This window comes from Methylobacterium sp. JK268, assembly GCF_054052225.1.
In genome coordinates this window covers 110,746-166,189 of record NZ_JBSVZN010000003.1, presented here as the reverse complement: position 1 = coordinate 166,189, position 55,444 = coordinate 110,746, and the positions used below count along the sequence as shown (strand labels likewise).

Below are 55,444 nucleotides of genomic sequence, written 5' to 3'. Positions count from 1 at the left end.
GTCCCGCGGCAGCCCCGCCATCTTGTTGTAGGCCCCGCGCAGCTTGAAGGAGAAGACCGGCTGCAGGTCCTCGCGCTTGAGCAGCACCGCGGCGCCGAGCCGCGCGGAGAGCCGCGGCATCCGGTCGAGGGGGCTCTCGATGGCCACGTCGTAGACGCGGGCGGTGAGGATCTTCCTGATGTAATCGTGCACGGGACGGGTCCGGATGGCGGCGGGACGGGACCCTGCCGCAGAGGCGCCCCTTACCGGGTTTCGCGCCGGGAGGCGAGCGCGGCCGTTGTTTCAGGTCACGCCGCGCGAGATCCACTTGGCGACGAGCGGCCCGGTGATGATGACGACGAGGAGCCGCAGGGTCTGCACACCCAGGACGAAGGAAACGTCCGCCTTCGACCCGACGGCGATGATCGCGACCGAGTCGAGGCCGCCGGGGCTGGTGGCGAGGACCGCCGTGAGGAGGTCGATCGGCCGCAGGAAGGTCAGGCCCCAGGCCCACAACCCGCAGAGCGCGATCAGCGCCAGGGTCGCGGCGAGGACCCCGGGCAGGGCCGTGATGGTCGCCCGCACGGTGGCGCGCGTGAAGCGCAGGCCGACCGTCCACCCGACCGCCGCGTAGGCCAGGGCGAGGAGCCAGTTGGGAAGGCTCATGCTGGCGAGGCCGGTCGCGTGCAGCGTCGCCCCGACGGCGAGCGGCCCGATCATGGCGCCGGCGGGGATGTTGAGCCAGCGCCCGAGCGTCGCCCCGACCGCCGCGACGGCGAGGGTGAGCAGCACCGCCAGCGGCTCCGCCGCGCCCACCGGGGCCGGAAGGGCGCCGGTCTCCGGAACCGCGAAGACCCGGGCGATGACCGACATCGTCAGGACCACGCAGGCGACGCGGAGATACTGCATGTAGGCGACGAGGCGCGGATCGGCCCCGTACTCCTCGGCCATCGCCACCATCGCGGAGGCGGCGCCAGGCGAGGAGCCCCAGGCGGCCGTGGTGCCGGGCAGCAGCCGCAGCCGGGTGAGCAGCCAGCCGACCGCGGCGCTCGCCAGCACGGTCACGCCGACCACCGCGAGCATCAGCGGACCGTCCGCGACCAGGGTCTGCACGATCGAGGCATTGACGGCATGCGCCACGAGGCAGCCGATCAGCGCCTGCGCGGCCAGGAAGCCGAGGCGCGGGACGCGGATGCGCGCTCCGGTGACTCCGAACGCGATCGCGGCGAACATCGGTCCGAGAAGGAGCGCGGCCGGGAAGCCCGTGCCCGTGAAAAGCGCCGAGAGCGCCGCCGAGGCGGCGACGAGCCCGACCCATTGCGGGATCGGTCGTGCTGCGGAGCGGCGGAACTGGAGAGCGGCGGACTTCATCGATGATCCGGGCATGACCACGCTGCCGTTTAGAGCATGGGGCGTGCAAAACGATGTCCGCGCCGGCAGGCGCTGGGACATGGCAGCCCCGCGCTCAGAGCAGATCCCCGAGACGGCCTTTGCGCTGCCGACATGGGCGCTTCCGCGACCTCGCGAGACAGAGCCTCTACCGCAGCATGACGCAGCGGCATGAGGGAGGGCGCGACGATGCGGAGCAGGCCATTCGGGTGGCGGTGGATCGTTCGGGAGTTCCGCCTGCGCAAGGGCCACACGGCCCTCCTCGCCGCGCTCATCGGGCTCAGTTATTGGACAGGGCTGATCTTCCCGGTCGCGCTGCAGCAGATCATCGACGCGATCGTAGCGGGCCGGGTCGATGGATGGCTCGTCGGCCTCGCAGCTGCGGCGATCGCTGCCATCGCGACAGAGGTGGGAATGGAGTGGCTCCGCCGACGCGTCAATGCGGGCCTCACGCTCTTCATCGACAGGCGAATCTCGCGCCGGATCTTCTGTCACCTGATGCGCATCCGGTTCGACGGAGCCCAATCGCAGGCCGGCGACCTCCTCGCCCTGTTCGACGAGCGGGAGAGGATCTACGAGTTCGTCCTGTACACGGCGCCGATCCTGATGGTCGACATCGGCGGCGCCGCGGTCGGGCTGGGCCTCGCCTACGCCTATGACGTGGCGTTCGGAGCGACGCTCACCGCCGCGCTTCCCGTCGTCGCGATGATTGGCCGACGGCGAGGGGCCGGGATGGAGGACGCCTACGACGTGCAAGTCGGCGCGAAGGCGGCGTATCAGGGCGTTGTCACGGAGACGGTCCACGGGCTCCCGACGGTCAAGGCGCTGGCCATTGAGGGAGAGCGGGTCCGGCGGTTCGAAAGGGCGAGCGCCGCGCTCTCGCGCGCCAACCGGAACGTCTCCGTCGCGGGGATCCGCTACAATCTGCAGAGCCAAATCATCGCCCGGGGCGTCACGCTCGTCGTGACCGGCATCGGCTGCTGGCGGCTCTACCAGGGCGATCTCACGGTCGGCGGCCTGCTCGCGCTGCAGGTCATCACCGGCCGTATCACCAGCCCGATCTCCCATCTGGGACTGTTCCTGGAGCAAACGCGGAAGGCCAACGTCGCCGTGCGCCGCATCGCGGCCTTCTTGGCGCAACCCTCCGAGCGGGCGGAGAAGCAGCCGCCGCGACGCCAGTTCGACGAGCACGGCATCGCCATCACCGATCTCTCGCTCACCTATCCCGGCGCGGCGCGGCCAGCCCTCGACGGGATCAGCCTGACCTTGCCGCCGCGGGGCGTCGTCGCCATCGTCGGGCGCAACGGGTCCGGCAAGTCGACGCTCATGCGGATCCTGCTCGGCCTGCAGCGGGATTATGCCGGCCGCGTGGAGATCGCCGGTGGCGAGGTGCGCGACTACGATCCGCGCTGGCTGCGCTCCCGCATCGGGACGGTGGACCAAGAGACGATCCTGTTCTCCGGCACGGTGCGGGACGTGGTGTCGACGGGGCGGCACCACGAGGCGGCGATCCGGGAGGCGCTCCGCTTCGCCGGCGCCCTCGACTTCGTCGAGGCGCTGCCCGGCGGCCTCGACGCGCCGCTCGGTGAGAACGGCCGCACGCTGTCGGGCGGCCAGCGGCAGCGCCTTTCCATCGCCCGCGCCGTGCTGCGCGATCCGGCGATGGCGATCCTCGACGAGCCCACCGCGTTCCTCGACCCGGAGGCCGCGCTGGCCTTGGAGCAGCGTCTCGCCGCGTGGGGCCGCGACCGGCTGCTGCTGCTCGTGACGCATCACCTCGCGGCGGCCCGCCAGGCCGCGACCATCGTCGTTCTCGACGGAGGGCGCCTCGTTGGGACCGGCACGCACGAGGCTCTGCTGACCACCGTGCCGGTCTATGCCTCGCTGTGGGCCGACTACACCCGCTCCGTGAAGGCCGAGCCGGCCGCCCTCATCCCCGCTTGAGCCCGGGCTCCTTTGGCCCCGCCGCAGGGATACGTCGCGGCGGGAGCCTGGGCGCGGAAGAACGCGGCGAGCTGCTCCATACCGTCCCCCCGCGGGTCGCTCGCCCGCCAGGCCAGCGCGATCACCCGGTCCGGGCCGTCCTCGCCGAAGCGGCGGCAGACCGTCAGCCCGCTCGGATCCGGTCCGGCGGGCGCCGCGAGGGCCGGAAGGAGGGTGTAGCCCGCGCCCGCCGCCACCATCGAGCGCAGCGTCTCGAGGCTGGTCGCGTGCCGCCCCGCCGTCCCCCCCGCCCCGCAGGCCGCGAGCGCCTGGTCGCGCAGGCAGTTGCCCTCGTCGAGGAGCAGGAGGTCCGGCCCGGCGAGGTCGTTCGCGCGGGGCGGGTCGCCCGCCGCGAAGGCGTGGTCGGACGGGCAGGCGAGCAGGAAGGGCTCCCGGAACAGCGGCGCGACGGTCAGGCCCGCTTCCGGGATCGGCAGCGAGATCAGGGCCGCGTCGAGCCGGCCCTCGCGCAGGCCCTCGAGAATGCCGGCCGTGCGGCCCTCGCTGAGGGCGAGGGAGAGCTGCGGGAAATCCTGCCGGATCTGGCGCAGCACGTGCGGGAACAGGTAGGGGCCGAGCGTCTGGATCGCCGCGAGCACCAGCCGGCCCGACAGCGGCGCGCCGTGCCCCTCGTGAGCGAGGAGCACCAGCCGCTGCGCCTCCGCGAGGACGGCCCGCGCCTGCCGCACCACGGCCTGGCCGGCGGGCGTCAGCAGCACCCGGCGGTTCGTGCGCTCGAAGATCGTGATGCCGAGCGCCTCCTCCAGCTTGCGCACCTGCACGCTCAGCGTCGGCTGGCTGACGGCGCAGCGCTCCGCCGCGCGCCCGAAGTGATTTTCGTCCGCAACGGCAACGACGTATTCGAGATCCCGGAGGGACAGGGCGGCGGCATTCATAGGCCGCGTCTATCACAGCTTTCGCAACGATGCATTGGCCCCGGGGCGGGCCGCGGGTCCATAGGTCCGACCGAGAACGGTTCGAGGGTGGTTGGGCTTCAGGTCTTCCATCCCTATCTCGGTCGTGCTCGCGCGGCAGCGGCGTCCTCGAGGGCGCGGCGCCGCCCATTCGATGGCGAGAGGAGGCTTCATGAGCGATCAACGCCCGATCCTGACGACGCGTCAGGGCCACCCGGTCCGCGACAACCAGAGCCTGCGCACGGTCGGCGAGAGGGGCCCGGCGACGCTCGAGAACTACCAGTTCATCGAGAAGATCACGCATTTCGACCGCGAGCGGATCCCCGAGCGCGTCGTCCACGCCCGCGGCGCCGGCGCCCACGGCTACTTCGAAGCCTACGGGAAGATCGGCGACGAGCCGGCCTCCAAGTACACCCGCGCCCGCGTCCTCACCGAGACGGGCGTGAAGACACCGGTCTTCGTGCGCTTCTCGACCGTGGCCGGCGCCAAGGAGAGCCCGGAGACCGAGCGCGATCCGCGCGGCTTCGCGGTGAAATTCAAGACGGTCGAAGGCAATTGGGACCTCGTCGGCAACAACCTCAAGGTCTTCTTCATCCGGGACGCCATCAAGTTCCCGGACATGATCCACGCCTTCAAGCCCGACCCGGTGACCAACCGCCAGGAGGCGTGGCGCTTCTTCGACTTCGTGGCGCAGCACCCCGAGTCGATCCACATGGTCACCTGGCTGAAGTCGCCCTGGGGCATTCCGGCGAACTACCGGGAGATGGAGGGCTCGGGCGTCAACACCTACAAGCTGGTCAATGACCAGGGCGAGGCGGTGCTCTGCAAGTTCCACTGGATCCCCAAGCAGGGCGTCCGGAACCTGACCTCTCAGCAGGCCTCCGAGATCCAGGCCAAGGATGTCGGCCACGCGACGCGTGACCTCTACGACAACATCAGCAAGGGCAACTTCCCCGAGTGGGAGTTCGCCGTGCAGATCATGCCGGACGGCCCCAACGATCACCTGTCGTTCGACCCGCTCGACGACACGAAGCGCTGGCCCGAGGATCAGTTCCCGCTGCTGAAGTGCGGCCGGATGGTGCTCGACCGCGTGCCGGACAACTTCTTCGCCGAGGTCGAGCAGTCGGCCTTCGGAACCGGCGTGCTCGTCGACGGGATCGACTTCTCGGACGACAAGATGCTCCAGGGCCGGACCCTGTCCTACTCGGACACGCAGCGCTACCGCGTCGGTCCCAATTACCTGCAGCTGCCGATCAACGCGCCGCAGCCGGGCGTGAAGGTCTACTCGAACCAGCGCGACGGCCAGATGACCTACCAGGTCGACGGCACCGGCCCGAACAAGCACATCAACTACGAGCCGAGCACGCTGGCAGAGGGCCTGCGCGAGGCGCCCAAGCCGGCCAAGGACTACCACCAGCCGGTGAGCGGCAACCTCGGCCGCTACCAGACCAGCCGCGCCGAGGACGACTACGTCCAGGCCGGCGAACGCTACCGCTCGTTCCAGGATTGGGAGCGGGAGGACCTGATCGCCAACCTCGTGGGCGATCTCAAGCAGTGCCCCGAGCCGATCCAGCTGCGGATGGTCTGGCATTTCTGGCACGCCGACGAGGATTACGGCCGGCGCGTCGCCGAGGGCGCGGGCATCGATCTGGAGAAGGCGAAGGCGCTGCCGCCGCTTCCCGGCCGCGCCGCGCCGGGCAAGCGCCTGACCGCCGAGACCTACACGGACGGGTCGCAGGCCCACCGGGTCGCCGCCGAGTAAGGTCGTCGCCTCCTCTGACCCGAACCCAGCCCCGCCCGGACCGTCCGGGCGGGGTTTTTGCTGGGTCGCGCGGGCGAAGGCCCTGCGGATGCGAGGTGGCGCGGTGCCGGGCGGCGGCGATCGATCCTCGCGGCGGCAACAGCGTCACGCGTGGTCGGCGCAGGATGCGGGCGCCTACGCGCGCCGGAACCGCCACGCCACGCTCGTTCCGTCCGTGACGTCGAGGTGGAGTACGATCTGCTCCGTGCGCCGGGCGCCGTTCGACGCGGCGAAGAACACGCTCTCCTCGATCACCGGGTCGACGCTGTCGGCCTCGAACAGCCAGGTCTCGTCGCCCGCCCCCTGCAGGCGCACGGCGCGGCCCTCGCGGGAGACCCGCAGGGACGGGTGGAGGTGGAAGCGGATCGCCGCCTCGACCGGGCGGCTGGTCGGCCGGGCGCGGCCGCCCGGCGCCGGCCTGCGGAAGGCGTCCTCACCCTCGACGCCGCCCCCGCCCGGCGGCACGCGCCAGCGACGCTCGTGCACCAGCCCGAGGGTCGGGAGGTAGCCGTCGTGGCTCGCGGCAAGGACGAGCGTCCCGTCCGGAGCGGTGCCGCGCTCCACCGGCACCCGCGCGGGCCCGCGCAGGATCACCGGACCGAGCCGGTGCCGCAGCCACGCGGCGATCGGGTGCGCGAAGCCGCGCCCCGGCGGGTTGAGGAAGCGGCAGGACGAGGCATTGCCGAGGGTGACGGTGGAGTGCGCCGCCGTGGTGCGGGAGAGCTGGCGCATCTCCTCGCCGCTGGCCGGCATGCCGCAATTCACCACCAGCCGCTGCGCGCCGCTCGACAGTTCGAAGGACAGGCAGCCGGCCCCCGCCAGGGTCGCGTGGGCCAGGGGCGGCGCCGGGCCGATATCGGCCACCAGCAGCGTCGTCCCCGCTTCGAGCCGCGCGTAGCCCGTGTGGGGCGCGTGGGTGAGCGGGCGGGCGAGCGCCCCGTCGTAGATGAGCAGGGTGGCGAGCTGATCGGCCTCCGTCGCGCCCATCCCGTTATGGTGGCCGAGCGAGGCGTCCCCGTGCCGCAGCAGCCGCAGGAAGGGCAGCATCCGGTCGATGGCGACGAGAAGGGCCTCGGGCGGAGCGATGTCGCGGCTGAGGAAGCTCTGGCGGAGCGGCAGCAGGTCGAGCAGCACCTCCTGCACGATCGCCGGGTCGCGGCTGACGTGGCCGCCATCGGCCAGGATCTGCCGCCCGAGTTCCCGGACGAGCAGCCGGGTGCCGCGGCGCAGCACCGGCTCGAACCCGTCGCAGCACAGCCCAGCATAGGTCAGGGCCACCGCGGCGGCGAGGCGCTGGCGCGGCGGGACGCCGTGGCGCAGGGCGGCGTCGAGGCGGCGCACGCAGCGTCCGATCCCCCTCAGGAAGGCTTGGTAGAAGCCGTGATCGGCGCCCTCCAGCACCAGCGGCGACTGGCTGAGCAGCGAGATCAGGCGCCGGGCCGCCACGTGCGGGCGGTCCGCGATCTCGCGGTCACCCCGGCCCGCGAGGTAGTCCTGCACGAAGGCCCGGGCGTTGGATCGCGCGAGCGCGCTGTCGGCGGCGCTGAGATGGCGCAGCCAGCCGAAGCCGTAGAGCGCCTCGCCCCATTCGAGGGAGGGCGGCGTGAAGTCGAAGGGCGAGCGCCCGCCGGTGGCGAGCGCCCGGCCGGCGAAGACGAACAGCCCGGCATAGATGTCGCCCGCGAGCGTCGGGTCGCTGGTGCGCAGGTCCTGGGGCGCGATGACGAGGCCGCTGGGCCGCAGGCGGGCCACGGCCGAGGGGACCGACGCGACGTGCAGCAGGGCCGAGCGGGCGGACCGGCCGATCTCACGCCCGACGAGCCGGTAGAAGCGCCAGCGGTCAGGCCCCCAGTGCACGCCACCCCCCGAGGTCCCCGCGCGGCGGCGGGTCAGAACTCAACCATTGGTGAAGGAGACCGGCGCCGTCAAACGGCGCGGCCGCGCTTGTGAACAGGAACGACTCACGCCGGGCGACGCACGAACCGCGCGGCGAAGAACCCGTCGAGGCCGCCCCGGCCGCCCGCGGTGGCCGGCCATTGGCAGGGGAGGGTCCGCAGGTCCCCCGCCGGGCCGAGGAGATCGGTCTCGCCGGCGACCTCCGCGGGCGCGACCGGAAGGCGCGCCATCTCCGGGTGCCGCGCCAGGAAGGCCTCGGCCTGCGCCTCGCCCTCCTCGGGCTCCAGCGAGCAGGTGCAGTAGACGAGCCGCCCGCCGGGCGCGAGCAGGCGCGCCGCCTTGTCGAGGAGCTTCGCCTGGAGGGCGGCGAGGCGCGGCAGGTCGCCCTCGCGCTTCGTCCAGGCCACGTCGGGGTGGCGGCGGATCGTCCCCGTGGCGCTGCAGGGCGCGTCGATCAGCACCGCGTCGAACGGCTCATCCTCGGGCAGGCTCAGCGCGTCGGCGGCCCGCGTCTCGGCAGAGAGGCCGAGCCGCGCGAGGTTCTCGCGCAGCCGCCGCAGCCGCGCCTCGGAGCGGTCGACGGCGAGGACCGCGGCTCCGGCGGCCGCGAGCTGCGCGGTCTTGCCGCCCGGCGCCGCGCAGAGATCGGCGACGCGCTCGCCCGGCCGCGGCGCGAGCAGGCGGGCCGGCAGGGCGGCCGCCGCGTCCTGCACCCACCACGCGCCCTCCGCGAAGCCCGGCAGTTGCGGCACCGGCGTGCGGGCCTCGTCGAGGCGCAGGGACCCGGTCGGCAGCAGGACGGCGCCGAGCCGTTCCGCCCAGGCCTCCGGCTCCGCCCTCACGGAGAGGTCGAGGGGAGCCCCGCGCAGATGCGCGGCCGCGATGGATGCGGCGGCCTGCGCCCCGTAGGTCGCGGTCCAGCGCCGGGCGAGCCAGGCGGGCGTGCCGAGGCCGAGCGGGTCGGCGTCGCCCTCCCGTCGGATCGCCTCCTTCTCCCGGGCGACGCGCCGGAGCACCGCGTTCACGAGGCCCGAGAGGTGGCGGAGCTGCGGTTCGCCCTTCACGAGCCGCACCGCGAGGTCGACGGCGGCGTGGTCCTGGGTGTTCAGGTAGAGGATCTGCGCCGCGCCGGTCGCCAGGACGGCGAGGAGCTTCGGCTGGTCCGCGGGCAGGCCTTGGGCCAGGCGCGCCGCCAGCGCGTGACGGATCTCGCCCAGGTGGCGGAAGGTCGTGGTGGCGATGGCGCGGGCGAGCGCGAGGTCAGGCCCGGACAGGCTGGCGCGGGCCGCCGCCGGGTCGAGCACGTCGTCGAGGGCGGTGCCGGAGCGCGCGCCGAGCAGGTCCGCCACGGTGGCGACGGCGAGGCGCCGCGCCGGCAGCCCGGCGGTCCGGTCCTCTTGTCGATCCTCTCGCACCTCGTCCATGAAGCTGCCGCATCTCCCGCCTTGACGGCGCGTCGGACCCCCTCCACCTCCGGGCGAGGAGCATCGACGCGCGAGGGGCCGGACGTGACACCGTGCCGGCCCGGATGCAAGCGGGAGAAGGATCATGGACGAGAGCGGGACCCCCGAGAGCCCGGACAGGGCCCTGTCGCCGGCGGCGCGGCGCGCGCTGGCCGAGGCGGAGGCGCGCCGGGCGGAGATCGACGCGCGGGCGGCCGAGATCCGGCGTGCGCGGGAGATCGACGGCCGCGGTGGCCTCGAGCCGGTGCGCTACGACGACTGGGAGGTGAAGGGCCTGGCGACGGATTTCTGAGCGCCGCCCGACGGGGAACAGGCGGCCGCGGCCCTCCGTTGCCGACCGGCAGGTCCTGGAGGCAGCGATGGCTGAGACGACGATCAAGAAGGTCTCGGGCGAGACCTCGCCGCACGGTGCGCAGGGCGAGCGCTACCTCGCCTCGGGCAAGCGGGTGGCGATGCGGCTCTGGGAGGAGGAGCCGCCGACGGAGGGCAAGGCCGCCGTCGCCCGCGACTACGAGACGGTCGGCTACGTGATCGCCGGCCGGGCGGAGCTCGAGGTCGCCGGGCAGACGGTGCGGCTCGAACCCGGCGATTCCTGGCTCGTCCCGGCGGGGGCCGAGCACACCTACCGGATCCTGGAGACCTTCACGGCCGTCGAGGCCACGTCGCCGCCCGCGCAGGTGCACGGGCGGGACGGCTGAGGGCCCCCGCGTCGCCTCACCGGGTCACGATGACCGGCGTGCCCACCGCGACCCGGGCGAAGAGATCCACGACGTCCTGATTGTACATCCGGATGCAGCCGTAGGACGCGAAGGTCCCGATCGAGCCCGGGCGGTTGGTCCCGTGGATCGCGTACTCGCCCCGGTCGAGCGTCAGCGCCGCCGCGCCCATCGGATTGTGGGGCGAGCCGCCGGCGATCACGTCGGGCAGGCGGGGATTGTCGCGCTTGACCTCGCGGGGCGGCGCCCAGGCCGGCTGCACGTACTTGCCGTCGATGGTGGCCGTGCCGGTCCACTGCTTCCCTAGCTTGCCGACCGCGACGGGGTAGCGGATCGCCGTGCCGTCCCCATTCACGTAGTAGAGCCGCCGCTCACCCGTATGCACCACGATGCTGCCGGCCGACACGCCGGGGTCGAAGACGACGACCTCGCGCGCCGCGGCGTGGCCGCACGTCACCGCGGCCGCGGCGGCGATGGCCGCGGCCCATCCACTCTGCCTGATCATCCCTGTGGTCCTCGAACGTGACCATTGAAGCGGGACGATAATTCGCGGCCAATCCTGACGTTCCGGTTGGCGAAGATGCTTGCCCGGGGGTGAACGCGCCCCCTCTCCGACGCAGCCTTAACGCCGGGTGTCCGCGGCCCGCCAACAGGGTGACGCCGCGTTGACATGCGAACAGAAAGTGAACAAATTCGTATCCGTCCACAGGAGGCTCGGGATGCGGACCTATCGGTTCCACTGCACCAACGGACTGGAATGCGTGCTCGACGGGTCCGGGCAGCGCCTGCGGCCGGGCGAGTCCGTCGCGGCGCGGGCGCGCGCGGTGGCGGCGGACGTGGCGCGGCACGGCGGCGACTGGTCGGGCTGGAGCGTCACCGTCCACGACCTCGCGGGGCGGCAGGTGCTGGTCGTGCCCTTCGGCGCCGGTCCGGCGCTCGCGCTCGCGGCCTGACGGGGAACCTCCCCGAGACGAAGCGAGGCTCCGGGAGGCCGGGCGCCCGAGACGTCCCTGGCGGACGCGTCGTTCCGTCCAGCGAACGACGCCTCGGGCTTCGCGGGGCTCAGGCCGAGCGCAGCAGCGGGGGCGCCGGCACGGCGATCGGGGCCGGCGGCCGATCCTGCGCCACGATCACGTCCGGCACGCCGCAGGATTCCGCCAACTCGTAGAGGGCGATGAGACCGGCATCGTCGGGCGGCGCGTTCGACGCGATCACGACCGCATCCACCCAGGCGCAGGCGGCCTCGATCAGCGACAGCGCCGCGTCGTCGCCCGACCGCGCCTCCAGCGTGCAGAGAACCCAGTCGTAGGCCTGGCCGAGGGCGTCGAGGGCGATGCCGAGGGCCTTGCGCTCGGTGAGGAGAATGTCGGTGCCGAGCGTGCCGAGGCCCACCTGGTGGAGCCAGGAGCCCTCGTCGCCCCGGATCGCCGTGCCGAAGCTGGCCTCACCCGCGACGACGTCGCTCAGGCCGTCACCGTTCTCGGCGACGGGACCGTCCATCCGGACGAGGACGGCCCGGCCGGTCCGCGCCAGGGCCCGGCCGACGGCGAGGGCGATCGCGCCCGCCGCGGCGCCGCTCTCGATGACCAGGATGCGCCGTCCTCCGCCTGCGCTCTCCACGGTGCCGAGGCGCGCCACCAGGGCGTCGAAGTCGTAGCGGTTCCCGCCGGTGCCGGAGGCGACCGGCGCGCCCTGTTCCGGAAGCGGGGAATCCGGCGCCCGATCGGTCGCGGTCACGACTGGGGTACCGGGCTCGATCAGCACCTCCTCCGGGACCTCGTCCGGGTCGGCCGTGCCGCGCCGCAGGAGCGGGGCTTCGTCCGCCGGTGCGGCGGGCTCCTGCGGGAGGATGGTGCGCGGCGGATCCGTCGGGAGCACCGCCGTTGCGGCGCGGGGCGCCGCGGCATCGGCCGCGCGGGATCCCGCCTCCGCCGTCGGCGGCACGATGGTCGGGCGGCGGCGACCGGCGCCCTGGGCGCCGTCCGGGTCCGCGGCGATCAGGCTGCGGGTCATCACGGCGCCTGCGGCGAGGAGGAAGGCGATGGCGGTCGTGAAGCCGATGATCGGGAGCTTCTTGGGGAAGGACGGCGTGTCCGGGACGATCGCCCGCGACACCACCCGGGCATCGGGCGGCGCGGCGCTCTCGGCGTCCCGCGCAGCGGCCTCGCGGTAGCGGGCGAGGTAGGATTCGAGCTGCTCGCGCTGCACCTTCGCCTCGCGCTCCAGCGCCCGCAATTCGACCTCGCTGGCATTGCCCTTGGCGACGAGGTCGCGCTGCGCGTCGACGGCGGCCCGCAGGCTCTCGACGCGGCTCCCAGCGATGCGGGCGTCGTTCTCGAGGATGCGCACGGTGCGGTCCGCGGCCGACCGGATCTGGCCTTCGAGGTCGGCGAGCTGCGCCGTCAGCTCCTTCATGCGGGGATGCTGGGGCAGGAGGGTACGGCTCTCCAGGGCGAGCTGCGCGCGCAGCGTGATGCGCTGCTCCACCAGCCGGCGGATCAGCTCGTTGTTGGCGACGTCCGGGATCTCGAAGGCGCGCCCGTCGCGGATCATGTCCCGGATGAGCGTGGCCTTGGCGCCGGCATCGACCTGCGCGGCCCGGGCCTGGGTCAGCTGGGTGGAGAGTTCGGTCAGCTGCTGCGCGACGAGCGGCTGCGGCCCGCCCGCACCGCCCGCGCCCCCGACGAGGCCGTTGCGCGCCCGGAAGACCTCGACTTTCGCCTCGGCCTCCGCCACGCGGCCGCGCAGGGTCTCGACGTTGGTGCCGAGCCAGCTCGACGCGTAGCGCGCGGTGTCCACCTTCGCCGCCGCCAGCGAGGCGAGATAGAGGTCGGCGATCGTGTTGGCCCCGCGCGAGGCGAGGTCGGGATCGCGGGACCGGAACTCGATGGTGAGGATGCGCGACTTGCCGGCCGGATAGACCAGCAGGCGGTCGAAGTAGCGGTCGAGGATGCGGTCCTCGGACTCGCGCTCGAGGGGATTGGGCATGAGCCCGACCATCACCAGCACCTGCTGGAGCGGACCGATGCCCTCGACCATCGGATCGAACTCGCTGTTCCCCACGAGGCCGAGGCGCTTGATCGCCTCGCGGGCGAGATCGCGCGACATCACCACCTGGACCTGGCTGGCCACGGCCTGCTCGTCGATCGGCGGCGCCGCGTCGCCGCGCTCCTGCTGGGGGCGCGTGAAGGCACTGTCGCGGCTCTCCAGCAGCAGCTTCGCCTCGCCGGTGTAGCGCGGGTTCACGACCTGCACGAAGACCAGGGCGGCGGCCATCGCGGCGAGCGTCGGCAGCAGGATGGCGAGCCAGTGCCGCCGCAGGAGGCGGCCGAGATCCCCGACGGCCAGACCGTCCACGCTGGATGCGCGATCGGCGCCGGTCGGCCCGGCCGCCCGGCCGCCCACGGAAAAATGCGAAACAGCGGAGGTCGCGCGGAGCATGCGGGCCGTCTGCGATGCGAGGTATCGGGCGGATGGCGGAGCCGTCCGGAACACGATCAAAACTGATTAAGGTTGAAGCCCGGTAAATTTCCCGGCGGCTTGACTGGTCATGGAGTCCAGGCGTGGCGCTCGCATCGAGTGAGCATTCATTAACCATGATCGCTTAGATCTTGGCCGTCGGACGCACTTGGCGCAAAGCAATGAATCGACGCGTTTTCCTGACCGGTCTCGCGACCAGTGTGGCGCTCAGCGGCTGCATGCAGCCGGAGTTCCGCACGGATGCCCTCGACGCGGCCGCCACCGGCTCGATCGGGGCGCAATACGCCCTCGCGGCCGGGGACCGCCTGCGGGTGATCGTCTTCGGTCAGGACAACCTGTCGAACCTCTACGCCGTCGACGGGGGCGGGCGGATCATCATGCCGCTGATCGGCCCCGTGCATGTCGGCGGGGGCACCACCCTGCAGGCCGCCCGGAGCATCGAGGCGCGGCTGCGCGACGGCTTCGTGCGCGAGCCGCACGTGACGGTCGAGATCGACCTCTACCGGCCGTTCTTCATCCTCGGCGAGGTCACGACCTCGGGCCAATACGCCTACGTGAATGGGATGACCGTCGAGACCGCGGTCGCGATCGCGGCCGGGTTCGGGCCGCGTGCGGCGCGCAACTACGCGATCATCACCCGCCAGACCCGCAGCGGACCCGTCTCCGGGGCCGTCCCGATGAATTATCCGGTCCGTCCCGGTGACACGATCCTGATCAAGGAGCGGTGGTTCTAGCGCAGCGCCGGATGGCGCCTCAGGCGAACGCTGCTCTGGGGCAGGCTCCGGTGAGATCGAAACGCGGAGCCTGGATTCGCTCCCGGGTTCCGAGGCATTCGCCACGACGAACCAGCGGCCTCGTCCCCGGACGATGAGCGCGGGAGCCCTCCGCGCGGCGGCGATCGACACGCCCGCTTAACCACCGGCCGAAGCTTCCCCGCCCGGTGACCCGCGTTTAACGCCCCGGCGACCACCGCCGCCTCAGAACAGACCGGCGTGGAACCCGCACCCGACCGTCCCGGGCGGGCGGACGGCCACGCCTCGGGAGAGGTTCGTGGCGCTTCCCCAACTCCGCTTCGTCCCGCCGGCGCCGGTCGCCGACACCGCGACGCAGACCGCACCCGCGCAGGGGGAGCGGATCCTTCACGTCTTCCGGGCGCCCGTCGGCGGGTTGTTCCGGCACGTCATGGACGTCGCGCGCCTCCAGGTCGCCGCCGGCCACGCGGTGGGCCTGTTCTGCGATTCGAGCACGGGCGGGGAGCGGGCCGCGGCCGTGCTGGAGGGCCTCGCCCCGCAGCTCGCCCTCGGCCTCACCCGCGTGCCGATGCGGCGCAACCCGCATCCGCTCGACCTCTCGGCCCTCGCCCGCCTCCACGGCCTCGTCGGCCGAACGGCGCCCACCGTGCTCCACGGCCACGGGTCGAAGGGCGGCCTCTTCGCCCGCACGGTCGTCGCGCCGCGCCGCGTGGCCGATCCGGTTCGCGCCTACACGCCGCACGGCGGCAGCTTCAACTACCGGCCCGGCACCGTGCTGCACCGCCTCTACATGAGCGCCGAGGCGGTCCTCACCCGGCGCACGGATGTCTTCCTGTTCGAGAGCGCCTACATCGCCGGGCGCTACGGCGCCTATGTGGGCGAGACCGACCGGCTGATCCGCGTCGTCCAGAACGGCATCGACGGCGCCGAATTCGCGCCCATTCCCCTGGCCGAGGATCCCTGCGACTTCGTCTATATCGGCGAGTTGCGCCAGGCGAAGGGCATCCCGGTGCTGTTCGATGCGCTGGCGCGCATCCGGACCGCGCTCAACCGGCGCATGACGCTGCTCGTCGTCGGGTCCGGCCCCGACGAGGCGAAGCTGCGCCAGCGGGTGCAGGCGCTCGGCCTCGACGACGTCGTCCGCTTCGAGCCGCCCCAGCCGATCCGCGCGGCCCTCTCCCGCGGTCGGATCATGGTGGTGCCCTCGTTCGCGGAATCGCTCCCCTACGTCGTGCTGGAGGCCGCGGCGGCGGCCCAGCCCCTCGTGGCCACCAATGTCGGCGGCATCCCGGAGATCTTCGGCCCGGCCGCGGGCGTCCTGGTGCCCCCGCGCGACGTGGAGGCGCTCGCCGCGGCGCTCCTGCGCAAGATCGACCAGCCCGAGGAGGTGCGGCGCGACGAGGCGGCGGGCCTGAGCGCGTTCATCCGCAGCCGCTTCTCGATGCAGCGCATGGCCGACGGCATCCTGGACGGCTACGCTGCGGCGCGCGAGCGTCGGCCGGTTACTCAACCCGGCGTCATTCCGTTAAGCCTTCCGTGACCACTAGTTGCTAAAAGTCGGGGGGTCGGACCGACCCGGCGCGGAACCCCGCCGCGGGCGGTCCCTTGACGGCGAGGGCCGCTCCCGGCCCCGCCCGCGGCGCCGGGCTCGGTCCGGACGGGCCGGCCCAGCAGCCGCAGGATGCACCCGAGAGACGCCCGATGACCGCGTTCGACGTCCGCGACATCCTGAAGAGCGCAGCCTCCCAGACGGCGGATCCCTCCGCGCGCCGGCCGATGCCGCCCGCCGAGAACCTCCTCGCGCCGCGCCAGGGCGGGCCGCTCTCGCCCGTCGTGCTCACCGGCTGCGTCCGCGCGGCGGAGGTGGTCCTCATCGCTGTTACTGGCATCGTCGCGCAGGTGGCGATCCTGCACGACGTGGTCCCGCTGCAAATCGGCTATCTCACCACGATCTTCGGCATCGCGGCGCTCAACCTCGCGGTCCAGCAGGGTGCCGGAACCTACGGGATCCGGGCGTTCCGCAAGTTCTTCCATTCCGCCCTGCGTGTCGCGCTCGGCTGGTCGCTGGTCTTCCTGCTCGCCGCGGCGATCCTGTTCTTCGCCAAGCTCGGCGACCACTATTCGCGCCTGTGGCTCGGCAGCTTCTACCTGTCCGGGCTCGCGCTGCTGGTGTGCGGCCGGCTCGGCCTGTCCCTGGCGGTCAGCGAGCAGCTCCGCCGCGGGCGCTTCGACCGCCGCACCGCCGTGGTCGGGGGCGGGGAGGCCGCGGAGGCGCTGATCCGCGCGCTGGAGAGCCAGCCGGAATCCGGCATCCGCGTCGTCGGCGTGTTCGACGACCGCACGGACGGCCGCTCGGGCGACGTCGTGGCGGGCTACCCGAAGCTCGGCACCGTCGCCGATCTCGTCGCGTTCGCGCGCAACACCCGCCTCGACCTGATCGTCTTCACCCTGCCGATCTCCGCCGAGGCGCGCATCCTCCAGATGCTCGCCAAGCTCTGGGTGCTGCCGATCGACATCCGCCTCTCGGCCCATGCCAGCAAGCTGCGCCTGCGCCCGCGGAGCTACTCGTATCTCGGCTCGGTGCCGGTCCTCGACCTGTTCGACAAGCCGATCGCCGACTGGGACGTCGTGGTGAAGGCGGTGTTCGACCGGGTCGTCGGCACCGCGATGCTGGTCGCCTTCGCGCCCGTGATGCTGGCGGTGGCGGTGGCCGTGAAGACGACCTCGCGGGGGCCGATCCTGTTCCGCCAGAAGCGCTACGGATTCAACAACGAGCTGATCGAGGTCTACAAGTTCCGCTCGATGTACGTCGACCAGAGCGATGCGGGTGCGGCCAAACTCGTCACCAAGGGCGATCCGCGGGTGACGCCGGTCGGTCGCTTCATCCGCAAGACGTCGCTCGACGAACTGCCGCAGCTCTTCAACGTGCTGAAGGGCGACCTCTCGCTGGTCGGGCCGCGGCCGCACGCCCTCCAGGCCAAGGCGGCGAACACGCTGTACGATCAGGTCGTCGACGGCTACTTCGCGCGGCACAAGGTGAAGCCGGGCCTGACCGGCTGGGCGCAGATCAACGGCTGGCGCGGCGAGACCGACACCAGCGAGAAGATCCAGCGCCGCGTCGAGCACGACCTCTACTACATCGAGAACTGGTCGGTGTTCTTCGACCTTCAGATCCTGGCGATGACGCCGTTCGCGCTGCTCAAGACCGAGAACGCGTATTGAGGCGACGGCGGCGCCCGCCGGCTCGCGCCCGAACGGGGCGGTGAAGCGCGGCGGCTTCGACGTCTTGACGCCGTGACCGCGAGCGGACATGCTTATCAGATGACCTTCTGCAGTCACGCCACGGGCGGTGCGCTCCGCCTGCGAATTCGACGCCCGGCCTGATCGTTCAGGCCGGCTTCAATTCGACCTGTGCGTGAACGATCAGGCGCTCTCGGCGCCGTCGAAGGTCTCCCATCATGTCCGCGAACGACGCGATGCTCCATCTCCTCTGCGGCAAGATCGCTGCCGGCAAGTCGACGCTCGCCGCGCGGCTGGCGGATCGACCGCGCTCGATCCTCGTCAGGGAGGATCAGTGGCTGGCGAGCCTCTATCCGGGCGAGCAGACGTGCCTGGCCGATTACGTCCGGAACACGACCCGGCTGCGGTCCGTGATGGGGCCGCACCTGATCGCCATCCTGCAGGCGGGTCTCTCCGTCGTGCTCGACTTCCCGGCGAACACGCCGGAGAGCCGGGCGTGGATGCGGGGGATCATCCGGCAGGCGACGGTCTCGCACCAGCTCCACCACCTCGACGTGTCGGACGAAACCTGCCGGGCGCGGCTCCATCGCCGCAACGCGAGCGGGGCGCACGAATTCCACGTCAGCGACGAGGAGTTCGACCTGTTCACGCGCTACTTCGTGCCGCCCCATCCGGACGAGGGGTTCGACGTGGTGGTTCATCGCGCGTAGGCCGTGGTCGCCGGCCTGCCACGGGCGTCCTCGCCGGACGTCCCGCCGTTCGAGACGCCCGCCCCTCCCTGACGCGCGCGGCGGGGAGGGGCGGGCGGCTGCGGGTCAGTGCGCGTGCGCGGTGGCGGCGCCGATGCCGGTCTCCGAGCGGACGTACTGCGCCTCGAAGCTCTCGCGCTCGCGGCGGGCGCGGGCGCTCGCATCGACCTTCGAGATCGCCCAAATCGCCAGGAAGGCGATCGGCATCGAGAACAGGGCCGGGTTGTCGTAGGGGAACAGCGCCGCCGGATGGCCGAAGGTGGTGACCCAGACGGCCTTCGACAGCACCACCATCGCCACCGCGGCGACGAGGCCGATGAGGCCGCCGATCAGCGCGCCGGTGGTGGTGGTGCCCTTCCACAGGATCGACATCGCCAGGACCGGGAAGTTGCAGCTCGCCGCCACCGAGAAGGCGAGGCCGACCATGAAGGCGACGTTCTGATTCTCGAACACGTAGCCGAGATAGATCGCCACGAGGCCGATCACCACCGCCGCCGCTTTGGACAGGTTCACCTCCGTCCGCTCCGTGGTGCGGCCGCGGGCGAAGACCTGCGCGTAGAGGTCGTGGCTCACCGCCGAGGCGCCCGCCAGCGTCAGCCCCGCCACCACCGCCAGGATGGTCGCGAAGGCCACCGCCGAGATGAAGCCGAGGAAGTACGGCCCGGCCACAGCGTTGGCGAGGTTGACCGCCACCATGTTGGTGCTGCCGTTCATGCCGGTGAGCTTGTCGTAGGTCCCGTTGGCCGCGACCTTGAAGTAGCTCGGATCCGACATCAGCAGGGCGATGCCGCCGAAGCCGATGATGAAGGTCAGGATGTAGAAGTAACCGATCAGGCCGGTGGCGTAGAACACCGACTTGCGGGCCGCCTGGGCGTCCGACACCGTGAAGAAGCGCATCAGGATGTGGGGCAGGCCGGCGGTGCCGAACATCAGGCCGATGCCGAGGGAGATGGTGTCGATCGGGCTCGACACCGGGCTCCTGGGATTGTTGCTCGGCCCCATGATCGAGTCGCCGTTCGGGTGCACGCTGGCGGCCGCCGCGAACAGCTTCTCGGGGCTGAACCCGTACTTGTAGAGCACGGCCCCGGCCATGAAGGTCGCGCCCGCGAGCAGCAGGCAGGCCTTGATGACCTGCACCCAGGTGGTCGCCTTCATGCCGCCGAAGGCGACGTAGACGATCATCAGGACGCCGACGATCACCACCGCGTAGAGGTAGGGCAGGCCGAACAGGAGCTGGATCAGCTTGCCCGCGCCGACCATCTGGGCGATCAGGTAGAAGGCCACCACCACGAGGGTGCCGGTCGCCGACAGGATGCGGATGCGGGTCTGGTCGAGGCGGAAGCTCGCCACGTCCGCGAAGGTGAACTTGCCGAGATTGCGCAGGCGCTCGGCGATCAGGAACAGCACGATCGGCCAGCCGACCAGGAAGCCCGTCGAGTAGATCAGGCCGTCGAAGCCGAAGGTGTAGACCATGCCGGAGATGCCGAGGAACGACGCCGCCGACATGTAGTCGCCCGCGATCGCCAGCGCGTTGGTGCCGGCCGAGATGCCACCGCCGGCGGCGTAGAAGTCGGCGGCCGACTTCGAGCCCTTGGCCGCCTTGTAGGTGATGCCGAGCGTGAAGAGCACGAAGAACAGGAACATGCCGATCGCCGGCCAGTTCGTGGCCTGCTGCTGCACGGCGCCGAGGTCGGGGCCGGCCGCGAGGGCGGCGGCGGGGAGGAGCAGCGCGAGGGCCGCGAGAAGGAGGCGGTTCATCGGGCGAGGTCCCGGTTCAGGTCGCGGGTGAGGTCGTCGAAGCGGCCGTTGGCGCGCTGCACGTAGATGCCCGTGAGGGCGAAGGCCGAGAGGATCACCAGCACGCCGAGCACGAGCCCGAGCGAGATCGTGCCGCTGACCTTCGTCGCCATCAGGCCGTGCGCGAAGGCGACCAGCAGGATGAAGCTGAGATAGATCCCCAGCATGATGGCCGACAGCAGCCAGCTGAAGCGGCTGCGCTCGGCCACGAGTTCTCGGAACCGTGGATTGTCCAGGATGCGCGATGCGTCCGGTCCGGACATGGCGATGACCTCCCTCGCTATCGGTTGCACGCGGCCGCCGCTCCTGCCGGATTTCGCGCCGGAGAGCGCGCGCCGCGCGTGTCGTCTTTGGATCGACGTCCCGGTGCAGGCTTTGGCCGAAGATGGGCGGGTTGAACAGACGGGATAGTCTCGCAAACCCGCCGCATGCGACGAAGGTTGTAGCGGATGCGGCCGCCGCGCCGGGACGCCGGGGTCGGCCCGCGGGCGCGCCGCGGGCCGCCGGCCTCAGGCCCGGTTCTGGCGGTTCTCGATCAGGTCGTCGACCACGCCCGGATCCGCGAGCGTCGAGGTGTCGCCGAGGGTGGAGAAGTCGTCCTCCGCGATCTTGCGCAGGATGCGGCGCATGATCTTGCCCGAGCGGGTCTTGGGCAGGCCCGGGGCGAACTGGATCAGGTCCGGCGACGCGATCGGCCCGATGTCCCGGCGCACCCAGGCGACGAGTTCCTTGCGCAGCTCCTCGGTCGGCTCCTCGCCCTGCATCAGCGTGACGTAGGCGTAGATGCCCTGGCCCTTGAGGCTGTGGGGATAGCCCACCACCGCGGCCTCCGAGACCTTCGGATGCGCGACGAGCGAGGACTCCACCTCGGCCGTGCCCATCCGGTGACCCGAGACGTTGATGACGTCATCGACGCGGCCGGTGATCCAGTAGTAGCCGTCCTCGTCGCGGCGGCAGCCGTCGCCCGAGAAGTAGCGGCCCGGGAAGGTCGAGAAGTAGGTCTGGACGAAGCGCTCGTGGTCACCCCAGACCGTGCGCATCTGGCCGGGCCAGGAATCGTCGAGGCAGAGATTGCCCTCGCAGGCGCCCTCCAGGACCTTGTTCTCGCCGTCGACCACCACGGGCTTGACGCCGAAGAAGGGCAGTGTGGCCGAGCCCGGCTTGAGGGCGGTGGCGCCGGGCAGCGGCGTGATCAGGATGCCGCCGGTCTCGGTCTGCCACCACGTGTCGACGATCGGGCAGCGCTCCTCGCCGACCACCCGGTAGTACCACTCCCAGGCCTCCGGGTTGATCGGCTCGCCCACCGACCCGAGCACGCGCAGGGACTTGCGCGAGGTTCGGCGCACCGGCTCCTCGCCCGCGCCCATCAGCGAGCGGATCGCGGTCGGGGCGGTGTAGAAGATGCTGACCTGGTGCTTGTCGACCACGTCCCAGAACCGGGAGATCGACGGGTAGGTCGGGATGCCCTCGAACATCAGGGTCGTGGCGCCGTTCGCGAGCGGACCGTAGACGATGTAGGAATGGCCCGTGACCCAGCCGACATCGGCCGTGCACCAGTAGACGTCGCCGTCGTGGTAGTCGAACACGTATTGGTGGGTCATCGAGGCGTAGACGAGGTAGCCGCCCGTGGTGTGGACGACACCCTTCGGCTGGCCGGTCGAGCCCGACGTGTAGAGGAGGAAGAGCGGGTGCTCGGCCTCGACGTGCTCGACCGGGCACTCGTCGGTGACCTGGGCGGCGGCCGCGTCGTAGTAGACGTCGCGGACCGGATCCATCGCCACGCTGCCGCCCGTGCGGCGCACGACGACGACGTGGTCGACGCTGTCCTCGGGCAGGCGCGCGATGGCGGCGTCCACGTTGGCCTTCAGCGGCACCTTGCGGCCCCCGCGCAGGCCCTCGTCGGCCGTGATCACCAGCTTCGACCCGCAGCCCTCGATGCGCCCGGCGAGCGAATCCGGCGAGAAGCCGCCGAACACGATCGAGTGGATGGCGCCGAGGCGCGCGCAGGCCAGCATCGCGAAGGCAGCCTCGGGGATCATCGGCAGGTAGATCGTCACCCGGTCGCCCTTGCCGACCCCGCGGTTGCGCAGGACGTTCGCCATCCGGCAGACTTCGGCGTGCAACTCGCGGTAGGTGATCTTGCGGGATTCCGACGGGTCGTCGCCTTCCCAGATGATCGCGACCTGATCGCCACGCGTTTCCAGATGGCGGTCAATGCAATTGTGCGCGACGTTGGTCACACCATCGGCGAACCAGCGGATCGAAACATTTCCCGGGCCGAAGCTGGTATCCTTGACCTGCGTATAGGGCTTGAACCAGTCGATCCGCTTGCCGTGCTCGCCCCAGAAACTCACAGGATCGTTGATCGACGCGGTGTACCACTCGCGATACTTCGCCTCGTCCACGAAAGCTCGCTCACGCACGGCCGCCGGCACGGCAACGATCCGCTGCGACATGGCGCTCTCCCTCTCCTCACCTTGACCGGATCATCCCGCGGGGCGCCGGTGCTTGTGGAGAGGAGTTAATCCGGCGACCGGCCTGCCTGCAACGGATTCTTCCGTCTAACGCCTTTCGGAGCACAGCCGCGCGAGGCGGCCCCTCCCGGCACGCGCGGGGAGGGATCGCGGTCCGGGGTCAGTCGCAGCCGATGCAGATTCCGGTATCGACCTTGCGGTTGATCTCCTTCACCCGGTCGGGCTGCTGGGTCGGATCCTGCGGCGCGGCAGCGCGACCGGGGGGCTTGGTCTGTCCGCTCGCCGTGATGCTGCGGTTCACCGAGCCGGTGCTGCCGGCATCGGAGGCGCCGGTGTCCGGAGCGGTGGTGCCCGGATCCGCCGTCTGGGCGGCGAGCGGACCGGCACCGAGGCCGGTCGCGAGGAGAACGAGGGCGAGAACGGGAAGATTGCGCATCGCGAAGGGCCTCGACGACGGGACTGTCCCGGGTCAACGCCCTGCCGCGGCCGCGGTTCACCCCCTCCCGCGCCTCAGGCGGTGCCGTCGCCCTGCAGGTAGCCGGAGCGCCGGCTGTCGGGCATCTGCAGCGAGGTCAGGAAGGCGATCGCGCACATGATGGTGACGTACCAGAAGAACCAGGTCTCGACGCCCCAGTCCTTGAAGGACAGGGCCACGAACTCGGCCGAGCCGCCGAAGGCCGCGTTGGCGATGGCGTAGGACAGGCCGACGCCCAGCGCCCGCACCTCGGCCGGGAACATCTCGGCCTTCACCAGCCCGCTGATCGAGGTGTAGAAGGACACGCAGAGCAGGGCCGCGGTGATCAGCAGGTAGGCGGTGACCGGGTCCTTGGCGCCGCCGATCGCGTGCATCAGCGGCACGGTCAGCAGCGTGGTCGAGGCGCCGAAGATCAGCATCGCGGTCTTGCGGCCGAACCGGTCGGCGAAGATCCCGAACAGCGGCTGCACCACCATGTAGGTGAACAGAACCGCCGTCATCACGTAGTTGACGGTCTTCTTGTCCATATGTGCGGTGTTGACGAGGTACTTCTGCATGTAGGTGGTGAAGGTGTAGAAGATCAGCGAGCCGCCGGCGGTATAGCCCAGCACCGTCAGGAAGGCGCGGCGGTGGTGGCGCCAGAGCGCCGCGATGCTCCCGGCCTCGCGCGCGCCACGGGTCTCGGCCGTCGAAGTCTCGTGCAGCGAGCGCCGCAGGTAGAGGGCCACGATCGCCGCGAGCGCGCCGATCAGGAACGGGATGCGCCAGCCCCAGACGCTCATCTCCTTGTCGGAGAGGGCGAGCGTGATCAGCACGACGACGAGCGAGGCGAGGAGTTGGCCGCCGATCAGGGTCACGTACTGGAAGGAGCCGTAGAATCCGCGCTTTCCCTTGAGGGCGACCTCGCTCATGTAGGTGGCGCTGGTCCCGTACTCGCCGCCGACCGAGAGCCCCTGCGCCATGCGGGCGAGGAGGAGCAGCACCGGCGCCAGGATCCCGATCTGGCCGTAGGTCGGCAGCACCGCGATCACCAGCGAGCCGAGGCACATCATCAGGACGGAGATCAGCATCGCGTTCTTGCGGCCGAGCCGGTCGGCGATCCGACCGAACAGCCAGCCGCCGATCGGCCGCATCAGGAAGCCGATGGCGAAGACCGCCGCGGTGTTGATGAGTTGGACCGTTGGGTCGGCGCCGGGGAAGAACGCGTCCTTGAAGTAGATCGCCGTGAACGCATAGGCGTAGAAGTCGTACCACTCGACGAGGTTGCCCGACGACGAGCCCACGATGGCGCGGATGCGCGCCTTGGTGTCGTAGGCGGCGATGGTCGGGTTCGCCGAGGACAGGGTATCGGTCCCGGCGGGCCGGGCGGGGGCTGTGGTCGACATCGCGGGGGCGATTCCTCTCTGCGGCCGGTCCGCCCTGATCGGTGGTTCCCGGCGACGATACCCGTTGGATAGCGGGTTTCGCCCGCCGCGCCAGCCCTGCGCCGCGGCGTTTCCCCGTCAGGACCGCGCGCAGGGTTCCGGCCGCTCCGGCCAGGGCCGGCCGTCGAGGCCCTTGGCCACCACCTCGCTGGCGGCGGCGTCGAGCCGGGGCCGCAGGCGCTGGCGCAGGGGCGCGATCTTGTCGCTGACCTGCACCCACTTGGCGCCGCTCCACTGCAGCACGAGGCCGGCGAGGTGGCCGCTGTGATCGGCGCAGGAGAGCCGGAGCGCCGCCGCGAAGCCGGTCAGGCCGAGTTCCTTCCAGCGCGCCCCGTCGAGGTTCACGCGCTCGAGGCCGCGGCGCACCGCCTCCCCGTCGAGCCTTTCGCCCGCACCGGCGCGCAGGGCGTTGCGGACACCCTCCGCGAGCACCACGGCCGCGTAGACGCCACGGGCGTAGAGGATCCCGGTGGCCTCGTCCTTCTCGGTGCGCGACAGGCCCGCGTCGATGGCGAGGAGGTCGATCTGATCGAAGGCCGGGAAGCTATCGGTGACGCCGTGCCACGTGATCGCCCGCAGGCCGCGGGCCGCGGCGCCGGCCCGGCGCAGGGCCTCGTCGTCGATCCCGGCGAGGGCGAGGATGCTCCCGGGCGCGATTCCGGCCGCCACGGCCTCCGCCACCGGGTCGCCCGCCAGCCCGGCCGTCCCGTCGAGCATCACCACCTCCGGCGCGGCCGCCCTGACGGTGCGCCAGACGTCCTGAGCCTCGCCCGCGTCGGGCAGCGCGTAGCTGCGCAGGGTGAAATGCAACTCCTCCGCTAGCGCCTCCATGACGGGCAAGGGATCCCGGCCCGCCGGACTGTCCCGGTACAGGTAGGCGACGCGCCGCCCCTCGAGGCCCTCCGGCCCGGCGATCAGCGAGGCGAGGGCGACCGTGAGCCCGTCCCAGGCCGTGGCCGGGGGCGCGAAGGCGTACGGGAAGGAGAGACCGGCCGCGGCCAGGGCGGGTCCGGCCGCCGCCGAGACGAGAGGGAGGCGGTCGGTGGTGCTCGGGCCGAGCAGGGCCAGGGCAACGTCCGCCGCACCCGGGTTGACGGCGACGGCGCCGCGCTCGCGGGCCGCCCCGTAGCAGGCCAGGCCCGCCTCCGGGCTGCCGCCGGTCTCACACTCGGTGACGACGACCTTGTGCCCGCCGAGCCCGCCGTCGCGCTGGTTGAGCATGGCGAAGTAGTCCGAGAAGCCGTTGGCCAGCGGCGTGCCCGAGGCGGCGAGCGGGCCGGCGCGCTCGGTGAGGAGGGCGAGCGGGATCTCCTGCGCCGCGGCCGGGGCGGCGAGGAGGGTCGCGAGGGCGACGCAGAGCAGGCGGCGGATCGGCATCGGCTCTTGTTTCCGGCGGCCTCGGACGCGCCGCGCCGCAGCGCACCCATCTAGCGCCGATCCGGGGGAGGGAGCTAGGGTCAAAACCCGATCAGCTTGGCCGTTGGAGAGGCCGCTGCCGACCTGTTGCAGACCCTGGGAAGGTCTGCTTCCAGGCTGTTGGGACGGAGGCTGGCGGCCGGGTTGTGTGGTTTCCTCCCATTCCGCTTCGGCGCAAACCCAGCACCGAAGCGGACATCCCCGACGCACACCCCTTGGTAGACGCTCTCCGGTCCCAGGACGCACGGGCGGCCGGACCTTGGCCGCTCGATCGTGCGGCCCGCGTGGAACGGAGAACGCAGCATTCGATCACGTCGCGTACTGGGCCTCGCCGTTGCCGAAGGACCAGTTTTCCTTGGCGACCTCGACGAGGCTGATGAACACGTCCTCGCGGCGCAGGTTCAGCCGCTCGTGCAAGCCATCCGCAACAGCCCTGTAGAAGGCTCGCTTCTGCTCGATTCCGCGCCCCGCATTGAGGGTGAGCTGGATGACAACACAGTCTCGCGTCCGATGAATGCCGAGATAACTCGGGTCGATGACGAAATTTTCCGGCTCATGCTCGTTGATAATCTGGAAGCGGTCGTCCTTGGGTACATTCAGCGCGTCGAGCATGGCGGCGTAGACGACCTCACCAATTACGCGGCGGTACTCGGCAGGCTTGCCCTTGGCGAGATCAATGCGCGCTAATGGCATGGGACACTCCTCGTTCTTCGTCGCTTGAGGTTTCGATCATGGGCTCTCGGGCCGCAATCGCTCAATGGGGCGACTGCGCTCGACCCGCAATCAGCGGGGCCAAGGGGCGGTCGGTCCGGCTCGGGCGGCTGTACGGCAGTCCGAGATCGATGTGGAGTACGGGCATCCGCGTGCGCTCAGAACCGAGCGCACAATCGGTCATCGCTCATCCGGTGACCACTCGGGGCTGTAGCCCCCGAGAGCCGGGTGATACATCTCGTCGCCCGAATGCTGCGTGAACTCCACGTTGAGGCGATCCTCGCGCAGGCCAAGGATCTCGGTGCAGTGGGCGCACAGCGCCTTGGCAACCGCCATCCGCAACTCGGCCGGCCGCCCCTTGCGGATGTCCAGCATCATCACGGAGACCGGCACCGGCTCGCCGCCGGCGTCCGCTATCCGCCACACGCCGCCCTCGCCGAGTTCGCGGATGGCGACGCTGATCCGCCGGATGTCGACCGACATCATCTCCGCGTAGGTCCGGCTCATCAGCGCCGCGAGGCGCTTCTTGGATGCCACGGAATGCGGGCCGGTCACGTCAAGCTGAAGGTACGGCATGGGTTCCCCTCGGAGTTCAGGCCGCGTCCGCGGCCGCGAGACCGTAGCGCGCCGCAGGCTTGGCGTTGTTGAACTTGGCGGAGATCGCGCGGCGATCCGCCTCCCAGCGCGTCCAGTCGCCGACATCCTGCAGGCCCGGGATGGTGACGAGCTCGCCCTGATCGAGACCGGCCAACGCCGCGTCGACCAGATCGGCCGCCGACATGGTGATCGCGGACGTCTTCTGCGCCGCGTAACCGGCGACATCCCAGAATTCGGTCGCCGTCGCGCCGGGGAGCACGGTCTGGACGCGCACGCCCTTGTCCGCGAGGTCCTTCTGGAGCGAGTGGCCCAAGCTGAGGACGTAGGATTTCGAGGCGCTGTAGACGCCGTTGAGCACCTCGACGGCGATGCCGACGACGGACGAGATGTTGACGATGGTCCCCGATCCGCGCGCCACGAAAGCCGGAGCGACCGCGAAGGTCAGGCGGGTCAGCGCGGTGATGTTGAGCTGGATCATCGCGTCCATCGTCTCCACGTCGGCCTGGAGGATCGACGCGACGGAGCCGATGCCGGCGTTGTTGACCAGCATGGTGATGCTCGCGTCCTCGCGCAGCCGAGCCTCCAGGCGCGCGAGATCCTCCCTGCGGCCCAGGTCGGCCCTGAACGGCTCGACCTTGCGCCCGGTCTCCCGGGCCAAGCGGTCGGCCAGCGCCTGCAGCCGCTCCCCGTTGCGGGCAACCAGCAGCAGGTCATATCCCCGCTTGGCGAGACGGTCGGCGTAGATCGCGCCGATGCCGGCGGACGCGCCGGTCACGACGGCAAGGCCTTTACTGGATTCGATCGTCATCGTCGTTCTCCTCGTCCTGCGCGCCACCTGGCGGGCGGCGTTCGATGGGAGAAAGCTATCCTTGCCTGGACGCGGCACAAATGTCATACTTGCGTCGATTCAGGACATGGAAGACAGGCATGCAGCGCGTCGGCTTCGTCGTCTATCCGGACTACTCGATGATGGCGCTGGCGGCCGTGCCGGCCTTCGAGGTCGCGAACCTCGCGGCGGACGAAGCGACCTACGACATCCACTTCGTCTCCGAGCACGGAGGGCCGGTCCGCACATCGGCCGGCATGAACGTGGAGACCGAGGCGTTCGGCCAGACGCCCTTCGATACCCTCGTCGTCGGCGGCGGTACGTTCGTACGCCCGTCGACGCCGGGCCTCGTCGCCCTCGTTCAGCGCGCGGCTGCTCAGGCCCGGCGCATCGCTGCGATCTGCACCGGAGCCTTCGTTCTCGGCGAGGCCGGCCTGCTCGACGGCCGGCGTGTCACGACGCACTGGATGCACGCCCACGCGTTGCAGAACCAGTTCCCGAAGTGCTCGGCCGACGCGGACCGCATCTTCATCAACGACGGCCCGATCTGGACATCGGCGGGGATGAGTGCCGGTATCGACCTCGCTCTTGCCCTGATCGAGGCGGATCTCGGCCACGAGGTGACGAAGGAGATCGCCAAGAAGCTCGTGCTCTACCACCGCCGGGCAGGGGGCCAGTCGCAGTTTTCGACCCTGCTCGACCTCGACGCGAAGTCGGACCGGATCCAGGCGGCCCTGACCTATGCCAAGCGGAACCTGCACCGGCCGCTATCGGTCGAGGAACTGGCGGAAGCCGCGCATCTCAGCCCTCGCCAGTTCAGCCGCGTCTTCCGTGCCGAAACTGGCCAGTCGCCGGCCAAGGCGGTCGAGAACCTGCGCGTCGAGGCCGCGCGGGTTTTGATGGAGCGCAGCCGGCATCCCATCGACGCCGTCGCCGACCAGACCGGTTTCGCAGACCGCAATCGGATGCGCCGGGCCTTCCTTAGGGCGTTCGGGCAGCCGCCGCAGGTCATCCGGCGCAATGCACGCGGAGGACTGGATACGGCGAGTGCGTAGGTCCGGCCTAACCTTTGGGCAGCGCTCCCTGGCAATGATGCGGTCCCAAGGTCTGCTTCTGGGAGAAGAACGAAGACGGATGTTCGTCCAGCCTGGGTCGGTTGCGGGACGTCCGCTTCGGGCCGACAGGCGAAAGGCCGCTCACAACACCTGCGCGGCCCTCGGGATGGTCAGGAGGATCGGGATTTGACCCCAAGGTGAGCACGAGAGCCGGCGCGCCCGTCCGGGCGCGCCGGGTGCCGGGCTCAGGCCCGCGCCGCCTCCCGGCCGTTGACCGGGACGCGCTTGGCGCGATCCTCCGCCTTGGCGGATTTCGGCAGGGTCACCGTCAGAACCCCGTTGCGGAAGCTGGCCTGCGCCTTGTCCTCCTCGACCGGGAAGGGCAGGGCGATCACCCGCTCGAACCGGCCGTAGACGCGCTCGGTGAAGCCGCGCTCCTTCCGCTCGGTCTCGGCCTTCTTCTCGCCCCGCAGGGTCAGCACGTCGTCGTCCACCAGGACCTCGACGTCCTTGTCCTCCAGACCCGGCAGTTCCGCCGAGACGCGCACCTCCGCGTCGGTGGCGCTCACCTCGATGGTCGGCCAGGTCGAGAGGGGCCCGAGCAGCGAGGGCGCTCCCGCGTCGAACCGGTTGAACACGTCGTCGAACAGCCGGTTCACCTCCCGGTGCAGGGCGAGGAACGGGCTCACCTCGGAGCCCTGGAGCGGCGAGGCGGCCGCGTTGCGACCGCTGCGCCACGGGATCAGATCCTTCACAGCCATCGTCTCTCTCCGTGTTTCCGTGCCGTGATTTCGCCGAACGGGGCCGACCTCACGCGGCCTCGGCGACGAGCCGCGCGGGCTCCGCCCGACGCTCCGGAAGCGCCGGCGACCCGGTCCCGATCGCGATGCGCCGCGGCTTGAGGGCCTCCGGCACCTCGCGCACGAGGTCGATCACCAGCAGGCCGTTCTCCAGGGACGCGCCCGTGACCTTCACGTGATCGGCGAGGTTGAAGGTCTGGCGGAACGCGCGGCCCGGGATGCCGCGGTGCAGGTGACGGCTCTCGCCCTCGGGCTCCGGCTTGCGCCCCGCCACGATCAGGGTCGTGTCTGCCTGCGTCACCTCGAGTTCGTCCGGGGTGAAGCCCGCCACCGCCATGCTCACGCGGTAACGGTCCTCACCCGTCCTCTCGATGTCGTAGGGCGGCCAGCCGGCCAGGGACTCGACGCGCGCGGCCTGATCGATCAAGTCGAACAGGCGATCGAACCCGACGGTCGAACGATACAGGGGAGAAAGATCGTACCTCATAGCCACATCCTCCGTTGAGCAACATGGATATGAGAGCGCCGGCCAGGAACCGGCGCCCGCTATGCCAAGCTCTTCAGCCTTGGCGAGCGATGAGGTGGGGGCGCTGCTTGCCCGTTCAAGAGGTACTTTCGGAATTTTGTTTGCAGATCGTCGCGGATCACCGGCGACCCTTGCGGCAACCCATCCGCGGGCATCGACGGCAGCAGTGCTGCCCGCGCCTCACCCCGCCAGCACCCGCGCCGGAGGGAACAGCACCTCGACGAGGGTGCCCTCGTTCTTGCGGCTCGTCACCCGCAGGGCGCCGCGATTGGCCTCGACCAGGGCCTTGGTCAAGGGCAGCCCGAGCCCGGTGCCCCGGCCACGGCGGTTCTGGGCCGTCGCCACCTGCCGGAAGGGCTGGAGCGCGGTCTCGATCTCGTCCGGCGTCATGCCGATACCCGTGTCGCGCACCCGCAGGGCCACGCCGCCCCGGTCGGTCATCGCCGTCGACACGATCACCTGCCCGCCCGCATCCGTGAAGGTGATGGCGTTCGCGATGAGGTTGAGCGCCGCTTGGCGCAGGGAACGCTCGTCGGCGAGGACGGGCCGCAGGTCCGCGGCGAAGCTCGTGCGCACCACCACCCGCTGGCGGGCGGCCTGGGCCTGCATCAGGGAGACGCTCGCCCACACGAGGTCGTTCAGCACCACGCCGGTGAAGCTCAGGTCGAATCGCCCCGCCTCGATCTTGGCGAGGTCGAGGAGGTCGGTCACGAGGCTGACCACGTGCTCGCCGGAGCTGCGGATGTCGCGAAGGTAATCCCGGTAGCGCTCGTTGCCGATCGGCCCGAACTGCTCCTCCATCATGACTTCCGTGAAGCCCAGGATGGCATTGAGCGGCGTGCGGATCTCGTGGCTGATCGTGGCCAGGAAGTCCGACTTGTGGCTGCTCGCGGTCTCGGCGGCGCGCTTGGCGCGCAGGAGTTCAGCCTCCGTGCGCCGCGCCGCCGAGACGTCGCGGATCAGCGCGGAGATGCGGGCCTGCTCCCCTTGTCCCACGCGGGCGAGGGTCAGCGCCAGGATCCGCTCGCCGTTCTCCGCCGCCACCTCGGTGCCGGACGGCTCGCCCCCGCGGGCGCGCTCCAGCGCCGCGCGGATGGCGGGACGCCCCTCCGGCACGAACAGCGCCGTCAGCTCGTCGCCCGTCACCTCCCGCGGCTCCAGGCCGAACAGGGCGCGCGCGCGCTTGTTCAGCGACAGGATCCGGCCGCGCGCGTCGAGGGTCGCCACCCCATCCGTCACCGCGTCGAGGACGGCCTCCATCTCGCGCAGGGTCGCCTCCTGCCGCGCCCGCGCCATCTCGGTCGCCGCCAGATCCCGGGCCGGGTCCGCCTCCGGCAGGCGGCGCAGGAGCAGCAGGCTCGCCGGGGCGCCCGCCCAATCGAGGGTGGTGAGCGTGACGGCGACCGGCACCGCGCCGCCATCGCGACGCGCCAGCACCACCGGGTGGCCGCCCTCCACCGCCGGCAGGTCCGCCGGGGCGCGGCCCCGGAACAGCACGCCCGCACCGCCGGCCTCGGCCAGGGCTTCGGCGCTCTCGTAATCGGCGAGCGCCAGCAGCGCCCGGTTGGCGAGGAGCACCTCCTCGCCCCGATGGACCAGGATCCCGACCGGCAGCCGGTCGAGCAGGCGCGCCGTCTCGCCGAGCGCGGCCGGCCCCCGCTCCGCCTGCCGGGCGATCGCTAGGGAGCGGAACGGGGTCACGGCGCCGCCCCGCCGCGGCGCCTCGTTCTCGTCGTCCGGAAGATCGGGCGGGTCGCCGGCGAAGCGCGCGCCCAGCGCCCGGGCGATCTCGCGGAAGGCGGCGTGCTCGTTCAGCGACAGCTGGTTTCCGGTGAGAGGCGCGCGCGCGGCCGGATCCGGGGCGGGCGCCTCGGGCGCTGCCGCCTCCCCGTCTCCCGCGCCCGGCGGCCGTGCGAGCGCCTCGCCGGGCGCGGCGGCCGTGGCCGTGCCGGCCGGCTCCGCGGCAACCTCCGGCGCGGCGCGGGGAGATTCCCGGGTCCCGCCGGTCGTGGCCGCGTCGGGATGTGTCTCGCCCGGGAAGGGCCAGCCGAGCCCGAACGGGTTGAGGGGCGCCGAGGCCATCATGCCGGCAAAGCCCGCGATCGTGGCCCCGGCCAGCGACGCGAAGGCGGGGAGGTCGGGGACCGGGGCATCCCCGGGCCCGGCGTCGCGCGGCGGAGCGTTGCGCCCGATCGCCATCACCGCGGCGGCCCGCTCCCGCAGGCTCGGACGGGGTGGCGCTTCCGCCCCCTGAGGGGCGCTCGGCGGGCGCGCCGGCATGGCCGCGCGCCGGTCCGGATGGATGACGCCGAAGCCGCTGAAGCCCGCGAAGGCGCGGCCCTCTCCGAGCCGCGGCGTGCCCGACAGGTCGATCGCGACGCCCTGCCCGGATTCGCCGAGCCGCCACAGCACCGGCACGGCGCGGAAGGTCCGGCGCGCCTCCAGCACCTCGGCGAGGCCCCGGTCCGGCGCCACCGTGGCGTGGCCGAGGAGGTCGAACCACGTTTCGCCGACCGGACTGGTCCCGAGAATCTCCACGAGCGCGTCCGTCACCTCGGCGATCCGCCCCTCCGCATCGCTGCGCCACAGGAAGCGGACCGTGGGGCCCGCCGCATTGGCTGCCGGCGCCGCGGGCTGGGACGGGCGGCCGGCCGGAAGCGGCCGGCGGCGGGGCCGCAGGTTCGGCACGGGATCGATCGGGATCACCGCGAGGCAGCGCCGCCCATCTCCGAGCGTCGCCACGAGGCAGGCGCAGACGAGGGGAGGGATCAGGCGCCCGGGATCGACGCGCAGGCGCGACAGGCGGGGCTTCTCCCCGTCCGGAGCGAGATGCCGCAGCCCGCGCAGCTGACGCGGCAACTCGAGATCGGGGTCGATCCGGCCTTCGGGATCGCTGATGGCGGCGCGGAGACCCATCGCCGCAGGGGTGGCGTAGAGAACACGCGCGACCGCTTCGTCGATCAGGAGACACGCGAGAGCGCGGCCGGATACCAGCCTCCGTAGGGCGGGAAGCTCCTTCAGCGCGGCGATCCTGGCCTCGAACAGCGCGTCTTCGACCACCATTTCTCCCCAACCCACCCGATCCCATCGAATCGGGCGATTCGCCGCCCCGCCACAATCGGCCTCGTCAGATTTAACGGAAATGAAACGCCCTGGCACGGGCACGGAATGCGCAGCCCGCGCGTTAAACAGCTATTAACCTTAACGGACCCGCCCGACCTGGCATCCGGCGGGCGATGTGGTATTGTGCAGTGCACAACGCCCATGCCGCGGGTGCGGGGACGGCTGTGCCGGACGACAAGAGAGGAGACGAACATGAGCACGACCCCGAACTACGAGATCCCGACCGAGATGCGCGACTTCGCGGAGAAGAGCGTCGAGCAGGCCCGCAAGGCGTTCGACTCGTTCATCAGCGCCGCGCGCAAGACCGCCGACACGCTCCAGGGGTCGGCCGAGGCCGCCCGCAGCAACGCCCAGACCCTGTCGACCCGCAGCTTCTCGTTCGCCGAGCAGAACGTGAACGCGGCCTTCGACCTCGCCCAGAAGCTCGTCCGCTCGCGCGACGTTCAGGAGGCGATGCAGCACCAGGCCGAGTTCATCCGCAGCCAGTTCGCGGCGATCCAGTCGCAGGCCAAGGAGTTCGGCAGCATGACCCAGTCGGCCATGCAGCAGGGCGCCGAGAACGCGAAGGCCGCGATGCAGCAGGGTGTCGACCAGGCGAAGTCGGCCGCCAACGAGTTCAACCAGAACACGCACAACGTGGGCTGACCGCCCGCCGGGGGTCTTCCCCGTCCAGGATCGGCTCGTGCGGCCGCGCTTTCGAGGAGGCGCGGCCGTTCGCGTTCAGGCGTCGGCGGACCCGTCGCGCCAGGAGGGACGGGTCAGCGGGCCCACGTCGGTCTCCGCCTCCTCGTCCGATTCGGGCGGCCGCGCCCGTTCCTCGCCCGCGGGCGGTTCGAGGTCCCGCACGAGCCGCGCGATCCGCATGGCGCGGTCCGCGCAGTCGGGCGACAGCCGCGCGATCTCGTCCACGAGGGCGAGGATGGCATCCACGCTGCGCTGCCACTGGCCCGGATCGGTCATGGCCTGCCTCCGCTGGTGCAAGGCCGCGTTGCCGCGGATTCGCGCATGGGCTACCGATGCCCGCCCGCGCCGTCCCGGGCCCGGGGCGCGCACCCTGACGGAGAAACGCAGTGATGCGACGGTTCGTTCGCGCGTGTCTGACCTCGGCGGTCCTGATGGCGGGGGGCCTCGCCGGCCCGGCCGCCGCCCAGCCCTACGACGCCGACGAATACGCCCCTCCGCCGCCGCGGCGTCACCGCCCGGCCCGGCCGGTTCCCGCGGGCTACAATTGCGACGCCATCCAGCCCGGCCTCTCGGGCCCGCATCCCTATTCCTGCCCGCTGCCGGGGCCGCGCCCGCTCGGGGCGCGCTGCTTCTGCGACCTGCCGATCGCCCCGTTCAGCCCGCCGCAGTCCCCGGCCCCGGGCCGCGTGGTGCCCTGAACGCGACGAGGGCCGCCCCGCGGCGGCCCTCCTCTCGCGGCCCTGAAAGCCGTGTTAATTGAGGACGATGACCTTCGCGCCGACCTTCACGCGCTCGTAGAGGTCGGTCACGTCGTCGTTCGTCATGCGGATGCAGCCCGAGGACACCGCCTGACCGATCGTGTCCGGCTCGTTCGAGCCGTGGATCCGGTAGAGCGTGCCGCCGATATACATGGCGCGGGCGCCCAGCGGATTGTCGATGCCGCCGGCCATGTAGCGCGGCAGGTCGGGGCGGCGGGCGATCATCTCCTTCGGCGGCGTCCAGGACGGCCACTCGCGCTTGGCGACGATCGTCTTGGTGCCCGACCACGTGAAGCCGGGACGGCCGACGCCGACGCCGTAGCGGATCGCCATCCCGTCACCGACCACGAGGTAGAGTCGGCGCTCCGCCGTCGAGACCACGATCGTCCCCGGGGCGTAGCTGCCGGTGAAGGGCACGAGCTCCCGGGGGATCGGCGCGACCTGGGCCTGATCGGTGCTGCCCGCGGCCTGACCCTGGCCGTAGGAGGGGGGCGCGTAGACCTGCCCGCCATAGCCGCGGCTGGAGTAGTACTCCTCGCCCGGGTTGACGTCGAACGGGTCGTAGGGAGCCGCCTTGACGGGGGCCGAGGCGAGCACGCAGGCACCGAGGACGCCCGCGAGGGCGGTGGCGAAGATCTTCATGGCTGGGAGCCTTACCTCAGCAATTACCTTTGCAGTTAAGAATGTCCGACGAGGACTTCGGTTCCCTGAAAAAGCCATGCTTGGTGCTGTGGTGAACCGCTGAGCCGCCGGCGCTGACGGAGGGTGTGCGCCAAGCGCGGCGGTCTGGCAGTGCGCCGGCGCACCGGCGGCGGTTCCGCGCCGCGGGGTTTCGGTGCCGCCCTGGATGAGGCGCATGACCTCGCCCGCTCGCCGAGCGGGCGAATTCCGACATCACGACTCCCACCGCGCGAGGCCCTGCGAGCGACGGGAGGGTGCCGCGAGCCGATGCGGGACCGGCCGATCCGCGCGCTATGATCCTCCTGACGGATCGGGAGGGCGACATGCGGCGGCGGATCGACGGGGGCTCGTCCTTCGAGCGGGATTACGGCTATTCCCGCGCCGTCATCGAGGGCGGCTTCGTCTTCGTCGCCGGGACGACCGGCTACGACTACGCCGCCATGACCATGCCGGAAGGGGCGGGCGCCCAGGCCGAGGCCTGTTGGCGGACCATCGCGGCGGTGCTGGACGAGGCGGGCTCGTCCCTGGAGCAGGTGGTGCGCGCGACCTACTACGTGACGGACAGGGCGGATGCGGAGGCGGTGCTGGCGGTCGCCGGGCGGGTGATGAGTGCGGCGAGGCCCGCCGCGACGCTCCTCGTCGTGGCGGGCCTGCTGCGGCCGGAGATGAGGGTCGAGATCGAGGTGACGGCCGCGCTTGGCTGACCCGGGTCAGGCCGCCCGCACCGCCGCGAGCACCTGCGTGACCTCGCGGCGGAGGCGCTCGGCCTGCTGCGACAGGTCGGAGGCCGAGGCGAGCACCTGCGTGGCGGCCGCGCCCGTCTCCTCCGCCGCCAGCGCGACGGTGCCGATGGTCGCGGTGACGTCCTGCGTCCCCGCGGCCGCCTGCGAGATGGTGCGGACGATCTCCTGCGTCGCCGCGCCCTGCTCCTCCACCGCCGCGGCGATCGAGCCCGTGACGGCGCTCATCCGCTCGATCACGCCGGTGATCCGGTCGATGGCCGACACGGCCTCGCCGGTCGAGCCCTGGATCCGGGCGATCTGGCCGGTGATCTCGTCCGTCGCCCGGGCGGTCTGGGAGGCGAGTTCCTTGACCTCGGCCGCGACGACGGCGAAGCCCCGCCCGGCCTCGCCGGCCCGGGCGGCCTCGATCGTCGCGTTGAGGGCGAGGAGGTTGGTCTGACCCGCGATGGCGGAGATCATCGCCACAACGTCGCCGATCTGCGACGCCGCCCGGCTCAGGTCCCGCACCACCTCGGCGGTCTGGCTCGCCTCGGTCACGGCCGCCCGCGCCAGTTCGGCGGAGCCGTGGACCTGGTGGCCGATCTCCTGCACTGAGGCCCCGAGTTCCTCCGTCGCGGCCGAGACCGTGGTGACGTTGGTGGCCGTCTCCTCGGCGGCGGCAGCCACGGTCGCGGAGCGGAGAGCGGTCTCGCCGGCGGTGCGGCTCATCCCGCCCGCCGTCGCTTCGAGCTGCGCCGCGGCGGCCGTGACCGTCCCGAGAATGCCGCCCACCGCGGATTCGAACCCGTCCGCCATGTCGCGCATCGCCGCCCGGCGCTGCGCCTCGGCCCCGGCCCGCGCGGCCTCGCTCTCGCGCTCCAGCGCCCGCGCCCGCTGCAGCGCCTCCTTGAACACCTGCACGGCGGCGGCGATGCGGCCGATCTCCGTGCGGCGCCCCGGCTGCGGCACCGCGACGGAGAGGTCGCCCTCCGCCAGGGCCTGCATCGGGCGGAGCACCGAGTCGATGCCGCGCGAGATCCCCCGCGTGATGAGGGCGGCGAGGCCCGTCGCGAGCAGCATCGCCCCGATGGCCGCCGCGACGACCAGCATCCGGACCTCGCCGTAGACGGCATTCGCGTCGGTCTCGGCGCGGGCGGCGCCCTCGTTGTTCAGGGCGATCAGCCTGTCGAGCGCCACCGAGGCCTGACGGCGAGCGCCGATCCCCTTCGCCTCGTAGAGCGCGAGGGCCTCGGCCTTGCGCCCGGCCCGCGACAGCGCCGTCATCTCACCCGCCACCGCGACGAAGGCCGCCCAGTCCCGGCGGAACTGGTCGTAGATCGCGCGTTCGGCGTCGCTGCTGATCACCTGCTGATAGCGCGTCGCCGCCGCGTCGAGCTTGGCGCCGCGCTGCCCGAGATCCGCCTCGACGCCGCCCGCCGCCGTCTCGTCGGTCGTCAGCAGGTGCCGCAGCAGGCTGGTGTTGTATCGCCCCGTGAGCGCGTCGATCTCGCCCGCGATCCGCACGCTCGGGAGCCAGTTCCGCTGCACGTCCTTCAGCAGGCCGTCGACGCGCCCCACGCCGTACAGGCCGAGGCCGCCGAGGCCGATCAGGAGCGCGGTGAGGATCGCGAAGGCGATCGCCAGTTTGCTTCGGATGGACAAGAGATCGATCGACAAGACGCGCTCCAATGGTAACCCGCACCGGATCGCGGCAGCGGGCGCCGGACACCGCCTTCTCGATGATAGGGGTAAATCAATCGATTACAGCTCACACAGCGAAGGATATATTGATGATTCCGAGTGACATGGGTGCTCGCATACGGCCGATGCCACTGCTTTGACGATGGGCACCATGGCATTCGGCGAGCGCTCGCGCATTGCCCTGGGAGCCGATGAGGCGCACCCGATTCCGGCGGCCGCGACCGCGCGGGCTTGGCGGCTGCGCGCATGCGGCGCCTCCCTGCGCGCAGCCATGCCCGCGGGCCGAGGGCCATGGCGCGGCGTCGCGATCGGCCGCCGCCGGTCACTCCCGCGCGGCGCAGCGCGCCGAGCCGGCCTCGGCGGCGTCGCACCAGTCTTGGCCCGTCCAGAGCCGCACCTGCACGGTCGCCGCGCCGTCCTCGACGCGGATCCGGTTGTAGGCGTTCGGCTCGTTCCCGCGCAGACGGGTGGAGGTGGCGGAGCCCGCCTGCACGGCGAGCAGACGCTGCGCCGTGGTCCGCGCCTCGCTGACATCGATCTCCGCCCGCGTGCCGGACGGCGCCGGCGCCACGAAGCGCGAGTAGCCGCGGTGGAGATGGCCCGCGAGCGCGAGGCCGACGCAATGGCGCTGGAAGGCCGCCAGCGCCTCGTCCGCCCGGCCGACGAGGCGCGCCTCCACGTCCCAGGGCGGCGGGATGAAGGGGTGGTGTCCCACCACGATCCGGAACAGGTGGCCGGGCAGGGCGGCGAGGCGCGCCTCGGTCCGGCGGATCTGCGCCCGGGTGATCTTGCCCTGTGACCAGTCGCGCTCGGGCGCCCAGGTCCGCACGGTGTTGAGACAGATGACCGCGATCTCCTCGTCCTGGAACAGCGGCTCCGTCTCCGCCGCGATGTGGCGGCGGTAGCGGCGGAAGGGATGGAGGAAGCGCTCCCAGAGCCGGAAGGGCGTGATGTCGTGGTTGCCCGGCACAGCGATCACCGGCGCGGCGAGTCGGTCGAGGAAGGCGCGCGCCTCCGCGTATTCGCGGTGATGCGCCCGCATGGTGAAGTCGCCCGAGGCGATCACGAGGTCGGGGCGGTCGCGGTTCAGCTCCGCCACCAGCCCCTCGACCGCGGCCGGATCGGTGCGGCCGAAATGCAGGTCCGAGATATGCGCGATCCGCCTCACCCGGCGCGCTCCGCGGCCGGGACCAGGACCCGCAGCGCTCGCGGGCGCAACCGATAGGTGAGCGGCGGCTTCAGCAGGATTACCTCTCCGTCGTTCATCACCCGCAGTCGGCGGCGCGACGCGGTGAGAGTCAGTTCCGTCGCCTCCGTCCGGTCGAGGTCCGGATGGCGGCGCCACTCGCCCACGGCGAAGCCGAGGCCGAGGCGGAGCAGCCGCGGCGCCGTGAGCGCGGCGATGACGTAGAGCGTGAGGCGCCCCTGGTCGAGGCCGGCGCGGTGAAGCACCTCACCGAATCCCTCCCGGTAGTCGCCGACCACAATCGCCAGCGTCCTGAAGCGCACCGGCCGGGTCACGCCCCCGACGGTGAGACGCGCGGACATGCGGGGGTAGCGGCCGAGATGCCGCCAGAGCACCGCCGCCATGTCGAGGAGGCCGCGCAGGCCGAGGCGGCCGCGGCGCGCCTCGCGGTGCCGCTGCATCCGGGCCGGCAGGCCCAGGACCGAGTTGATCGCGAAGACGTGGCCGTTGACCTCGCCGAGGTCGATGGCGTGCGGGCGCCCTCGCGCGATCACCGCCGCGGCGGCCTCGAGGTCGAGGGGCAGCCCGAGATCCTTCGCCAGGAGGTTCATGGTCCCCGCGGGCAGGATGCCGAGGGGGACCGGGCCGTCCGCGAGGCGGTGCGCCGCGCAGGCAAGGGTACCGTCGCCGCCCGCCACCACGACCGCGTCGATGCCCGGCACCGCGGCCGCGGCCGACAGGCGGTCGGGGAGGGGAAGGTCGGGGCGCGGCTCCGGAACCACCGTCACGCCCGCCGCGGCGAGGAGGGCCGCCGGCCGCTCGGGTGCGAGGCCGCGCTCCGAGAGGGCGCCCGACGCGAGATTGGTCACCAGCACCACCCGCCGGCCTGGGCCGGCGCCCGGCGTCGCATCCACCATCGTTCCCGCCCTCGCGATCGATTCGCGGGAGAGTGCCGGGGCTTCATCTCAACTGGATGGCGGTGCGCCGGGATCAGGCGGCCCGGACGGTGTCGAGGAACCGAGACATCTCGGAATTGAGGTGGTTCGCCTGCCGCGACAGTTCGCTCGCCGCGGCGAGGACCTGCTCGGCGGCGGAGCCGGCCTCCTGGGAACTGCCGGCGAGGTGGTCGATGGTCCGCGACAGGGAGGTGGTCCCATCCGCCGCCTGCGCGACGTTGCGCACGATCTCCTGGGTCGCGGCGCCCTGCTGGCCCACGGAGGCGGCGATGGCGGAGGCGACGCCGCCGATCTCCTGGACGCGCCCGGTGATCTCCCCGATCGCCGCCACGGCCTGGTCGGCCGCCCCGCGGATACGGGCGATCTGCTTCGTGACATCCTGGGTGGCCCGGGCGGTCTGGTTGGCGAGCTCCTTGACCTCGGCCGCGACGACCGCGAAGCCGCGCCCCGCCTCGCCGGCCCGCGCCGCCTCGATCGTGGCGTTCAGCGCGAGGAGGTTGGTCTGGCCGGCGATGTCGGAGATGAGCCCGACCACGTCCCCGATCTGGCCCGCCGCGTCGCGCAGCTCCGCCACGAGGCCGGAGGTCTGGCCGGCCTCCGCCACCGCGGCCGAGGCGAGACCCGCCGATCCCTGCACCTGCCGCCCGATCTCCTGCACCGAGGCGCCGAGTTCCTCCGCGGCCCCGGCCACCGCGGTGACATTCCCGCTCGCCCGTTCGGCCGCCTGCGCCGCCTCCGCGGCCTGTCCGGCCGCTCCGCTCGCCGTGACCGTCATGCTCTGCGCCGTGGCCTCCAATTCCGTGGCGGCCGCCGTCACCGCGCCGAGCATGCCGCCGACGGCCCGCTCGAAGGCGCCGGCGAGATCCCGCATCGCCTGCCGCCGCTGCGCCTCGGCGCCGGCGCGGGCGAGCTCCGCTTCCTCCTCAAGGGCCCGGCGGCGCACGAGGTTGTCGCGGAACACCGCCAGGGTCTCCGCCATGGCGCCGATCTCGTCGCGCCGGTCCGACCCGGGAATCGCCACCGTCTCGTCCCCCTGCGACAGGCGCCGCATCGCCGCGGTGACCTGCCCGATCGGCCGCACCACGCGCCAGACCGCCACCGCCGAGGCCGCCAGCGCCAGGACGAGGGCGACGACCAGGGCGGCGATCACGAACCGCGCGATGCCGTCCTGTGCCTCGTGGGCCGCGGCGCGCGCCCGGTCGGCGAATTGCCGGTTGAGCGCCATCGTCGCGTCGAGGGCGGCGAGGGCGTCCCTGTACTCGGCGGCCATCGGTCCGCGGAAGCGGCGCATGATCTCGTCGCGCTGCGTCGGGTCGATGCGGCGCAGGTTCTCCCATCCGGCCAGCATGGTCTGCCACCGCGCCCCGAAGGTGCGGAAGGCCGCCCGCTCCTCCTCGCTGGAGAGGGCCGCGTCGTAGCGCGCCGCCGCGTCCTTGATCTCGGTGACACTCTCGGCCCAGCGGGCATAGAGCTTGCGGCTCTCCTCGGCATCCTCCGCGAGGAGGCACTGGTACTGCCGGATCCGGGAGCGGGCCACCATCGTGCTGATCGTGTGGAGGGCATCGAGGGACGGGAGCGCGTGCTCCGTCACGTCGCGCAGCCGGGCCCCCAGGCCCGCGATCTTGTAAGCGGTGACTCCGGCCTGCGTCACCGCGACGGCGGTCAGCACCGCGAACAGGCCGACCAGGAGGGCTTTCAAGGAGAGGCGCATGGCCCGACATTCCGCAAAGCAGCTTCGCGCTGCGCGGCGAACCTTCAATAATCGCGTGAAAAAATCGTTATATCATCGGCAGCTGCGCGCGCTGTACCGATTGACGCTTCGATGACGGCGCCGCGATTGCGGAAATATACGTCCGACATTCTGAAGTTTCGGACCAGTCGTGACCCACCGGCCCGAGCCACCGCGCAGTCGAGCGGCCGGGGCCGGGAGGGATTGGGGACCGCGGCGGCGATCCAGCGCGCCGCCGCGGCCGCCGGGTCACGCCGCCTGCTTGGCCGGGCGGCCGTAGAAGCGCTCGCCGGTCTCCGCCATGGCGAGGAGGCTCTCCGGCGGAGCGAAGCGGGGACCATGCTTGGCTTCGAGGGAGCGGCACAGCTCCACGAAACGCCGCGCGCCCATCCCGTCGATGAAGGAGAGGACGCCGCCCGTGTAGGGCGCGAAGCCGAAGCCGAGGATCGAGCCGACATCCGCCTCGCGCGGGTCGGTCACCACGCCCTCGCCGTAGACCCGCGCGGCCTCGACCGCCTGGGCCACGAGGAGCCGGTGCTTCAGCTCCTGGAAGTCGACCGCGTCCGGATCCTGGCGTTTGCCCGCGATCTCCGCGAGGCCGGGCCAGAGGCGCTTCGGCCCGCTCTCCGGATAATCGTAGAAGCCCTTGCGGTTCTTGCGCCCGAGCCGGCCCTCGCGCTCGACGAGGGCGGTGAGGATGCGCTCCTGATCGGCGTTCACGGCCGCCTCGCCGACCTGCGCCTTGGTGGCCTTGAGGATCTTGAGGCCGAGATCGACGCCGACCTCGTCGTTGAGGGAGAGGGGGCCGACCGGCATGCCGGCCTGCCGCCCGGCATTCTCGATCATCGCGGCCGGCACGCCCTCGGCCAGCATCAGGTGGCCCTCCAGGATGTAGGCGCCGACGCAGCGGTTGGCGAAGAAGCCGCGCGCGTCGTTGACCACGATCGGCGTCTTCTTGATCGCCCGCACGTAGTCGAGGGCGGTCGCGAGCGCCCGCTCGCCGGTCTCCTTGCCCATGATGATCTCGACGAGCAACATCTTCTCGACCGGCGAGAAGAAGTGGATGCCGATGAACTGATCGGGACGCGACGAGGTCTTGGCGAGGCCGCTGATCGGAAGGGTCGAGGTGTTCGAGGCGAAGATCGTCTCGGGACGGATCGCGGCCTCGACCTTGGCGATGACCTCGGCCTTGACCTTCGGATCCTCGAACACCGCCTCGATCACGAGGTCGCACGCGGCGAGGGCGGCGTAATCCGTGGTGGCGGTGATGCGGGCGAGCAGCGCGTCGCGGTCCGCGGTCTTGGCGCGGCCCTTCATGATCTGGTCGGAGACGAGCTTGTGCGAGTAGGCCTTGCCCTTCTCCGCCGCCTCGGCGCTCTGGTCGATCAGCACGACCTCGAGGCCGGCATTCGCCGACACGTAGGCGATGCCCGCTCCCATGAAGCCCGCCCCGACGACGCCCACCCGCTTCAGGCTCACCGGCCCGACCGAGGCCGGACGGCGGGCGCCCTTGTTCAGTTCGCCCATCGAGACGAAGAGCGAGCGGATCATCGCCGCGGCTTCCGGCGAGCGCAGGATCTTGGCGAAGTAGCGGCTCTCGACCTTGAGCGCGAGATCCATCGGCAGCTGCAGTCCCTCGTAGACGGATTGCAGGATCGCCTTCGCGGCCGGATAGTTGTCGTGCGTCTCGCGGCGGTAGATGGCGTTGGCGGGCGGCCAGGTCATCATCCCGGCCGGTGAGTAGACCTTGCCCGACGGCGCCTTGAACTTGGGCTGATCCCAGGGGGCGACGGCCGAGCCGCCGTTGCGGATCCAGGCCTTGGCCTCGTCGACGATCGCCTCGCGCTTGGCCACGGCCTGGACGAGGCCCATGTTGCGGGCCATCAGCGGCCGGATTTGGTCGCCCTTGAACAGCATCTGCAGGGCGTCGCCGGTCTGCATCAGCCGAGCGACGCGCTGGGTCCCGCCGGCGCCCGGGAAGAGCCCGACCTTGATCTCGGGCAGCCCGACCCGGGTCTTGTCGTCGTCCGACAGGACCCGGTGGTGGCAGGCGAGGGCGAGTTCGAAGGCGCCCCCGAGGCAGGTGCCGTGCACCGCCGCCGCGAAGGGCTTGCCGCAGGTCTCGAGCTTGCGGAAGAGCAGGGACAGGCGCCGGGTCTCGTCGAAGAAGAAGCGCATCGCCTCCTCCTCGCCGCGCTCCTTGGTGAGCCGCGCATACTCGGCGCCCACCTGCTGGAGTATGGTCAGGTCGGCGCCGCCCGAGAAGGCCTCCTTGCCCGAGGTGATCACGCAGCCCTTGATCGCGGCATCGCCCGCGACCGCGTCGATGATCCGGTCGAGTTCCGCCATCACCTCGGGGGTGATGACGTTCATCGAGCGGCCGGGGCTGTCCCAGGTCGCGAGCGCGATGCCGTCGGAATCGGTCTCGAAGCGGAAATGCGTGAGGTCCATCGGGGCGTCCTCTCTTGGTCCGGGGCCTCCCGCGCCGGGCGCGGGAGGCACCCCGGTCAGGGCTTCTGCGGGGCCGGGGCGGCACCCGGCTGTTGAGGCTGCTGCTGCGACAGGGTCGCGAGCGTCAGCATGTTCATCATCCGGGTCACCGCATCCTTGGTGATGCTGGAGACCAGGGAGTTCGGGTCGGCGTTGAGGGCCTGGAACTTCTGGTAGACCGGGTCGTCGTAGATCTTGGCGAGCTGCTTCAGCTCGTCGTCGCTGAACTTCTGGGCGTATTCCTTCGACAGATCGTCGAGGAGCTTGGCGCGCTCCTGCTCGAAGCCCTTGTCGAGGTCGGGCCGCATCGTGTCGGCCTGCTCCTTGGTGACCGAGGCCAGCGTGCGCTCCTCGGCCTGCCGGAAGGCGAGGCCGAGATTCCTGACCACCGTGCGCTCGACGATGGTGCGGGCGAGCGCGACGCGGTCGTCGGCGCGAGCCGCCGGAGCGGCCAGGGCCAGCGCGAGGGCGAGGAGGGGAAGGGACTTCGTCATGAGCGTTTCCTGATCGGGGCCTTGCGTGGCCGCGGACCGAAGGCCCGGCCCGCGCGCCAGCGTCAAGCACCTCCTTCGGACAGGGGCCGCGCAAAGCGTCACCCGCCCTGCGGCACGATTGTCCGGAGAAGAGTGAGGCGCCTCTCCCCTCTCCCGAGTGGGAGAGGGGCCGGGGGTGAGGGTGGCTCGGCCTCAGCAAGAAGACTGGGCCGTGCCGCTGGCAGCTCGACGGTTCATAGTTCGTGGTGAGACCTAGCCACCCTCACCCCTACCCCTCTCCCACGCGGGAGAGGGGATCCCGCGCCATTCTGGGATCTTCGTAAGCTACTGTTAGAAAACGTTTTTGTCGTCGACGAGCGCGCTTTCGTCGAATGTGTGGATCTCCTCCGGACGGGCGTGCCGCTGTGGGGGAGGGGTCACGCCGCTCGGCGCCTCACACCCGCTCGATGATCGTTGCGGTGCCCATGCCGGCGCCGATGCAGAGCGTGACCAGCGCCGTCGTCTTGCCGGTCCGCTCCAACTCGTCGAGCACGGTGCCCAGGATCATCGCGCCGGTGGCGCCGAGCGGGTGGCCCATCGCGATGGCGCCGCCATTCACGTTCACCTTGGCCGGATCGAGGTCGAAGGCCTGCTGGAAGCGCAGCACCACCGAGGCGAAGGCCTCGTTGATCTCGATCAGGTCGATGTCGGCGAGGCTCATGCCGGCGCGCTTGAGCACCTTGCGGGTCACGTCGACCGGCCCGGTGAGCATGAGCGCCGGGTCCGAGCCGATATTGGCGAAGGCCCGGATGCGCGCCCGCGGCTTGAGGCCCGCCGCCGACCCGACCTCCTGCGAGCCGATCAGCACGGCAGCGGCGCCGTCGACGATGCCGGAGGAATTGCCCGGGTGGTGGACATGGTCGAGGGCCTCGACGTCCGGATGGGCGGCGATCGCCACCGCCTCGAAGCCGCCCATCTGGGCCATCTGGGCGAAGGAGGGCTTGAGGGCGCCCAGCGTCTGCATGTCGGTGCCCGGCCGCATATGCTCGTCGCGGTCGAGGATCGTGAGCCCGTTGACGTCCTTGACCGGAACGACGGCCTTGGCGAAGCGGCCCTCGTCCCAGGAGCGGGCGGCCCGCTTCTGCGATTCCACCGCGTAGGCGTCGCAGGCATCGCGGGAGAAGCCGTACTTGGTGGCGATCAGGTCGGCCGAGACGCCCTGCGGCATGAAGTAGGACTTCACCGCGATGGCGGGATCGACCGGCCACGCGCCGCCCGAGGCGCCGAGCCCGATGCGGCTCATCGACTCGACGCCGCCCCCGACCGTCAAGTCGTGCTGGCCGCTCATCACCTGGGCGGCGGCGAAGTTCACGGCGTCGAGGCCGGAGGCGCAGAAGCGGTTGATCTGCACGCCCGGCACGTGGTCCCCGTAATCGGCCACGAGGGCGGCCGCGCGGGCGATGTCGCCGCCCGCCTCGCCGACCGGGTCGACGCAGCCGAGCACCACATCGTCGACCGCGGCCTTGTCGAGGCCGTTGCGGTCCTTGAGCGCGCGCAAAGCCGTCTCGGCGAGGCGAAGCGCCGTGACCTCGTGCAGCGAACCGTCGGTCTTGCCGCGGCCGCGCGGGGTGCGGACGTGGTCGTAGATATAGGCGTCGGGCATGGCGTTTCTTCCCGGGAGAGGGCGGGCCGCGCGGGATGGGGCCGCGCGGCGGAGGACAGGGCGGGCCGGCGGGCAGCCCGCTCAGATGGGATCGGCTTCGAGCCGGACGATGCGCGTCTCGCGGCCGTCGAGGCGATCTTCGATCGCGCCGAAGCGGGCCTCGCCGCGGCTTTCCAGGCGATCCGCGCGTTGCTCAAGCCGGTCGACCGAAGCGCGGATCGCGCCCAGGTGCTCCAGAACCAGGGTCTCGGGTTCGGCCATCGCGGCGCTCCGGGCTTGCTCCAGGCTAGAACATCTCCGCCGGCACCGCCATGACGGTGTCCGCGCCGGCCGAGATGCGGGCGAGGCGGGTGCCGGTCTCGGGCAGGAGTCGCTCCATGTAGAAGCGGCCGGTGGCGAGCTTGGCCTCCATCCGGGCCGCGTCGCCGTTGCCTTCGGCCTTGCGGGCGGAGGCCGCCTTGGCGATCCGGCCCCACATGTAGCCCATCGCCACGAGGCCCAGCAGGTGCATGTAGTCGGTGGCGGCCGCGCCCGCATTGTCGGGCCTGGCCATGGCGTTCTGCATCAGCCACATCGTGGCCTTCTGGAGGTCGCCCACCGACTTGGCGAGGGGGCCGGTGAAGGTCTTGAGGGTCTCGTCGGCGCCGTTCTCCTTGCAGAAGGTCTCGACCTCCTGGAGGAACCGCATCATCGCCCGGCCGCCGTCGCGCGGCAGCTTGCGGCCGACGAGGTCCATGGCCTGGATGCCGTTGGCGCCCTCGTAGATCTGGGCGATGCGGGCGTCGCGCACGAACTGCGACATCCCCCATTCCTCGATGTAGCCGTGCCCTCCGAACATCTGCTGGGCGTCGACCGCATTGGCGAAGCCGCGGTCGGTGAGGACACCCTTCACCACCGGAGTCATCAGGCCCATGTGGTCGTCGGCGGCCTGCCGCTCCGCCGGGTCGCCGGAGCGGTGCGCCACGTCCGCCTGCAGGGCGGTCCAGAGCACGAGGGCGCGGCCGGCCTCGTTTAAGGCCCGGATCGTGAGCAGCGTGCGGCGCACGTCCGGGTGGACGATGATCGGGTCGGCGGGCTTCTCGGGCGCCTTCGGCCCGGTGAGCGCACGGCCCTGCAGCCGGTCCTTCGCGTAGGCGACGGCGTTCTGGTAGGCGACCTCGGACAGGGCGAGCCCCTGGATGCCGACCGCCAGCCGCGCCTCGTTCATCATCACGAACATGGCGTTGAGGCCGCGATTGGCCTCGCCGACGAGCCAGCCCGTCGCGCCGTCGTAGTTCATCACGCAGGTGGCGTTGGCGTGGATGCCCATCTTGTGCTCGATCGAGCCGCAGGACACCCCGTTGCGCGCGCCGAGGGAGCCGTCCGCGTTGACCAGCACCTTCGGCACCACGAAGAGCGAGATGCCCTTCGTGCCCGCCGGCGCGCCCTCGATCCGGGCCAGCACCAGGTGGACGATGTTCTCCGACAGGTCGTGCTCGCCGGCCGAGATGAAGATCTTGGTGCCGGTGATCGCGTAGGAGCCGTCCGGGTTCGGCACGGCGCGGGTCTTCAGCAGCCCGAGATCCGTGCCGCAATGCGGCTCGGTGAGGTTCATGGTGCCGGTCCACACCCCCTCGATCATCTTCGGGAGGTAGGTCCGCTTCTGCTCCTCCGAGCCGTGCACCAGCAGGGCCGCCATCGCACCCTGGGTCAGCCCCGGATACATCCCGAAGGCGATGTTGGCCGAGGAGATGAATTCCTGGATCACGCTGTTGATCGTGGCGGGCAGGCCCTGGCCGCCGAACGCGACGGGCATCGACAGCCCGTTCCAGCCGCCGCTCGCGAACGCCTCGTAGGCCGCCTTGAAGCCCTTCGGGGTGGTGACGCGGCCGTCCGGATGACGGGTGCAGCCCTCCGCGTCGCCGGGAAGGTTGAGGGGCGTCAGCACCTCCTCGCAGAGCTTCGCGCCCTCGGCCAGGATCGCCTCGACCACGTCCGGCGTCGCGTCCGAGAAGCCCGGCAGGTTGCTGTAGCGCTCGTACCCGAATACGTCGTTGAGGAGGAACAGGACGTCCTCCACGGGCGCCTTGTAGCTCGGCATGGCCCCTCGTCTCCCTCGATCCCTCCACGGCTGTGCCGCCGCGAGATGGTTCACATGTAAACTATCTCGAGGCCGGGGGAAAGGGGGGAGGGGGTGTGGACGGTGGGGAAGGGGGTTCCCTCTGGGACAGGGGCCCGCCATTCACGTCCGCCGCGATGGGACCGCCATGGCAAGCGGCCCGGTGCCCGGGATGCCGAATCGGGGAATCCATCGCGCGTGCGGGCTTCTTCATTCACGCTTCTCGAGACGAGGCGCAAAATTCTCCACCGGCGGCACAGCTGTCCAGAGAAAACGCGAAGCACTTCTCCCCTCTCCCGAGTGGGAGAGGGGATCCCGCGCGAGCTGATATGGCGTAGTTTTCTGTTGAAATGGCACTTTTAAGAAACCAAAGCTCCCGAAAAGTAGCCTCTGATTTCCTCAGACAGCAGCGCGCGTGCGAGGCAGAGGGGATCGCGCATCAACAACGAAGAGCGAATTGGCTAGTCGACACCGAGCAGTCGACGGCAGAATGACTTCATTTGTGATGACCGGTGGCACTGGCGGCAAAATAGTAATTTTTCTCTGATATTGCCGGATAAATAGCTAAACGATCCATTTGCCGCATGAATAATCCTCTTCGATCGCAGGACAACCGCAAGAGACCCTGCGTCATCGGCGCCCGATCCTTCGCCCCACCTCGCGTGGTAAGCGAACCCCACGCCGGCCCGTTCATGACCCCGAGAGCCGTCCCGTGACCCCTGCCATCGTCTGCACCGCCGACCGCCGCGACCTTGCCGAGATCACCGGGCGATGGCGCTGGCAGGAATTCTTCGGCAAGCGCGGCCGGTCCCTCGACGAGGTGCTGGCGGCGGAGAGGGCGGGCGCGGCGGCCCCACCGCCGATGCCGCGCGTGCTCGTCCTCCTCGACAGCGGCACGCCGGTCGGCATGGCGGCACTGGCCGCCCGCGATCTCGATCAGCGGCCCGACCTCACCCCCTGGCTCGCGGGCGTCTACGTCGTGCCCGAGGCGCGCCGCCAGGGCCATGCGGGCCGCCTCGTCGCGGCGGTCGAAGCGCGCGCGAGGGAGGCCGGGTTCTCCACGCTATGGCTCTACACCCGGACCGCGGAGCGCATCTATGCCAGGGCCGAGTGGATCACGGTCGAGAGCGTCCGGAGCCACGGCAAGGACTACGTGCTGATGCGGCGCGACCTGCCCGCCGCGCCCTGAGCCGCATTCATGAATGGGCGGGATGGTCGTGGTGCTCGGGCAGCGTGAGCCCGAAATGCCGAACCAGATCCTGCACCTGCGCGGGCGTCAGATGGCGCGGGTTGAGGTTGCGCAGGAGCAGGTAGAGCTTGGCGGTCTCCTCCAGCTCCTCGGTGGCGAAGACCGCCGCTTCCAGCGTCTCGCCCGCCACCACCGGCCCGTGATTGGCGAGCAGCACCGAGGAATAGGCCCCCGCGAGGCCCCGGATGGCATCGGCCACCGCCGGATCGCCCGGGCGGTAATAGGGCACCAGGGCCACCGCGCCCGCCCGCATCAGGCTGTAGGCGGTGAGCGGCGGCAGCACGGCCCGCGGGTCGATTTCCGGAAGCATCGAGACCGCCACCGCGTGGGTCGAGTGCAGGTGCACGATGGCGCGGGCGCCGCCGCGCGACTCGTAGAGCGCCCCGTGCAGCGGGATCTCCTTCGTCGGGGGGTCGCCCGAGAGCAGGCGGCCGTCCCGGTCGAGGCGGGAGATCCGCGCCGGATCGAGGAAGCCGAGCGAGGCGTTGGTCGGCGTGACCAGCCAGCCGCCGTCGTCGAGCCGCAGCGAGATGTTGCCCGACGAGCCCGGCGTCAGCCCGCGCTCGAACAGCGAGCGGCCGAAGCGGCAGATCGACTCCCGAAACCCGCTCTCGCTCATCGCGCTCCCTTCCTCACGCCGTCGCCCCGACGATCAGTTCGAACCCGAGATCGACCACGGTCGCGGGCGCGTCCGCGCAGAGGAGGCGCGCGGCGGTCGCGCCCGCCTCCACGCGCGGCGTGCGGATCGTGGTCAGCGGCTGCGGCATCAGCCGCCCGACATCGAGCCCGTTATAGCCGAACAGGGCGAGGCGGTCCGGCACCGTCAGCCCCGCCGCGAGGCAGTGGAAGTAGCCCCCGAGCGCCATGTCGTCGTTGGAGAAGTACACCGCCTCGCAGTCCGGCGCCCGCGCGAGCAGCGCCGAGAGGCCGTGCCGCCCCGCCTCCACGGAGGACGGCGCGGTGATCCGCTCCTCCGCGTGGAGCGCGAGCCCCGCCTCGCCGAGGGCCGTGCGGAACCCCGCGTAGCGCTTGCCCGCGCGCCGGTCCCGGTCGAGATCGTGGCCGAGATAGCCGATGCGCCGATAGCCCCGCGCCACGAGGTAGCGGGCGCTGGCCTCGCCCGCCGCGCGGTTCGAGTAGCCGACCACGATGTCGATCCCGGCGCCGTCCACGTCGAGGAGCTCCGCCACCCGCACGCCGCTGGCGGCGAGCCGCCGCAGGGTCCCGGGCGTGTGCTCGAGCCCGGTCACGAGCAGGCCGGCCGGACGCCAGCTGAGCAGCGAGGCGACGAGATCCTCCTCGCGGTCGTCGTCGTAATCCGTCACAGCGATGACCGATTGGAACCCCTCGGCGTCGAGAGCGCCCGTCGCCCCGCGCAGGACGTCCGGGAACACGATGTTGGTGAGCGACGGGATCACGATCCCGATCAGGCGCGACCCGGTCGAGGCGAGGGTGCCGGCGATCCTGTTCGGCACGTAGCCGAGGCGCGCCACAGCCGCCTCGACCTGGGCGCGGGTGCGCTCCGAGAAGGAGCCGTGGCTGCGCAGCACCCGCGAGACCGTGCTCTCCCCGACCCGCGCCTCGCGGGCCACGTCGGCCAGCGTCACGGCCCGGCGCGGGATCGCGTCGCGGCCCGGCGGGGCCGCCGCGGGCCCGTCGGGCCCGTCGACATCCTGCATGGTTCCTCCCCGCCCGGGACGGCGTCGAAGGCCCCCCTTCCGCCAGCCGGTCCGCTACGATGTCACGACTTCAGGTCCCGCTCAACGCGGCGGCGCGTGTTCCGCAACCGCAGATTGGCAGCGCTGCCAGAGCTTGTTATGCCTTGGCCGACCGGTGCGGACGATGGTGGGGTTCGACCTCGCGGGCCGTCGTGCCAGAGTGCAGCAAGCGTCGCGTCTCGGGGACCCGTCCCCGGGGTGAGACGGCGCCACAGGGAGGGAATGCCGCGATGACCGCAGGGTCTGTCCGTGCCGCCGTGATCGGCCTGGGCTCCATGGGCTACGGCATGGCGCAGTCGCTGCGTCGCGCCGGCCTCGACGTGGCGGGTTTCGACCTCGACGGCGAGCGCGTCTCCCGCCTCGCGGCCGAGGGGGGACGGAGTGCCGCGAGCCCGGCGGAGGCCGCCGCGGGGGCGCAGGTTGTCGTCTGCGTCGTCGTGAACGCCGCCCAGACGGAAGGCGTGCTGTTCGGCGAGGGCGGCGTCGCGGCGGCGATGCCGGAGGGCGGCGTCTTCGTCTCCTGCGCCACGATGGACCCGGACGTGGCGCGGCGCCTCGCGGCCCGCCTGGAAGCGCAGGGGCGGCACTATCTCGATGCGCCGATCAGCGGCGGCGCCCAGCGCGCCGCGGAAGGCGCCCTGACGATCCTGGCCTCCGGCAGCGCCGAGGCCTTCGCCCGGGCGCGGCCGGCCCTCGACGCCATGGCGGCCACCCTCTACGAACTCGGCGACGCGGCCGGGCAGGGCGCCGCCTTCAAGATGATCAACCAGCTGCTGGCCGGCGTGCACATCGCCGCGGCGAGCGAGGCCATGGCCTTCGCGGCCCGGCAGGGGCTCGACCTGAACAAGGTCTACGAGGTCATCACCGCCTCGGCGGGCAATTCCTGGATGTTCGAGAACCGCATGCCGCGGGTCCTCACCGGCGATTACGCGCCGCGCAGTGCGGTCGAGATTTTCGTGAAGGATCTCGGCATCGTGCAGGACATGGCGCGGGCGCAGCGCTTCCCGGTCCCGGTGGCCGCGGCCGCCCTGCAGATGTTCCTGATGACCTCCGCAGCCGGCATGGGGCGCGACGACGATTCCTCGGTGGCCCGCCTCTATGCCCGGGTCACCGGCACCGCGCTGCCCTGACGCGCCGCGCACGGGAGGAGACCATGCCGCGCTTCGCCGCCAACCTCACGCTGATGTTCACCGAACATCCTTTCCTCGACCGCTTCGCCGCGGCGGCCGGGGCGGGCTTCACGGCCGTGGAGTTCCTTTTCCCCTACGACCACCCGCCCGAGGCGATCGGTGAGCGCCTGCGCCGCCACGGCCTCACCCAGGCCCTGTTCAACCTGCCGCCCGGGGACTGGGCCGCAGGCGAGCGCGGGCTGGCGGCCCTGCCCGACCGCTTCGCGGAGCTCAAGGCGGGGGTCGAGACCGCGCTCGCCTACGCGGCGCAGACCGGGGTGCGCCGCCTCCACCTGATGGCCGGCATGGCGGACCGGGCGGACCCGGCGGCGCGGGAGGCCTACCGGCGCGCCGTCGCCTGGACCGTCGAGCGCCTCGCCCGCGAGGGCCTCGACGTCGTGCTGGAGCCGATCAACGCCCGCAACATGCCGGGCTACTTCCTGAACGATTTCGGCTACGCGGCGGACCTGATCCGCGACCTCGCGCTCCCGAACCTCAAGCTCCAGTTCGACCTCTACCACTGCCAGATCCTGCACGGCGACGTGACCACGCGGCTGCGCGCCCTGATGCCGCTCGTCGGCCACGTGCAGACCGCGAGCGTGCCCGACCGCCACGAGCCCGGCACCGGCGAGATGAACGACGCCTTCCTGTTCGCAGAACTCGATCGCCTCGGCTACGACGGCTTCGTCGGATGCGAGTACAACCCCAAGGCCGGGACCGAGGCGGGTCTCGGCTGGTTCGCGCCCTACCGGGGAGCCCAGCCATGACCCTCTCCCTCGGCTGCGTGGCCGACGACTACACGGGCGCGTCCGACCTCGCGAACACGCTGACCCGGGCCGGCCTGCGCACGGTCCAGACCATCGGAGTGCCGGATCCCGGTCTCGCCCTGCCGGATGTCGACGCGGTGGTGGTCGCGCTCAAGAGCCGCTCGATCGCCGCCGACGAGGCGGTGGCGCGCTCCCGCGAGGCCGAGCGCTGGCTGCGCGCCCGCGGCGCCGGCCACGTGATGTTCAAGGTTTGCTCGACCTTCGATTCCACCGACGCGGGGAATATCGGCCCGGTCACCGACGCGCTGCGCGCCGATGCCGATGCGGGGATCGTCCTCGTCACGCCGGCCTTCCCGGAGACGGGCCGCACGGTCTACCAGGGCCACCTCTTCGTCGGCGCCGTCCCGCTGCACGAGAGCCCGCTCAAGGACCACCCGCTCAACCCGATGCGGGATTCGAACCTCGTGCGGGTCCTCGCCCGGCAGAGCCGCGCGCCGGTCGGCCTCGTCGACCTCGCCACCGTGGCGGCGGGGCCGGAAGCGGTCCGCGCGCGCCTCGCCGTCCTCGCGGCCGAGGGCAAGGGGGCGGCGATCGCCGATGCGGTGTTCGAGGCCGACCTCACCACCCTCGGGGAGGCCTGCCTCGCCGATCCGGTCTCGACCGGCGCCTCGGGCCTCGGGCTCGGCCTCGCGCGGGCGCTGGTCGCGAGCGGGCGCGTCCCGGCGACCGCCGCCGATGCGGCGCGCGGCGAGCCGGTCGGGGGACCGGCCGCCTGCCTCGCGGGCAGCTGCTCGCAGGCGACCCTCGCCCAGATCGCCGCCGCCGAAGCGGTGATGCCGGTGCGCCGCCTCGACGCCGAGCGGCTGATGGCGGGCGACGACGAGGTCGAGGCGGCCCTCGCTTGGGCCGGCCAGCGCCTCGCCGCCGGCCCCGTCCTGATTGCGTCGAGCGCCGGCCCGGAAGCGGTCGCCGCGCTCCAGGCCCGCCACGGGCGGGAGGCGGCCGGGCACGCCATCGAGACGGCGATGGCTCGCATCGCGGAGGGCCTGGTGCTCCGCGGGGGCCTGCGCCGCCTCGTCGTCGCGGGCGGCGAGACCTCCGGCGCCGTGGTCGACGCGCTCGGCATCACGGCCTTCCGCGTCGGACCCGAGATCGCGCCCGGCGTCCCGGTGCTCGACACGGTCGACCGGCCGATGCGGCTCGCCCTGAAATCCGGGAATTTCGGCGGGCGGGACTTCTTCTCCGACGCGCTGAAGCTGATGCCGTAAGCGGATCTCTAGCGTCGCCGCGGGCCGCGATGTCCACCTTCTGCTCGGACAGTTCCACCCGTGATGCGATGGTACCCCATCGCACTGGATCCCGCTGATTGGGAGCCAACATATCTCCTCATGCTAAGGTGCCGCCGCCGGCGGCCTCGAAGCACCCCTGAACACCCAGTCCGAGGCGCCATCCTCTTGGACGAACCTTCAGGGGTGCTCCGAGGCTGGCTGCGCCAGCACCTCCGCATGAGGAGGTTGCAAGCTCCAAGGCCGTCCGGCTACCCGCCGGCGTAGCGGAACGGCTCCGCCCGCGCGGCGTCGTAGACGCATTCCCCGGCGACCCAGGTCGCCCGCACGGCGCGCTCGTCGCCGAGCGTCATCAGCACGAACATCAACTCCTCGATGCTCTCGCAGCGCGCCGTCCGGAAGGCGAGGAAGGGGGTCGCGTCGAGGGCGAGCACGCAGAGGTCCGCGTCGTGACCCGGCGCGATCCCGCCGATCCGGTCGTCGAGGTGAAGGGCCGCGGCGCCGCCCAGCGTCGCGAGGTAGAAGGCC

The 55,444-nt window shown here is 71.6% G+C and carries 51 protein-coding genes (2 of these 51 running past the window's edge); 17 read left to right on the top strand and 34 right to left on the bottom strand.

What is annotated here, in order from left to right; translation table 11 throughout:
• Both ilvA and ACW9J6_RS04660 read right to left on the bottom strand, forming a co-directional pair.
• Positions 1-192, bottom strand: partial view of a threonine ammonia-lyase, biosynthetic gene (ilvA, locus tag ACW9J6_RS04665; protein WP_457115275.1) — the start only. Its footprint begins 1,350 nt before the window's first position; only the first 192 of its 1,542 coding nucleotides appear in the window; its start codon is at positions 190-192; the stop codon falls past the left edge of the window.
• A 90-nt stretch (positions 193-282) separates the two neighbouring features.
• Positions 283-1,350, bottom strand: coding sequence for an AbrB family transcriptional regulator (locus ACW9J6_RS04660; protein WP_457115274.1), 1,068 nt, complete (start codon positions 1,348-1,350; stop codon positions 283-285).
• A gap of 207 nt (positions 1,351-1,557) precedes the next feature.
• Between ACW9J6_RS04660 and ACW9J6_RS04655 the strand changes: the two genes are divergently transcribed.
• Positions 1,558-3,312 carry a peptidase domain-containing ABC transporter gene (locus tag ACW9J6_RS04655; RefSeq protein WP_457115273.1) on the top strand — a complete coding sequence of 585 codons (1,755 nt, stop codon included), beginning with the start codon at positions 1,558-1,560 and terminating at the stop codon, positions 3,310-3,312.
• Here ACW9J6_RS04655 and ACW9J6_RS04650 read toward each other — a convergent pair.
• Positions 3,264-4,247 (bottom strand): LysR substrate-binding domain-containing protein, encoded by a 984-nt coding sequence (locus ACW9J6_RS04650; protein ID WP_457115272.1) that lies wholly within the window; start codon positions 4,245-4,247, stop codon positions 3,264-3,266. The genes ACW9J6_RS04655 and ACW9J6_RS04650 overlap by 49 nt on opposite strands.
• A gap of 190 nt (positions 4,248-4,437) precedes the next feature.
• Between ACW9J6_RS04650 and ACW9J6_RS04645 the strand changes: the two genes are divergently transcribed.
• A complete protein-coding gene (locus ACW9J6_RS04645; RefSeq protein ID WP_457115271.1) occupies positions 4,438-6,027 on the top strand; it encodes a catalase in 1,590 nt (529 codons plus the stop codon).
• A 174-nt stretch (positions 6,028-6,201) separates the two neighbouring features.
• Here the strand turns inward: ACW9J6_RS04645 and ACW9J6_RS04640 are convergent, their stop codons facing one another.
• Together ACW9J6_RS04640 and ACW9J6_RS04635 are read right to left on the bottom strand one after the other, a co-directional pair.
• On the bottom strand, positions 6,202-7,923 hold the full coding sequence (locus ACW9J6_RS04640) for a heparinase II/III family protein (RefSeq protein ID WP_457115270.1): 1,722 nt from the start codon (positions 7,921-7,923) through the stop codon (positions 6,202-6,204).
• 104 nt (positions 7,924-8,027) lie between these two features.
• The gene (locus ACW9J6_RS04635; protein WP_457115269.1) at positions 8,028-9,386 is read right to left on the bottom strand and encodes an RsmB/NOP family class I SAM-dependent RNA methyltransferase; all 1,359 of its coding nucleotides are present in this window, start codon (positions 9,384-9,386) and stop codon (positions 8,028-8,030) included.
• Positions 9,387-9,510: 124 nt separating this feature from the next.
• On the opposite strand from ACW9J6_RS04635, the gene ACW9J6_RS04630 reads away from it, so the two are divergent.
• Positions 9,511-9,717, top strand: a complete 207-nt coding sequence (locus ACW9J6_RS04630; RefSeq protein WP_457115268.1) for a DUF1674 domain-containing protein — start codon at positions 9,511-9,513, stop codon at positions 9,715-9,717.
• Positions 9,718-9,784: 67 nt separating this feature from the next.
• Positions 9,785-10,123 (top strand): cupin domain-containing protein, encoded by a 339-nt coding sequence (locus tag ACW9J6_RS04625; protein WP_457115267.1) that lies wholly within the window; start codon positions 9,785-9,787, stop codon positions 10,121-10,123.
• A 16-nt stretch (positions 10,124-10,139) separates the two neighbouring features.
• Here the strand turns inward: ACW9J6_RS04625 and ACW9J6_RS04620 are convergent, their stop codons facing one another.
• A complete protein-coding gene (locus ACW9J6_RS04620) occupies positions 10,140-10,646 on the bottom strand; it encodes a L,D-transpeptidase (protein WP_457115266.1) in 507 nt (168 codons plus the stop codon).
• 214 nt (positions 10,647-10,860) lie between these two features.
• On the opposite strand from ACW9J6_RS04620, the gene ACW9J6_RS04615 reads away from it, so the two are divergent.
• Complete coding sequence (locus ACW9J6_RS04615) at positions 10,861-11,094, top strand: DUF6894 family protein (protein WP_457115265.1); 234 nt, start codon at positions 10,861-10,863, stop codon at positions 11,092-11,094.
• Positions 11,095-11,203: 109 nt separating this feature from the next.
• Here the strand turns inward: ACW9J6_RS04615 and ACW9J6_RS04610 are convergent, their stop codons facing one another.
• Complete coding sequence (locus tag ACW9J6_RS04610) at positions 11,204-13,582, bottom strand: GumC family protein (RefSeq protein ID WP_457115264.1); 2,379 nt, start codon at positions 13,580-13,582, stop codon at positions 11,204-11,206.
• 200 nt (positions 13,583-13,782) lie between these two features.
• On the opposite strand from ACW9J6_RS04610, the gene ACW9J6_RS04605 reads away from it, so the two are divergent.
• From ACW9J6_RS04605 to ACW9J6_RS04590, 4 genes are all read left to right on the top strand, one after another.
• Entirely contained in the window at positions 13,783-14,355 is a 573-nt protein-coding gene (locus ACW9J6_RS04605) for a polysaccharide biosynthesis/export family protein (RefSeq protein WP_457115263.1), read from the top strand.
• A 316-nt stretch (positions 14,356-14,671) separates the two neighbouring features.
• Complete coding sequence (locus tag ACW9J6_RS04600) at positions 14,672-15,913, top strand: glycosyltransferase family 4 protein (protein WP_457115262.1); 1,242 nt, start codon at positions 14,672-14,674, stop codon at positions 15,911-15,913.
• Between the two features lie 161 nt (positions 15,914-16,074).
• A complete protein-coding gene (locus ACW9J6_RS04595; RefSeq protein ID WP_457115261.1) occupies positions 16,075-17,595 on the top strand; it encodes an undecaprenyl-phosphate glucose phosphotransferase in 1,521 nt (506 codons plus the stop codon).
• A 236-nt stretch (positions 17,596-17,831) separates the two neighbouring features.
• On the top strand, positions 17,832-18,323 hold the full coding sequence (locus tag ACW9J6_RS04590) for an AAA family ATPase (RefSeq protein WP_457115260.1): 492 nt from the start codon (positions 17,832-17,834) through the stop codon (positions 18,321-18,323).
• A 105-nt stretch (positions 18,324-18,428) separates the two neighbouring features.
• On the opposite strand, the gene ACW9J6_RS04585 is transcribed toward ACW9J6_RS04590, so the two are convergent.
• The 9 genes from ACW9J6_RS04585 to ACW9J6_RS04545 all read right to left on the bottom strand — a co-directional run bounded on the left by ACW9J6_RS04585 (position 18,429) and on the right by ACW9J6_RS04545 (position 28,064).
• Entirely contained in the window at positions 18,429-20,120 is a 1,692-nt protein-coding gene (locus tag ACW9J6_RS04585; protein ID WP_457115259.1) for a cation acetate symporter, read from the bottom strand.
• On the bottom strand, positions 20,117-20,422 hold the full coding sequence (locus ACW9J6_RS04580) for a DUF485 domain-containing protein (protein ID WP_457115258.1): 306 nt from the start codon (positions 20,420-20,422) through the stop codon (positions 20,117-20,119). The genes ACW9J6_RS04585 and ACW9J6_RS04580 overlap by 4 nt, the downstream gene beginning before the upstream one ends.
• A gap of 246 nt (positions 20,423-20,668) precedes the next feature.
• The gene (gene acs, locus ACW9J6_RS04575; RefSeq protein ID WP_457115257.1) at positions 20,669-22,615 is read right to left on the bottom strand and encodes an acetate--CoA ligase; all 1,947 of its coding nucleotides are present in this window, start codon (positions 22,613-22,615) and stop codon (positions 20,669-20,671) included.
• A 178-nt stretch (positions 22,616-22,793) separates the two neighbouring features.
• Positions 22,794-23,069 carry a hypothetical protein gene (locus ACW9J6_RS04570; protein WP_457115256.1) on the bottom strand — a complete coding sequence of 92 codons (276 nt, stop codon included), beginning with the start codon at positions 23,067-23,069 and terminating at the stop codon, positions 22,794-22,796.
• Positions 23,070-23,143: 74 nt separating this feature from the next.
• Positions 23,144-24,493: an MFS family transporter gene (locus ACW9J6_RS04565; RefSeq protein WP_457115255.1), complete on the bottom strand. Its 1,350-nt coding sequence runs from the start codon at positions 24,491-24,493 to the stop codon at positions 23,144-23,146.
• 117 nt (positions 24,494-24,610) lie between these two features.
• Positions 24,611-25,909: an ABC transporter substrate-binding protein gene (locus ACW9J6_RS04560; protein ID WP_457115254.1), complete on the bottom strand. Its 1,299-nt coding sequence runs from the start codon at positions 25,907-25,909 to the stop codon at positions 24,611-24,613.
• Positions 25,910-26,257: 348 nt separating this feature from the next.
• Positions 26,258-26,641: a tautomerase family protein gene (locus tag ACW9J6_RS04555; protein ID WP_457115253.1), complete on the bottom strand. Its 384-nt coding sequence runs from the start codon at positions 26,639-26,641 to the stop codon at positions 26,258-26,260.
• A 198-nt stretch (positions 26,642-26,839) separates the two neighbouring features.
• On the bottom strand, positions 26,840-27,235 hold the full coding sequence (locus tag ACW9J6_RS04550) for a tautomerase family protein (protein WP_457115252.1): 396 nt from the start codon (positions 27,233-27,235) through the stop codon (positions 26,840-26,842).
• Between the two features lie 16 nt (positions 27,236-27,251).
• The gene (locus ACW9J6_RS04545; protein ID WP_457115251.1) at positions 27,252-28,064 is read right to left on the bottom strand and encodes an SDR family NAD(P)-dependent oxidoreductase; all 813 of its coding nucleotides are present in this window, start codon (positions 28,062-28,064) and stop codon (positions 27,252-27,254) included.
• A gap of 119 nt (positions 28,065-28,183) precedes the next feature.
• Here ACW9J6_RS04545 and ACW9J6_RS04540 point away from each other — a divergent pair, with 119 nt between their 5' ends.
• Positions 28,184-29,137, top strand: a complete 954-nt coding sequence (locus ACW9J6_RS04540; RefSeq protein WP_457115250.1) for a GlxA family transcriptional regulator — start codon at positions 28,184-28,186, stop codon at positions 29,135-29,137.
• A gap of 245 nt (positions 29,138-29,382) precedes the next feature.
• On the opposite strand, the gene ACW9J6_RS04535 is transcribed toward ACW9J6_RS04540, so the two are convergent.
• The 3 genes from ACW9J6_RS04535 to ACW9J6_RS04525 form a co-directional block, all read right to left on the bottom strand.
• Positions 29,383-29,898 carry an Hsp20/alpha crystallin family protein gene (locus ACW9J6_RS04535; RefSeq protein ID WP_457115249.1) on the bottom strand — a complete coding sequence of 172 codons (516 nt, stop codon included), beginning with the start codon at positions 29,896-29,898 and terminating at the stop codon, positions 29,383-29,385.
• Between the two features lie 49 nt (positions 29,899-29,947).
• Positions 29,948-30,424 (bottom strand): Hsp20 family protein, encoded by a 477-nt coding sequence (locus tag ACW9J6_RS04530; RefSeq protein WP_457115248.1) that lies wholly within the window; start codon positions 30,422-30,424, stop codon positions 29,948-29,950.
• A 219-nt stretch (positions 30,425-30,643) separates the two neighbouring features.
• The gene (locus ACW9J6_RS04525; protein WP_457115247.1) at positions 30,644-33,526 is read right to left on the bottom strand and encodes a sensor histidine kinase; all 2,883 of its coding nucleotides are present in this window, start codon (positions 33,524-33,526) and stop codon (positions 30,644-30,646) included.
• A 252-nt stretch (positions 33,527-33,778) separates the two neighbouring features.
• On the opposite strand from ACW9J6_RS04525, the gene ACW9J6_RS04520 reads away from it, so the two are divergent.
• Positions 33,779-34,231 (top strand): phasin, encoded by a 453-nt coding sequence (locus ACW9J6_RS04520; RefSeq protein WP_457115246.1) that lies wholly within the window; start codon positions 33,779-33,781, stop codon positions 34,229-34,231.
• A 75-nt stretch (positions 34,232-34,306) separates the two neighbouring features.
• Here ACW9J6_RS04520 and ACW9J6_RS04515 read toward each other — a convergent pair whose 3' ends face one another.
• Complete coding sequence (locus tag ACW9J6_RS04515; protein WP_457115245.1) at positions 34,307-34,546, bottom strand: hypothetical protein; 240 nt, start codon at positions 34,544-34,546, stop codon at positions 34,307-34,309.
• A gap of 113 nt (positions 34,547-34,659) precedes the next feature.
• Here ACW9J6_RS04515 and ACW9J6_RS04510 point away from each other — a divergent pair, with 113 nt between their 5' ends.
• Entirely contained in the window at positions 34,660-34,968 is a 309-nt protein-coding gene (locus ACW9J6_RS04510) for a hypothetical protein (RefSeq protein WP_457115244.1), read from the top strand.
• Between the two features lie 54 nt (positions 34,969-35,022).
• Here ACW9J6_RS04510 and ACW9J6_RS04505 read toward each other — a convergent pair whose 3' ends face one another.
• Entirely contained in the window at positions 35,023-35,670 is a 648-nt protein-coding gene (locus ACW9J6_RS04505) for a L,D-transpeptidase (RefSeq protein WP_457115243.1), read from the bottom strand.
• A gap of 362 nt (positions 35,671-36,032) precedes the next feature.
• Here ACW9J6_RS04505 and ACW9J6_RS04500 point away from each other — a divergent pair, with 362 nt between their 5' ends.
• The gene (locus tag ACW9J6_RS04500; RefSeq protein WP_457115456.1) at positions 36,033-36,413 is read left to right on the top strand and encodes a RidA family protein; all 381 of its coding nucleotides are present in this window, start codon (positions 36,033-36,035) and stop codon (positions 36,411-36,413) included.
• A 6-nt stretch (positions 36,414-36,419) separates the two neighbouring features.
• On the opposite strand, the gene ACW9J6_RS04495 is transcribed toward ACW9J6_RS04500, so the two are convergent.
• From ACW9J6_RS04495 to ACW9J6_RS04450, 10 genes are all read right to left on the bottom strand, one after another.
• Positions 36,420-38,108 carry a methyl-accepting chemotaxis protein gene (locus ACW9J6_RS04495; protein ID WP_457115242.1) on the bottom strand — a complete coding sequence of 563 codons (1,689 nt, stop codon included), beginning with the start codon at positions 38,106-38,108 and terminating at the stop codon, positions 36,420-36,422.
• 346 nt (positions 38,109-38,454) lie between these two features.
• Positions 38,455-39,300: a metallophosphoesterase family protein gene (locus ACW9J6_RS04490; RefSeq protein WP_457115241.1), complete on the bottom strand. Its 846-nt coding sequence runs from the start codon at positions 39,298-39,300 to the stop codon at positions 38,455-38,457.
• On the bottom strand, positions 39,297-40,235 hold the full coding sequence (locus ACW9J6_RS04485; protein ID WP_457115240.1) for a diacylglycerol/lipid kinase family protein: 939 nt from the start codon (positions 40,233-40,235) through the stop codon (positions 39,297-39,299). The genes ACW9J6_RS04490 and ACW9J6_RS04485 overlap by 4 nt, the downstream gene beginning before the upstream one ends.
• Before the next feature lie 73 nt (positions 40,236-40,308).
• Positions 40,309-41,985 (bottom strand): methyl-accepting chemotaxis protein, encoded by a 1,677-nt coding sequence (locus ACW9J6_RS04480; RefSeq protein ID WP_457115239.1) that lies wholly within the window; start codon positions 41,983-41,985, stop codon positions 40,309-40,311.
• Between the two features lie 267 nt (positions 41,986-42,252).
• Positions 42,253-44,454, bottom strand: a complete 2,202-nt coding sequence (locus ACW9J6_RS04475; RefSeq protein ID WP_457115238.1) for a 3-hydroxyacyl-CoA dehydrogenase NAD-binding domain-containing protein — start codon at positions 44,452-44,454, stop codon at positions 42,253-42,255.
• Positions 44,455-44,510: 56 nt separating this feature from the next.
• On the bottom strand, positions 44,511-44,987 hold the full coding sequence (locus ACW9J6_RS04470) for a hypothetical protein (RefSeq protein WP_457115237.1): 477 nt from the start codon (positions 44,985-44,987) through the stop codon (positions 44,511-44,513).
• A gap of 433 nt (positions 44,988-45,420) precedes the next feature.
• Positions 45,421-46,629 (bottom strand): acetyl-CoA C-acetyltransferase, encoded by a 1,209-nt coding sequence (locus tag ACW9J6_RS04465; RefSeq protein WP_457115236.1) that lies wholly within the window; start codon positions 46,627-46,629, stop codon positions 45,421-45,423.
• 81 nt (positions 46,630-46,710) lie between these two features.
• Complete coding sequence (locus ACW9J6_RS04460; protein WP_457115235.1) at positions 46,711-46,890, bottom strand: hypothetical protein; 180 nt, start codon at positions 46,888-46,890, stop codon at positions 46,711-46,713.
• Positions 46,891-46,915: 25 nt separating this feature from the next.
• A complete protein-coding gene (locus ACW9J6_RS04455; RefSeq protein ID WP_457115234.1) occupies positions 46,916-48,709 on the bottom strand; it encodes an acyl-CoA dehydrogenase C-terminal domain-containing protein in 1,794 nt (597 codons plus the stop codon).
• 514 nt (positions 48,710-49,223) lie between these two features.
• Positions 49,224-49,361, bottom strand: a complete 138-nt coding sequence (locus ACW9J6_RS04450) for a hypothetical protein (protein ID WP_457115233.1) — start codon at positions 49,359-49,361, stop codon at positions 49,224-49,226.
• A gap of 78 nt (positions 49,362-49,439) precedes the next feature.
• Between ACW9J6_RS04450 and ACW9J6_RS04445 the strand changes: the two genes are divergently transcribed.
• A complete protein-coding gene (locus tag ACW9J6_RS04445) occupies positions 49,440-49,916 on the top strand; it encodes a GNAT family N-acetyltransferase (RefSeq protein WP_457115232.1) in 477 nt (158 codons plus the stop codon).
• Between the two features lie 7 nt (positions 49,917-49,923).
• On the opposite strand, the gene otnC is transcribed toward ACW9J6_RS04445, so the two are convergent.
• Both otnC and ACW9J6_RS04435 read right to left on the bottom strand, forming a co-directional pair.
• Positions 49,924-50,595: a 3-oxo-tetronate 4-phosphate decarboxylase gene (otnC, locus tag ACW9J6_RS04440; protein WP_457115231.1), complete on the bottom strand. Its 672-nt coding sequence runs from the start codon at positions 50,593-50,595 to the stop codon at positions 49,924-49,926.
• A 13-nt stretch (positions 50,596-50,608) separates the two neighbouring features.
• Positions 50,609-51,655, bottom strand: coding sequence for a LacI family DNA-binding transcriptional regulator (locus ACW9J6_RS04435; RefSeq protein WP_457115230.1), 1,047 nt, complete (start codon positions 51,653-51,655; stop codon positions 50,609-50,611).
• 269 nt (positions 51,656-51,924) lie between these two features.
• On the opposite strand from ACW9J6_RS04435, the gene ltnD reads away from it, so the two are divergent.
• The 3 genes from ltnD to otnK are packed head-to-tail and all read left to right on the top strand — an operon-like array spanning position 51,925 to position 54,898.
• Positions 51,925-52,824 carry an L-threonate dehydrogenase gene (gene ltnD, locus ACW9J6_RS04430; RefSeq protein ID WP_457115229.1) on the top strand — a complete coding sequence of 300 codons (900 nt, stop codon included), beginning with the start codon at positions 51,925-51,927 and terminating at the stop codon, positions 52,822-52,824.
• Between the two features lie 23 nt (positions 52,825-52,847).
• On the top strand, positions 52,848-53,630 hold the full coding sequence (gene otnI / locus ACW9J6_RS04425) for a 2-oxo-tetronate isomerase (RefSeq protein WP_457115228.1): 783 nt from the start codon (positions 52,848-52,850) through the stop codon (positions 53,628-53,630).
• On the top strand, positions 53,627-54,898 hold the full coding sequence (otnK, locus tag ACW9J6_RS04420) for a 3-oxo-tetronate kinase (protein WP_457115227.1): 1,272 nt from the start codon (positions 53,627-53,629) through the stop codon (positions 54,896-54,898). The genes otnI and otnK overlap by 4 nt, the downstream gene beginning before the upstream one ends.
• 269 nt (positions 54,899-55,167) lie before the next feature.
• Here the strand turns inward: otnK and guaD are convergent, their stop codons facing one another.
• A protein-coding gene (gene guaD / locus ACW9J6_RS04415) for a guanine deaminase (protein ID WP_457115226.1) crosses the window boundary here: on the bottom strand, positions 55,168-55,444 show its 3' portion. 1,067 nt of this gene lie beyond the right edge of the window; 277 of the gene's 1,344 nt are visible here — the last part of the coding sequence; the start codon falls outside the window, past its right edge; its stop codon occupies positions 55,168-55,170.

Coding starts and splice junctions, on each gene's coding strand:
- ACW9J6_RS04660 (WP_457115274.1), bottom strand. CDS start 1,350: ATGAAGTCCGCCGCTCTCCAGTTCCGCCGCTCCGCAGCACGACCGATC.
- ACW9J6_RS04655 (WP_457115273.1), top strand. CDS start 1,558: ATGCGGAGCAGGCCATTCGGGTGGCGGTGGATCGTTCGGGAGTTCCGC.
- ACW9J6_RS04650 (WP_457115272.1), bottom strand. CDS start 4,247: ATGAATGCCGCCGCCCTGTCCCTCCGGGATCTCGAATACGTCGTTGCC.
- ACW9J6_RS04645 (WP_457115271.1), top strand. CDS start 4,438: ATGAGCGATCAACGCCCGATCCTGACGACGCGTCAGGGCCACCCGGTC.
- ACW9J6_RS04635 (WP_457115269.1), bottom strand. CDS start 9,386: ATGGACGAGGTGCGAGAGGATCGACAAGAGGACCGGACCGCCGGGCTG.
- ACW9J6_RS04630 (WP_457115268.1), top strand. CDS start 9,511: ATGGACGAGAGCGGGACCCCCGAGAGCCCGGACAGGGCCCTGTCGCCG.
- ACW9J6_RS04625 (WP_457115267.1), top strand. CDS start 9,785: ATGGCTGAGACGACGATCAAGAAGGTCTCGGGCGAGACCTCGCCGCAC.
- ACW9J6_RS04620 (WP_457115266.1), bottom strand. CDS start 10,646: ATGATCAGGCAGAGTGGATGGGCCGCGGCCATCGCCGCCGCGGCCGCG.
- ACW9J6_RS04615 (WP_457115265.1), top strand. CDS start 10,861: ATGCGGACCTATCGGTTCCACTGCACCAACGGACTGGAATGCGTGCTC.
- ACW9J6_RS04610 (WP_457115264.1), bottom strand. CDS start 13,582: ATGCTCCGCGCGACCTCCGCTGTTTCGCATTTTTCCGTGGGCGGCCGG.
- ACW9J6_RS04605 (WP_457115263.1), top strand. CDS start 13,783: ATGAATCGACGCGTTTTCCTGACCGGTCTCGCGACCAGTGTGGCGCTC.
- ACW9J6_RS04595 (WP_457115261.1), top strand. CDS start 16,075: ATGACCGCGTTCGACGTCCGCGACATCCTGAAGAGCGCAGCCTCCCAG.
- ACW9J6_RS04590 (WP_457115260.1), top strand. CDS start 17,832: ATGTCCGCGAACGACGCGATGCTCCATCTCCTCTGCGGCAAGATCGCT.
- ACW9J6_RS04585 (WP_457115259.1), bottom strand. CDS start 20,120: ATGAACCGCCTCCTTCTCGCGGCCCTCGCGCTGCTCCTCCCCGCCGCC.
- ACW9J6_RS04580 (WP_457115258.1), bottom strand. CDS start 20,422: ATGTCCGGACCGGACGCATCGCGCATCCTGGACAATCCACGGTTCCGA.
- acs (WP_457115257.1), bottom strand. CDS start 22,615: ATGTCGCAGCGGATCGTTGCCGTGCCGGCGGCCGTGCGTGAGCGAGCT.
- ACW9J6_RS04570 (WP_457115256.1), bottom strand. CDS start 23,069: ATGCGCAATCTTCCCGTTCTCGCCCTCGTTCTCCTCGCGACCGGCCTC.
- ACW9J6_RS04565 (WP_457115255.1), bottom strand. CDS start 24,493: ATGTCGACCACAGCCCCCGCCCGGCCCGCCGGGACCGATACCCTGTCC.
- ACW9J6_RS04560 (WP_457115254.1), bottom strand. CDS start 25,909: ATGCCGATCCGCCGCCTGCTCTGCGTCGCCCTCGCGACCCTCCTCGCC.
- ACW9J6_RS04555 (WP_457115253.1), bottom strand. CDS start 26,641: ATGCCATTAGCGCGCATTGATCTCGCCAAGGGCAAGCCTGCCGAGTAC.
- ACW9J6_RS04550 (WP_457115252.1), bottom strand. CDS start 27,235: ATGCCGTACCTTCAGCTTGACGTGACCGGCCCGCATTCCGTGGCATCC.
- ACW9J6_RS04545 (WP_457115251.1), bottom strand. CDS start 28,064: ATGACGATCGAATCCAGTAAAGGCCTTGCCGTCGTGACCGGCGCGTCC.
- ACW9J6_RS04540 (WP_457115250.1), top strand. CDS start 28,184: ATGCAGCGCGTCGGCTTCGTCGTCTATCCGGACTACTCGATGATGGCG.
- ACW9J6_RS04535 (WP_457115249.1), bottom strand. CDS start 29,898: ATGGCTGTGAAGGATCTGATCCCGTGGCGCAGCGGTCGCAACGCGGCC.
- ACW9J6_RS04530 (WP_457115248.1), bottom strand. CDS start 30,424: ATGAGGTACGATCTTTCTCCCCTGTATCGTTCGACCGTCGGGTTCGAT.
- ACW9J6_RS04525 (WP_457115247.1), bottom strand. CDS start 33,526: ATGGTGGTCGAAGACGCGCTGTTCGAGGCCAGGATCGCCGCGCTGAAG.
- ACW9J6_RS04520 (WP_457115246.1), top strand. CDS start 33,779: ATGAGCACGACCCCGAACTACGAGATCCCGACCGAGATGCGCGACTTC.
- ACW9J6_RS04515 (WP_457115245.1), bottom strand. CDS start 34,546: ATGACCGATCCGGGCCAGTGGCAGCGCAGCGTGGATGCCATCCTCGCC.
- ACW9J6_RS04510 (WP_457115244.1), top strand. CDS start 34,660: ATGCGACGGTTCGTTCGCGCGTGTCTGACCTCGGCGGTCCTGATGGCG.
- ACW9J6_RS04505 (WP_457115243.1), bottom strand. CDS start 35,670: ATGAAGATCTTCGCCACCGCCCTCGCGGGCGTCCTCGGTGCCTGCGTG.
- ACW9J6_RS04500 (WP_457115456.1), top strand. CDS start 36,033: ATGCGGCGGCGGATCGACGGGGGCTCGTCCTTCGAGCGGGATTACGGC.
- ACW9J6_RS04485 (WP_457115240.1), bottom strand. CDS start 40,235: ATGGTGGATGCGACGCCGGGCGCCGGCCCAGGCCGGCGGGTGGTGCTG.
- ACW9J6_RS04480 (WP_457115239.1), bottom strand. CDS start 41,985: ATGCGCCTCTCCTTGAAAGCCCTCCTGGTCGGCCTGTTCGCGGTGCTG.
- ACW9J6_RS04475 (WP_457115238.1), bottom strand. CDS start 44,454: ATGGACCTCACGCATTTCCGCTTCGAGACCGATTCCGACGGCATCGCG.
- ACW9J6_RS04470 (WP_457115237.1), bottom strand. CDS start 44,987: ATGACGAAGTCCCTTCCCCTCCTCGCCCTCGCGCTGGCCCTGGCCGCT.
- ACW9J6_RS04465 (WP_457115236.1), bottom strand. CDS start 46,629: ATGCCCGACGCCTATATCTACGACCACGTCCGCACCCCGCGCGGCCGC.
- ACW9J6_RS04460 (WP_457115235.1), bottom strand. CDS start 46,890: ATGGCCGAACCCGAGACCCTGGTTCTGGAGCACCTGGGCGCGATCCGC.
- ACW9J6_RS04455 (WP_457115234.1), bottom strand. CDS start 48,709: ATGCCGAGCTACAAGGCGCCCGTGGAGGACGTCCTGTTCCTCCTCAAC.
- ACW9J6_RS04450 (WP_457115233.1), bottom strand. CDS start 49,361: ATGACGCAGGGTCTCTTGCGGTTGTCCTGCGATCGAAGAGGATTATTC.
- otnC (WP_457115231.1), bottom strand. CDS start 50,595: ATGAGCGAGAGCGGGTTTCGGGAGTCGATCTGCCGCTTCGGCCGCTCG.
- ACW9J6_RS04435 (WP_457115230.1), bottom strand. CDS start 51,655: ATGCAGGATGTCGACGGGCCCGACGGGCCCGCGGCGGCCCCGCCGGGC.
- ltnD (WP_457115229.1), top strand. CDS start 51,925: ATGACCGCAGGGTCTGTCCGTGCCGCCGTGATCGGCCTGGGCTCCATG.
- otnI (WP_457115228.1), top strand. CDS start 52,848: ATGCCGCGCTTCGCCGCCAACCTCACGCTGATGTTCACCGAACATCCT.
- otnK (WP_457115227.1), top strand. CDS start 53,627: ATGACCCTCTCCCTCGGCTGCGTGGCCGACGACTACACGGGCGCGTCC.